Genomic DNA, 55,840 nt, shown 5'->3' on the forward strand with positions numbered 1-55,840 from the left:
CCGTGAGCAGGACGGCTGTGATCTTCGGCGGTTGCGGATTCTTCGGCACGCATATGGCGCGGGCGCTGTCGGCTGATCCTGAAGTTGGAAGGATCGTCTTGGCGGATATTCAGCCGCCGCGCGAGCTGGCGGCGAAGGCTGATTATGTGATCTGCGATGTGCGCCAGCCGATTACCTTCCCCACGCAAGGGCCGGTGGAGATTTACAATTTTGCGGCGGTGCATACGTCGCCGGGGCCTGCGGATTGGGAGTATTTTTGGACCAATGTGGCCGGGGCGACAAATGTGTGCCGGTTCGCGGAAGCGATTGGGGCGCGGCGGATCGTCTTCACCAGTTCGGTTGGCGTTTATGGGCCGCAGGAGTGTCTGGTCGACGAGCGGACCACGCCGCGGCCGGTTACGGCCTATGGCAAGTCCAAGCTGCTGGCCGAACAGATCCATGAGGATTGGCAGGCGCGATCAGGTGATCGGCGGCTGCTGATCGTGCGGCCAGCGGTGACATTTGGCGAGGGTGAGCGGGGCAATTTTGAACGGCTGGCGAGCGTGCTGCGCGAGCGGCGGTTCGTTTATCCAGCACGCAAGGACACTGTGAAGGCCTGTGCGCCGGTGGAGGAACTGGCGCGGAGCATTGCCTTCATGGCGCAGTTCGACGAGCCAGTATTGCGCTATATTTTTGCCTATCCGGACCGCACGACCACCGAGGCGATCAATCGAGGGTTCGGCGAGGCTGCGGGCTATGCCATGCCGAGGCTGGTGCTGCCTGAAAAGCTGATCATGGTCGCGGCGTTTGGCTTTGAAGTGCTGGGCAAGGTGGGAGTGCGGACAGCGATCAACCGGGAGCGTGTACGCAAGCTGATACGATCCACCAATGCCTATCCGCATGAGTTGATCTCGCGGGGTTTTGCCTTTGAAATCGGGCTGGCCGAGGCCTTGCGGCGCTGGCAGCAGAGCAGCGATTTCCGATGAGCAAGATGATCCTGCACGACTATGGCGGGCATCCGTTTACCGGCCAGTTGGCGCGCGCCCTGGCGGCGCGGGGCAATGCAATGGTCTATGCGTGGTTCGCTGGCTTTTCCGGGCCGAAGGGGCGGATGGGCGGTGTCGAGCACGCTGGATTTCGGGCGGTGCCACTGGATATTGGTGGGCCGTTCGACAAGGACAATCTTGTCAGGCGCGGGCTGCAGCAGCGGGAATATGCCCGCGTTGTCGCCGCTTTGGTGCTGCAGGAGCGGCCCGACGAGGTGCTGTCAGCCAATGCGCCGATCGAGGTTCAGGAGGCGTTGCAGCGGGCCTGCGCACGCGTCGGCGCGCGGTTCGTTTTTTGGCTGCAGGATATTCATAGCGAGGCGATTGGCCGGATTATCGGCAAGAAAAACGATGGCCTAGGGAAGCTGGCGGGCACCTATTTTCGCGCGCGTGAGCGTCGGGTTTTGCAGGCGAGCGACGCAGTTATCGCAATAGCGGATGCGTTCCTCGATGTGCTGGGTGGCGAGCCCTGGCGGATGGATACGGCAGGAATGGAGGTCATCGAAAACTGGGCGCCGCTTGAGGATATTCCGCTGTTACCGCGAGACAATGACTGGGCGCAGGCAAACCTGCGGCCAGCGCAAAAGCGGATCGTTTACACGGGGACATTGGCGCGAAAGCACAATCCGGATTTGTTGCTGTATCTGGCGCGCAATCTGGAGGCAGATGTGTACCTGTTCTCGGAAGGCAGCAGCGCGGATCATGTGAGTGCGGTGGCAGCGAGCGAAGGGCTCGACAATATGATTGTGCGGCCTTGGGTCGACGTGGACGATCTGCCGAGCGTTCTGGCTTCCGCCGATATTTTGTACGCGGTTATTGAGGAGGACGCCGGCGTATTCTCGGTACCGTCCAAGGTGCTGTCCTATCTGGCGGCGGGGCGGGCGATATTGGGATCCATTCCTACAAACAATCTCGCCGCCCAAACCATCTGCCGCGCCGAGGCGGGCAGGGTAGTGGCACCGGATGACGTCGACGGCCTGTTGCGTGACGCGCGGGCGTTGCTCGGCGATGACGCCGCGCGCGCCGAGATGGCCAGCAACGCGCGCGCCTATGCCGAGCGGACATTCCACATTGCCAACATCGCGGGGCGCTTTGAAGACGTTCTCAACGAGCGGGTGGGGCAAACAAAACTGGCCGCCGAATGAAGCGGATTTTGTGGGTCGGCAAAGCTGCGGAAAGCGGCGAAGCGGGCGACGAAATCTATGATCGAAAGATGATCGCCGCGCTGCGCGCACTGGGCCATTCGGTGAGCCACGTGGCGCCCCGACGGGTCAGCGCAGTGCGTGAGTTGGCCAATCTTGTCCGAGGCGTGCCGCATTATCGCAGTCGCTATCAGACCCGCCACAATGTTGATCTGGTTCGGCAGGCGAGCCGGGAGTGCGAGGTCGCCATTTGCTCGTGGGAGCCGTTTGACATGTTGGCCTGTCAGCTGGACTGTCCGACAATCCCGATCCTGCACAATGTTTCCAGCAGCGCCTTGCCGGCTGCGTTCCCGAATAGTCTGATCGCGAAGGCGCTGGCCGGTCGCGCCGAAAGCTGGGAGCGATTGGCGTATTCCTCCGGGCGGTTCCACGCGATCGGTGTGCTGTCGCTGGCAGATCGGGACCGCCTCCAGCAGCTCGCGCCACACGCTAATGTTGTGCACCTACCGCCGGGGTTGCCGCCGGTGGTGCCGCTCGCGGCTGATGCCGTTTTCCGGTCCGATATCATTGTATCTGGCACCTATGACTGGCGACCAAAACGCCGCGATATCATCGCGTTTGCCAGAGAATACGCGGCCAGCGGGGCACGGTGGCCAGTCTACGCCGACAAGCTCCCGAATGAGGCGGCTGTTCTGCTATCGCCGCGACTTCTAGGAGCACTGACCGCTGACGCTGCGATCAGGATCGGCATGGTTCCAGACCGTTTTGTGGCTGGTCACAAGCTCAAGGTGGGCAGCTACATCGCCGCCAACGCCATTCCGCTGTCGATGGTGGATATCTGGAGCGAGTTGGGAGAGGGACCAGATGACCCCTTAGTGCGCCGACTGAGCAGTATTTCCGAAATCGGGAATCATGTCAGGGCGTTGGAGGCAATTCCTGCCGATACGCTTCGAGGCCGATGGCTGGAGTTCCAGGCGAAAACTGCCGAGAAATTCTCCTGGGAGCGCTCTGCCGCGAGCCTTTCACAGCTCGTTGCGTCCGCTTGAGCGGGGCGGTTTTCCGCTTGGACACAAGCAAACCCTGTGGAAGCTTTACAACGACCATGGTTTTCGTTGCCTGCCCCGTCGACTAATGCTATGCGCGTCCCGTTGCCGGTATAGCTCAGTTGGTAGAGCACCTGATTTGTAATCAGGGGGTCACGGGTTCGAACCCTGTTGCCGGCACCACCTTCCACACATCAGTTCTCGATCACGACTGGTCTCGTCGTCGCTAGATGGATTTGAGGCCGACTCTCTCCTCCAGTTTGGCGGCGGCTTCTTTGCGTTCGCTGTAGCGGGAGGTGAGGTAGTTGGCGGCGGGGCGGTTTAGGAGGGTGAATTTGACGAGTTCTTCCATCACGTCGACGACGCGGTCGTAGTAGGACGACGGCTTCATGCGGCCGGCTTCGTCGAATTCCTGCCAGGCTTTGGCAACGGAGGATTGGTTGGGGATGGTGACCATGCGCATCCAACGACCGAGGACGCGCATATGGTTGAGGGCGTTAAAGCTCTGCGAGCCACCGGAGACCTGCATCAGGGCAAGCGTACGCCCCTGGGTGGGACGGACGGCGCCGCCGGGCAGGGGTATCCAGTCGATCTGGGCTTTGAGGACGGCGCTCATGGCGCCGTGGCGTTCGGGGCTGGTCCAAACCTGACCTTCTGACCAGACCATTGCTTCGCGCAGTTCCTGTACCTTGGGATGATCGTCGGGGGCGTCGTTGGGCAAAGGCAGGCCATTGGCATGGAATATGCGTACCTCGGCCCCGAATGCTTCGAGCAGGCGTTGGGCTTCGAGCGTCAGGAAACGGCTATAGCTGCGCTCGCGCAGCGAGCCGTAGAGCATCAGGATGCGTGGTTTGTGGGTGTAGCCGGACTGCGATAGGGCGGCGGCGTCGGGGATGCGCACGGCGCTGGCGACGAGATTGGGTAGTTCAGACAATACGCTTCCCTTCAGGAGAAATGATCACGTCGCCGTCTTCCTTGGTGAAGGGGCCGATGTTTGGGTTTTCGAGAAGATCGAGCACCGCTTCGGAAGGTCGGGAGAGGCGGACGCCTTTGGCGGTGACGACGAAGGGGCGGTTGATGAGGATGGGGTGGGCCAGCATCGCGTCGAGCAATTGGCTGTCGCTCAAATCCGGGTTGCATAGCGAGAGTTCGTCATAGGGCGTGCCTTTTTGGCGGATTGCGGCGCGAACCGACAGACCGGCCTCGGCGATCAGCCAGACAAGCTTTTCGCGGGTTGGTGGATTGGTCAGGTAGTCGATGATTTCAGGCTCGACGCCGCTTTGGCGGATCATGGCGAGCGTGTTGCGAGACGTGCCGCATTCGGGATTGTGGTAGATTGTGACGGACATGGATCAGGCCAACTGTTTTGCGTCAGGTGCGCATTTTGGATCGCAGGGCGAGGCGGCGGACAGGATGTCGGCGACGGTGGCGCTGACGCCCGGATTGCCCTGGCAGCAGTCCTGCACGAGAAACAGCACGAGATTTTGCATGGCGCTGAGGTCGGCGGTGTAGATGATCGAGCGTCCGTCACGGCGTGAAGTGATCAGGCCGGACCGCTCCAGGATCGCCAGATGGGTGGACATGGTGTTGGACGGCGTGCCGATGATGCGGGAGATTTCGCCGGCAGGGAGGCCTTCTGGTCCCTCGGTGACGAGGGCGCGGAAGGTGGCCAGGCGGGTTTCCTGCGCCAAAGCCGACAGCATGGCGAGATGGGGCAGTGAAACGAGATTGGCCATTGTCGTCTCCATCGGCTGATATTCGTTGTTTCCGGAATAATCGAAATGAAAGGATTCGACAATAGTTATTTCGATAGTTCTCGAAATGAGGTGTGGTTAGCCGCGCGATGTTGTCAGGGCCTTGGTTAAGCCCTGACCTTGTGGCTATCGTCCGGTTAGACCTACGCCTAGCGGATCTGGAACCGTACTGGGACCGTCAGGGTAAGCTGGCCGTTGACGAGGCCAGCGGGAGGGACTGGGACGGGTGAGGCGCGGTTGATCATCTCGAGCGTCGCCTGATCGAGGGCGGGGTGGCCGGACGTGCCCGAGACGCGGGCGTTGAGGACGCGGCCGTTGGCGTCGATGGTGAAGGTGAGCTGTGCCGTGCCCTGTTCGCGCCGTTGTACCGAGGTGTTTGGATAGCGACGGTTGCGGTCGAGATGGGCCATCAGCGTCGCCTGCCACTTGGCCGGCGAGACCGATGGCGCAGGCGATGGCTGGGCGGCAGGCGGCGGCGCTGCTGGCTTTTCTGCGGGAGCTGCAGCGCGGGGGGCGCTGGCGGTTGATTGCTGCTGGGTGGGCGTTGGCGGCGTCTGTTTGCGACGGTCGGCCAGACGCGGCGACATGGCTACCGGCAATGGGACGGCGGGATCAATTGCCTCGACCAGGTCGGGCACGACTTCTTCTTCGGGCTCTGGCTCGGGAACAGGTTCTGGCTCAGCCTCGGGTTCGGGCAGGGGCTCTACCTCTGGCTCGATCTCTGGTTCAGGTTCGATTTCCGGCTCGGGTTCGGGCTCAGGTTCGACCTGAGGTTCAGGTTCCGGTTCGGGCGTGATTTCTTCCGGTTCCGGGGGCGCTTCCTGCTCCATTGAGGCGGGCGTGAGGTCAGGGCCCAGGTCAAGTTCTTCGGGCGACATGAACTCTTCCGCCAGATCGATCATGATCGCGGGCTCTCCGCCACCGGCCATTTCCATGGCTTCGACAGGACGCGTGCTGAACCAATAGAGCGCGCCGCCCTGCAGGGCGACGACCACGAACAGTGCCCCGGCCCAAAGAGCCGCATCGCGGCCGGAAAGACCTTCAAGCGAGCTGGTGCCGACGCGTTCCCCAGCCCTGGTCACTGGGCCACTCCCACGACAGGTGCTGCTGCAGGGGCGATGGTTTCCAATCCGACCAGGGCAATCTTGAGGTAACCGGCCTGCCGCAACTGGTTCATCAGCGCCATGAGATCGCCATAGGCGACGACTTCATCGGCGCGGAGGAAAATGCGGGCTTCCTTGTCGCCGCTGGTGACCACGTCGAGCGCTGGACCGATGCCGTCGCGTGTCACAACGTTATCGCCTACGGCGACGCTAAGGTCGGGCTTGAGGGTGACGTAGAGCGGTTTGTCGGGGCGTGGCTGTGGCGTTGCCGTCGAGGCCGGGAGGTCGACATTGATATCCACGGTGGCCAAAGGGGCGGCCACCATGAAGATGATCAGCAGGACCAGCATGACGTCGATGAACGGCGTGACGTTGATCTCGTGGCTTTCCGTCAGGTCATCACCATCGGATGACTCTCTTACGCTCCCGGCCATCAGTTGCCCCCAGCCGTGCGGGTGGCATCTAGATCGCGGGAGACCAGGCGTTCAACGCCGCTCGCTGCATCGCCGAGCAGTTGGCGATAGCCTGCAATGGCGCGCGAGAAGGCGTTGTAGATGACCACTGCGGGGATGGCGGCGACCAGTCCGATGGCGGTTGCCAAGAGGGCCTCGGCGATGCCGGGGGCCACGATGGCCAGATTGGTGGTCTGGGATTCAGAGATGCTGATAAAGGAATTCATGATGCCCCACACCGTGCCGAACAGGCCAACGAAGGGGGATACGGAACCGACCGTCGCGAGGATGCCGGTGCCGCGCGAAATGCGGCGGCCTGCTGCCAGCTCGATGCGGCGCAGCCGCGAGGAGACGCGTTCCTTAAGACCATCGCCGGCATCCGGCGTTGCGGCGCTGCCGGTCATCTCCAACTCTTCCTTGGCGGCGCTGAGCAGCAGGGCACCAATGCCCCGGCGTTTGCCCAAAGTGGCGACAGCGTCGTCCAGTGTGCGCGATCCGGTGATGACGCTGCGGGCCTTGCGCACGCGGCGCTTTGCGCCAGCGAGTTCAAGTATTTTGGCAACGAGAATGGTCCAGGTGACGAGCGAGGCCACCGCCAGACCGATCATGACGCCTTTGACGACCCAGTCGGCCTGCATGTACATGCCGTATGGGGAAAGATCATGCGGCAGTGCTGCGGATGGTACGGCGTAGACGGTTGGTTCTGGTGCTGTAGCTGGTGCGTCGGGTGTGACGACCTCAACGGGCGCGGGCGTTTCGGCCGGTGCTGGCGTTGGCGGCTCCACGGCTTCCGGCTGTTGTTCGACGACGGGCGCCGGCGTCGTTGGCACTTCCTGCGCTGAGGGGGCCGCGACCAGCCCAAGCCAGGCCGCCGTCAACAATGGGTAGAAAAAGCGTGCCGTCGGGCGACGTACTGGGCGATGCAACATGTAATCGACCTTCCGGGAAATAACGAAAATGGCGTCTCTCCGGTGGGAGAGACGCTGGACTTTTTTGGCGTGGTCTTAGAACTTGGCGGTGGCCGAGACGAACACGCTGCGGCCTGCCTCGCGGAAGAAGGAGTCAGTGCTTGGCTGGGTGTCGAAGATGTTGTTGACGCCACCGCGCAGTGTGAGGTTGTCGTTCACATCATAGGCCAGCGAGGCATTGACCAGCGCATAGGGCTCGACAACGGAAGCCACAAAACCCGTTGGGCCAGAGGCCTTGCTGACCTGCTCGCTGAAGTAATCGAGCGAGGCCGACAGCGACAGCTGCTCGGTTGCCTGCCAGTCGATCGAAGTGTGGAACGACATGGCTGGTTCAGCGGCGAGCGGCAGGCCGGTCGAGACGTTGACGGCTTCGAACAGGTAGGTGAACGAGCTGGTCCACGACAGGTCTTCCATCAGCGGCACGGTGAGGCCGCCTTCGATGCCCGAGGTGCGGGCCTGCTGCACGTTCATGCGGCCAACGATCGGACGCCCGCTTGGCTCATAGCCAAGCAGCTCACCGATGATGATCTTGTTGTCGATCTCATTGTAGAAATAGGTGAGGTTGGCTGCCCAGCCATCGCGCTCAAAATTGGCGCCGATTTCCCAACTGTCGCTGGTTTCTGGCTGCAGGTCTGGATTGCCAGCCATCAGGCAGCCGCCCGGGCCGGTGATGCCACCGCAACCGCGGCCGCCGGACGGAGCGAGGAAGCCGACATCAAGCTCGCGCAGGCCGGGAGCCTTGAAGCCCTGCGACCAGCCGCCCTTGATCGTCAGATCGTCGGTCAGCGAGTAAACCAGATAAGCGCGCGGCGAGAGATGCGAGCCGAACTTTTCGTGCTGGTCCAGGCGCAGGCCGGTGGTCAGGGCCAAAGAGTCGGTGAGGCTTATATTGCTTTCGGCGAACACGGCGCCGCTCAGCAGTTCTGCCACCGGCGAGGCGTTCGGATTGAGCGGGCTTGGCTTGCCCAGATTGACAGGATCTTCGAGACGTTCGTGGCGAAGGCTGCCGCCGACGGTCAGATGCTGTGGCCAGATCAGGTCGAAGGGAATGACCAGCTTGCCGTCCAGTTCGCTGCCCTGGAACGTGATCGACTGGGCGCCCTTGTTCTCGGTGTATTCGGTCATGCCGGTGATGGTCGAAGTGCCAAAGCCCCAGTCGCCGACATGGCGGAGCGAACCGGCAATGCGCTGCACTTCGGTTGGGTTGGTGGTGGGCACGCCGCCGACATCGACGAACTCGACATAGTCCTGCTTGCCGAGCGAAAGCTCGGCATCGATGACGTGGTTGGCGTCTGGCGTAAAGGTCAGGCGGCCCGTCAGATCGTAGCTATCAACGCCGCGCTTGCCGTCAACGCCGGCGAGGGTGTCGTTGTCCGGGGAAGTGCTGCTGATGCTGCCGAAGCCGGTGAAGGCGAGGGTGTTGTCGATCAGCGGAGCGCTGACATAGCCGCTGAGCTTACGCGCGCCACCCGTGATGCCATCGGTGGGCATCACGACTTCAGCGGTGACCGAACCCGAGACCGCCTGGCGATCTTTCTTGGTGATGATGTTGACGACGCCGCCCATGGCGTCCGAGCCATAAAGGGTCGACATCGGGCCGCGCACCACCTCAATGCGCTCGATGGCTTCCACTGGCAGCCAGTCGAGATCGCCATTGTAGTGGCGAAGGAACGAGTTGGCGCCGGCGACGCGCTTGCCGTCGATCAGGATGAGCGTGTAGCTTGACCCCAGGCCGCGCAGGGAAATGCCCTTGGTGCCATTGCTGCCGTAACCGACATTGACGCCGGGTGAAGTGCGAAGCGCCTGCGTGATATCGGTGGAGCCATGCTTGGCGAGATCCTGATTGCTCACCACCGAAATGCTGGCGGGCGCATCACGCGTGCTGGTGGACACCGAAGAGGCCGAAACCACCAATTCCTGCAGCACCAGCGTATCGCCGACGACAACATAGACCTCGGTATCTTCAGGCGTCGCAACTTGTGCCAGTGCCGTGCCGGCCAGCAAAGCCAGCGTTAAGGTCGTTGCACCCAGGATTTTGAAGGGGCGGAAAACGGTCTTCGGATCGAGGGGCATTGTGGCGGCTCCGTGGCAAAAATAGGACTAACGTCCGGAGCGCCTAGATAAGATGACGGAACGAGTCAACTTAACGATTTGAGAGATCGGTCTGCAAAAAGCCTGATACCCGCAGATATTATGACAAAACCAGTCGTCTTGGTGCGTTGCAATGTCGCACCGTGGTTTTGAACGAGGGGGCGCTGGGGCGTTGGAATGCGATTCTGATGGTTCGTTAACAGAGTTTTAAGCCAATCCGATTCGGCGGCCCCTGGTGACTGCGGAGAGGGCGAAGCTTGGAAGGTCGTTGCGCGCCTCTTTGGGCATAGAAAAAGGCCCGCATTTGGCGGGCCTTTTGGAGCTTGGAAAACTACTGCGCGAGAGCGCCTATGACGAGGTAACGCGATTGCGGATTTCGTCGTCGGTGGACGGGAAGTTGCCCTCCGGAGTGGCGCGGTCGACGGCATCAGGAATGGCCTTGGACAGGCGGGCCAACAGGTCGTCGTAGGAAAGGCCTGTCTGCTGGGCGATTGCTCAGCGTGTCCTTGCCAATCGCGTTCTCGACCTGATTGGAGGTCAGGCCCTGCGTGGGTACGCCGGGGGTGATCCAGGAGTCCGCCTGCGCCTGGTGGCCGGAGTTGCGGAAGGTGTCCAGCAGGTCATTGAGCCCACCCATCAGGGAGCCGCCGACATTGTTGGCTGTCTGGCCGACGACCTGACCAGCCTGGTTGACGGTGGAGCCGAGATTGCCGGTGCTGCCCGGCAATTGGCCCGCACCGGCGTTGCCGAGCATCTGGCCAAGTTTGTCGCGGTTTTGGTACCCAGCCACGGCGACCAGTCCCAGAAGCGCAAGTAGAGAAGGCATCCCATTGTTTGCCATATCAATTCTCCTCTTGAAAGAGACTTAGACCCGGCGACGGCCAGCGATCAGGCCCCAGACGAACAGGACAATGATTGCGCCGACGATGGCGCCGATCAGGCCTGCGCCTTCACCGGGGGCGTACCAGCCGAGTGCCTGGCCGAGATAAGAGGCCACGAACGCGCCGACGATGCCCAGGATGGTGGTCAGGATGAACCCAGACGGCTCGTTGCTGCCGGGCATAATAAACTTGGCAACAACGCCAGCGATGAAACCGATAATAATAGTCCAGAGAATGCCCATGCTAACCTCCGAGATGAAGACAGCTATTCAAACGGCGGGCGCGGGATTTAGTTGCTCGCCGCTACGCGATTTACGGAACGAGGGACGCAACGGGCAAATGTTGGCCGGGGCGCTGACTTGGGGTAGCAAATAGTTGCCGGGTAGCGGGGTGGCCTTTCCGGTCGTCCGTCGGCTGCGCTTTTTGATTCACCGCAAGCAAAGCCACTGTTGTGGACGTAGCGATACGGTTTTGGGTCTAGCCCTCAAGCTCGGCTATCAATTCGGTGCCGACCGCCGGATTTCCGCGGTTGACCCCGACTACAATAAAGGTCTGCCCAAGAAACGTAAGCTTCGTGCCATTGGCTATCTCGGAAATGTATTGGATACGGAATATGTACCTATCAATGCCGCTGTCGAGGGTTGTAGTCTTGGACTGGCCAAGAAGCTTGTATTTCCCTTTTCCGTCGACGGAAATAATTCTCGGCACGAGTTGAATTTTGTCCGTATATTGAATATTACTGAGTAATAGTATTTGTTGTTTGATTAATTATTTCTTTCTTTCTTTCTTTCTTTCTTTCTTTCTTTCTTTCTGTTCTGCGGCTGCAATGAGTGACTGTTGATCCAGCCGATGCCGAGATTGCTAGGCCGCAGTCCTTACGGATACGTGAAACTGTATGTATAGGTGGCGGTAACGGTGCTGTTGTACTGCACCGTCCAGTGCTCGATTTTTCACAGCACTGAAATCATCGCTTGTTCGCGTCGTCTAAGGAGGGGCCGCTCGACGCCGCCGTGAGGATGCGGGGGCATATCAATCGCGGCCCAGATAAGTGGAGTCTTGCTCGGCGGTTTAAACGGCGCGCGAAGTGAAGACGAGGCTGGCGACCTGGGATACGGCACTGGTGGTGACGTTGAACGCGCCGACCCAGAACCAAACAAGAAACAGCGCGGTCACGGCGGACGACAGGCCAAAAGCGAATGGTCGGAAGAGTGTGCGCATCGTGACGCTCCAGTACTTCTGAATAGTCTAGTCTGTCCTGGTTAACGCACCGTCTCAGGATTTGTTCGGTTGTAGTGCTAGTATCACCAATTTGTGGTTGAAACGCCTGGGCTCACTGTGGTGAGCCAGCCGTAGGCGAGCGTCGAGAACAAGATTGGCACTGTCCCGCCGGCAGACCGCCGAGAGACGGGTCAACCTGGCTTCTGGCTGCGACAAAGTTCAAGAATGTCCACGACCTCGGGAGTTTTTGAAGGCCACCAGGAACCCGGTTTATTGCGCCTAGTCGTAGACGAAGGCGGCGTTTACGGCGCGGAGGAGCGGCTCTGTCAAGTATTGCAGCATGGTGCGGGCGCCGGTGACGACGGTGATTTCGGCGGGCATGCCGGGGCTCATGTAAAGACCGTTATGGGAGGCGATCTGGCTGGCGGGGACGCGGATGCGCAGCTCGTAGTAGTATTGGCGGGTCAGTTCATCGAGCTTGCTGTCGGCGGCTATCTGTACGACTTCGCCATGCAGTGGCAGGATGTTGCGCGATGAGAACGGTAGCAGATTGACCTTGGCGTCCATGCCCAATGTAACAAGATCGATGTCGCGGGGAGAAAGCTTGGCGAGGACGATCATGTCGTCGGCGAGGGGCACCACATCCATGATCGGATCGCCGGGGCGGACGATGCCTCCGACGGTCTGATTGCGCAGATTGAGCACCACGCCATCGACCGGGCTGGTGATCTCGGTGCGACGCAGCACGTCGCTAGTGGATTCGATGTCGGCGGCCAGCACGGCGATCTGGTTGTTGGCCTGGGTGCTTTCTTCGGCAATCTTGATGCGGAAGTTTTCCTGGCTCTGCAGCAGATTGAGGCGGCTTTCCTCGATCTTCTGATTGGCCTGCGCGGTGCGACCGGCATTGGAGGCGATCATGCTTTCGAGTTGCGCCTGCAGGCGCTGCAGTTCGTTGACGCGAGCGCGGGAGATCAACTGCTGAGCCAGCAGTTTGACGCCATCATCATATTGTTGGTCGACCAGCGCTTTCTGGCGCTCAAGGCCCGCGGTTTCGGCGGCGATCGAGACGATTTCGCTATCAAGCTGGGCGACCTGACGCGAGGAAATGTCGGCCAACTGCAGCTGGGCACGCTGTTCGGTCGCGAACTGGCTGCGCTGGTTGGCGATAAACGCGACCAGTTCGGGCTGCTCGGCGTCGAGAACGGCGCGGGGCAGGGTCATTTCGGGCGCGTTGGCGGCGTGGGCTTCGAGGCGCGCACGGATGACCAGAAGGCGCAGCCACTGCTCGCGACCGGACGAGAAATTGGCCTCCTGCCGGGTGGATTCGAGCGTGATGAGCTTGTCGCCGGCTTTGACCTGTTGGCCTTCGTGGACGTGGATGGTGCGGATGATGCCGCCTTCAAGGTGCTGAATGACCTTGCGAGCAGAGTCCGGGCTGACGACGCCGCTGGCCATGGCGCCGCTGGAGAGTGGCGCCATAGCGGCCCAGGTGCCAAAGAGGCCAAAAAAGATCGCAACGATCAAGCCGCCGACCAGCAGGGTGCCGCGCATGAGCGGCATGATGCGCGGAATGGATTTGGGGGCGGGCGCGTTGGGCAGGCTGGAGAGGGCAAGCTGTTGGCTCATGTCGGTTTGCCTCCCGAGGATTGTGCCTCATTGGGCTGAACGAGCGCAGGCTTGGCCGCCTGAGGCTGCATTTCGCGCAGGATGTCGTCGCGGTTGCCGAAGCGCTCAAGCATGCCATCGCGCAGGACCGCGAGCTTGTCGATGGGCTGGAGCAGGGTGGTGCGGTGGCTGACGACGATCACCGAGGCGCCGTTTTCCTTGGTGGTGCGAATGGCGTCGACCAGCGCCTTTTCGCCTTCCTGATCAAGGTTGGCGTTGGGCTCGTCCAGCACCAGGAGGCATGGGGAGCCGTAGAGGGCGCGTGCAAGGCCGATGCGTTGGCGCTGGCCGCCGCTGAGGAACATGCCGCGGGCGCCGAGCTCGGTTTCGTAGCCCTTGGGGAGGCGCAGGATCATGTCGTGGCAACCGGCGATCTTGGCGGCTTTGACGACGGCCGCATCATCGACAGCGCCAAGGCGAGCGATATTGTCGCTGACCGTGCCGGCAAAGAGCTCAACGTTTTGCGGCATGTACCCGATGAACTGGCGGGCGTCGGTTGGGTTGAGCGATGTGATGTCAGCGCCGTCGAGGCGGACATTGCCCATATTGGGGTGGATGGCGCCAACCGCGAGGCGGCACAATGTGCTTTTGCCCGATGCCGATGGGCCGACAAGCGCCAGCGCGGTGCCGGGCTCAATGGCGAAGTTGATATTGCGGAGGACAGGCCGGTCGGCGCCCTGGATCTGGTAGAAAACGCCTTCAAGGCTGAGGCGCCCTTTGAGATCGGGCAGCGCAATGCGGTCGATACTGGCGGGGGTGTTCTTGAGGAAGCGGCTGACGCGGCCGTAGGATTCTCGGGCCGAGATGAACTGCCGCCACGAGCCGATGGTCTGTTCGATGGGGGCCAGGGCGCGGCCGAGCAGGATCGAACCGCCGATCATGCCACCGGCCGACATTTCGGCGCGCAGCACCAGAAAGGCGCCGACGCCGAGCGCGGCGCTTTGCACGATCATGCGAATGGCCTTGGAGGCGGATGACAGGATGGCGCTGATATCCCCGGCGCGCTTGTTGGCGCTGCTCATGTCATCGACATAGCTGCGGTAGCGGCGCGAGATATCGTCCTGCATGCCCATGGACTGCACGACCTCGGCATTCTGGATGGCGGCGGTGGCGAAGTCTCCGGCAACGGACTGTTGTTGTCCGGCGGCGATGACGTATTTGCGGGTCAGCACATCGTTGGCGACGGCCAGTGCGAACAGCAATACGGCGGAGACGATGCCCAGAATGCCCAGCCACGGATGCAGCATGGCCATGACCGCAATAAAGAACGGCACCCATGGCGCATCGACGAAAGGCAGTACGCCTGGGCTGCCGAGATAGTTGCGCATGGTATTGAGGTCATCGACCAAGCGGCGGGCGCCGACGCTGTCTTGCGAAACTTGCGCGAGAGCCTGCGTGAGGACCGGATCGCGCAGGCTCAGATCCAGATAGGAGCCGAGGCGGGTCAGCACGTAGCTGCGCACGGCGTCGAGCGCGCCAAACACGGTGTAGGCCATCAGTGCGATCAGGCTGAGGAAGAGCAGCGTTTCGACCTGGCTGCTGCCGAGGACGCGATCGTAGACCTGCATCATATAGATGGGCGAGGTCAGCACGAGGATGTTGACGAAACAGCTGAACACCAGCACGGCGATCAAGGCGCTGAGAATGTTGGACGAAACGCTTAGTTCCGCCCAAATGGACCGCGCTTTGTTCCGCATATGAAAGACCGCCGAAGGTTGGACAGAGCTATGCGGCACAGGTATTTGGCCGATTCAGTTTGCCCGAAATCGCCCCTGCTGCGCGCACAAGCATTAGTCATTGTATTTCAGTTGAGCAAGTGCATCCGAAAGGCCCGCAAACAAAGGGACTTCTGAGAACTTCGCTGTGGGTTCCGTAGCCTTGAAAGATAGCTTCAGGCGCAAATGTGAGGGCAGTGGGCGGCCGCTCTTTTTTGCTGAGACGGGGGGCGATGCAATTTCGGTGAGGAAATTTTTTCTCCGAGCGGTGGCGCTGACGCATTTTCAGAACGTTGCGCGGGCCGGTTTTGAAGCGTCTTGGCGGGGTTCGGGGGTGATCGCAGATTAATATCCCAAACGGCCCCAAAGGCCCGGATTTCCAGGCTTTTTTAACTTGCTGCGACCACGATGTCGGCCTAACCAAACAGTCATGCAACGCTAGTTCTGGCGTGTGTTTGAAAGTGCCCGACAGTGACCAATAGTCGACTGACGCATCTGCAGGCCCTTGAAGCCGAGAGCATCGAAATCTTGCGCGAAGTCGCCGCAAGTTTTGAGCGGCCGGTGATGATGTATTCCATCGGCAAGGATTCAAGCGTGTTGCTGCATCTGGCGCGCAAGGCATTCTTCCCGTCCAAGATTCCGTTTCCGCTGCTGCATGTGAACACGACATGGAAGTTTCGCGAGATGATCGCATTTCGCGACCGGATGGCGGCGGAATATGGTTTCGATCTGATCTCGCATACCAATCCGGATGGGCTGCGGGACAATATCAATCCGTTCGATCATGGCTCGTCGCGTTACACCGACATCATGAAAACCGCCGCGCTGCGGCAGGCGCTCAATGCCGGGCGCTATGATGCGGCGATTGGTGGGGCGCGGCGCGACGAGGAAAAGTCGCGCGCCAAGGAGCGAATTTTCTCCCATCGTAGTGCGAGCCACGCGTGGGAGCCCAAGAACCAGAGGCCAGAGCTATGGCGCGTGTTCAATACGCGGCTCAACCCCGGCGAGAGCATGCGGGTGTTTCCGCTGAGCAATTGGACCGAGCTCGATATCTGGACGTACATTTACTCGGAGAACATTCCGATTGTGCCTCTGTATTTTGCCAAAAAGCGCCCCGTGGTGGAGCGGTTTGGCACACTGATCATGGTGGATGACGACCGGATGCCGTTGCTGGACGGTGAAGTGCCGCACGAGGAAGTGGTGCGGTTCCGCACGCTGGGTTGCTATCCGCTGACCGGGGCAATGCGCTCGACCGCGACAACGCTGCCCGAGATTATCATGGAAATGCAGGCCAGCCGGACATCGGAGCGGGAAGGCCGGCTGATCGACAGCGACAGCGTCGGGTCGATGGAAAAAAAGAAGCAGGAAGGGTATTTCTGATGAGCCTTTCCCAGCCTAGCGCCGACCTTGATCTTTGGCTCGGCGAACAGACCGACAAATCCCTGCTGCGGTTTTTGACCTGCGGCAGCGTGGACGATGGCAAATCGACGCTGATTGGCCGCCTGCTTTATGACAGCCAGCTGATCCTCGACGATCAGCTCGCCAGCCTGCGCAAGGAAAGCCACAATCGCACGACGGGCGATGAGGGCATCGACTTTTCGCTGCTGGTGGACGGGCTGGTGGCCGAGCGCGAACAGGGCATCACCATCGACGTGGCCTATCGGTTCTTTTCGACCGACAAACGCAAGTTCATCGTGGCCGATACGCCGGGCCATGAACAGTATACCCGCAACATGGCGACGGGCGCGTCGAACGCCGATCTGGCGCTGGTGCTGATCGATGCGCGCAAGGGCGTGCTGACGCAGACGCGGCGGCATAGCTTCATTCTGTCGTTGATCGGCGTGCAGCATGTGGTGCTGGTGGTCAACAAGATCGATCTGGTCGATTACGACGAGGCGGTGTTTGACCGGATCGTCGCGGAGTATCGGGCTTTTGCTGAGCCGCTGGGGTTCAAGACGTTGGCAGCGGTGCCGGTATCGGCTTTGCGTGGCGACAATATTTTGGGCCCGAGCAAGAACACGCCCTGGTATGATGGGGTGGCGCTGGTGCCCTATCTCGAGACTATCGACCTGACGCGCGATCGGAGCGGCGAGCAGTTTCGTTTTCCGGTGCAGTGGGTTAATCGGCCGAACCTGGATTTCCGAGGGTTTTCAGGGACCGTTGCGGCGGGCGAGATTGCGGTGGGCGATGAGGTGCTGATTGCATCGTCGCGCAAGCCGGCTGTGATCAAGCAGATCGTGGCCATGGATGGCGACCTGCCAGTCGCCGTAGCCGGGCAGGCGGTGACGCTGGTGCTCGACCGTGAGGTCGATCTGTCGCGCGGCGATGTGCTGTCGCGACCGGGGGAGACGCCGGAGTTCTCCAACCAGTTTCAAGCGCGCATTGTCTGGATGAATGAGGAGCCGGCGTTTCCGGGGCGGTCCTATCTGCTCAAGATCGGCTCGCAGATGGTACCGGCGACGATCACCGATCTCAAATTCCGCACCAACGTCAACACCTTGGAGCAGACGGCAGCGACCAAGGTTGATCTCAACGAAGTCGCGACGGTGACGATTGCGACGGACAAGCCGATTGCGTTTGACGCCTATGCGACCAATGCGCTGACAGGCGGTTTCATCCTGATCGACCGGCTGAGCAATGCGACGCTGGGCGCGGGCACGATCGATTTCGGGCTCCGCCGGGCGCAGAACCTGACCTATCAAAGCTTTGACGTGAACCGCGACGTGCGCGCCTCTATGAAGGGGCAGAAGCCGCAGATCGTCTGGTTCACCGGGCTATCGGGTTCGGGCAAGTCGTCGATTGCCAATCTGCTGGAGAAGCGGCTGACGGCCGAGGGCAAGCACGCCTACATCCTCGATGGCGACAATGTTCGTCACGGGCTGAACAAGGACCTTGGCTTTACCGAAGCTGCTCGTGTCGAAAACATTCGTCGGGTGGCTGAGGTGGCTCGGCTGATGGCTGATGCAGGGCTGATTGTGCTCGTGTCGTTCATTTCGCCGTTCGAGAATGAGCGGCGGCTGGCGCGCGAGATTGCTGGGGATCGGGACTTCGTCGAGGTCTATGTCGATACCCCGATTGAAGTGTGTGAGGCGCGCGATCCCAAGGGCCTCTACAAGCGGGCGCGGGCCGGGGAGATCAAGAATTTCACCGGCATCGACTCGCCGTTCGAGGCGCCGACCAATCCGGAATATGTGCTGCACGGTGGCGAAGAAGAGCCGGTGGCGCTGGCCGACAAGCTGCATGGGTGGCTGAAATATTAGAAGTTCAGAGGGCGCCGGTGGTGCCCTTTTTCTTTGGCCGTCAGACGCGACCGAACTCGTCTTCGAAGCGGATGATGTCGTCTTCGCCGAGATAGGAGCCGGTTTGGACCTCGATCAACTCCAGCACGATCTTGCCAGGGTTGGAGAGGCGGTGGGTGCAGCCAAGCGGCAGGTAGATTGACTGGTTTTCGGTGAGGACAGTCACGACCCCGTCGACTGTCACCTCGGCGGTGCCGCGCACGATGATCCAGTGTTCGGCGCGGTGGTGATGCTTTTGCAGGCTGAGCTTCTTGCCGGGTTTGACCGACAGGCGCTTGACCTGAAAGCGCTCGCCGCTGACCACCGAGGTATAGCCGCCCCATGGTCGATAGGCGGTCTTGTGGATCTGGGTGAGGTGGGCGGTGTCTGTGGTGCCGCGCAGCGACATCACCATTGCACCAACCTGCTGGGCATCTGACAGGCGACCGACATAGACTGCGTCATTTGTGGCGATGACGACGATGTCGTCGAGGCCATCGACGGCGACATGGGCATGGTCGGTGACGACCAGCGATTTGCTGACATTGTTCAGCCGCGTGGCGCCGCGTGTGACATTGCCGCCATCATCCTTGGGGGCAGTTTTCCAGAGGGCGTCCCAACTGCCGAGGTCGGACCAGCCGAAGGCGGCGACGATGACGGCCGCGCGGGTGGTTTTCTCGAAGATGGCGTAGTCGACCGAGATATTGGGCGCTTTGCTCATGGCTTCAGCGCCGAGGCGGACGAAATCGAAGTCGGTGGTGGATTGCAGAATGCTCTGGCGGGCGGCGACGGCTGTGTCTGGCGCGAGCGCCTCGCATTCGTCGAGGAAAGTGGCCGCGGCCAGCATGAACATGCCGGAGTTCCAGAAATAGCCGCCGTCGTCGATCATGCGCTGGGCATTGGCCCGGTCAGGCTTTTCGACGAAGTGTTCCACGGGCTGTACGCTGCCATCGATTGTCGAAGCAGCCTTGATGTAGCCAAAACCGGTGTCGGGATTGCGCGGCGCAATGCCGAAAGTGACCAATTGGCCGGTCTCCGCTGCGATCGCGGCGCGCTGCACCGCGAATTGGTATTCGGCATTGAACTCAACGTCGTGGTCGGATGGCAGGACGTGGAGGATCGCCGCAGCGCCGAATTTTTCCATCGCGTAGGCCGCGGCTATAGCAATGGCGACGGCTGTGTTGCGGGCGACTGGCTCGAGCAAAACGCCGGCAATGGCAGCGCCGACTTCGGTGGCCTGCTCGGCGACGATGAAGCGGTATTCGGAATTGGTGACGATGATCGCCGGTGCGTAAACTGCGTGATCTGCGACGCGCTGAAGCGCCAGTTGGAACAGGCTTTGCGAACCTGTAAGAGCCAGAAATTGCTTGGGTCTGGCAGCCCGCGACATGGGCCAGAGGCGGGTCCCCTGGCCACCGGCAAGGATGACTGGAACGATCCTGTCAGTTTTGACTAGAGTGCCCCCGCCCACGATCTTCGCCCCCAAAGATGCATATATTCCTAGCACTGGCCTAAAATTTTACAAGGATTGTATTTAGGGTGGCGTTGCGTGTCGCTCGCTAGGCCATGGCGGCGAAATCGGTCTGGTCGAGATCGCTGAGCGTCTTCATCACCAGGCCTTTGAAAATGGGCTCTTTTTCATCGCGGTGGGCGACGACATTGGGCAGGCCGTTGATGCGGCAAACCAGAGCGCCGCGCAGGGCAGCGGTGATTTCGGCGCTCATCAGGCCGAAGGCGCGGGCGCCAGGGCCGACGATGAGAATGTCGGAGGGGTCAAACATGGCCAGCATGCGGCTGAGGCCAAAGCCGATGGCGCGGCCGGCGAGATTGAAGGCGTGGACGGCGGCACGGTCGCCGGCTTCGGCGCGGGTGATCAGGCCGTCATATTGCTGCGCGGGAACGGCGGCGGCGGGCTGGGCGGTTTCGGGCACTGAATAGGCGTTGCGCAGCACCGCATAGTCGGAGGCATAGGCTTCGATGCAGCCGCGCATGCCGCAACGGCAGAGCGCACCGTTTGGCATGTGGTTCATGTGGCCGAATTCCGTCGAGCCTTCGTCGCCACGGCCCATCAACTGGCCCCGGAAGGTCATGCCCATGGCGACGGTTGAGCCGACGAAGACGGTGGCCACGCTGGCATCACGCAGAGCCGGATCGAGCCAGCGGGCGCCCTCGGCCAGCAAACGGCCGCGCTTGTGCAGCGACACGGTGATGCCGAAGGTGGTGGAGAGCTCATGGGCGAAGGGTTTGTCGGCCAGATTGGCGATGGGTGACCATTTAAGCCCATGGCCTTCGCGGTCGAGAATGCCCTGCACCGAAATGGCGACCCGGCGCAGCGGGCTATTGGCTGAGGCATTGCGCGCCTGCAACTGGTGCAACCGCTCGGTCAGGTATTGGGCGGGATCGGTCTCGGCAAAGGTTGTGGGCGTTATCGGGCTATCGATGCGGTCGATCAGCACGCCGCCGTAATCGACGAGTGACAGGCGCGTGCGGTTGACGTCGATTTCGAACAGGGCGACGAAGCCTGAGGCACGGTTGAAGCCGATGAGGGTCGCGGGGCGTCCACGCGTGCGCACCGGGGTGGCGTCGGCAGGGGCGGCCAGCTCGGCAATGATTCCCTGTTCGATCAGATTGTGGGTGATGGCGGTGATGCTGGCATGGCTGAGGCCCGTCTCTGAAGCGAGCGCAGTACGTGACAAATCCCCCTGCATACGCAGGGCGCCCAGCACCAGTCCGCGGTTCTGCCGGCGGACGCTGTCGCTATCGCTGACGTTCTGCGCCAACCAGTTCACTCCTCACCCGGCCGCAACACACCATTCCTTGGCGTGGACCGCAATCGCATTTATTTCAACGTCCGAAATTGAACGTTGACTTGCCCAAGAGGGGCATGTCAGGTCATTTTTTGAGCAGCAAAAGTGCTCAAGGGTCCTATTGAAGAGGGCCTGCCGGACGGCAGCACCGGCAAGGATGTGGGCATGGGGGAATGGCCCACAGGGAGGACGTGCATGAACAAGGTTGTAACGATCTTGCTTTGGTCGACCGCCGCCAGCGCTCTGTCAGGCGCGGCCATAGCACAGGACCGGATTATCGTCGGCATCTCGTGGAACAATTTCCAGGAAGAACGTTGGAAAACCGATGAGCTGGCCATCAAGTCGGTGCTGAACGCTGCTGGTGCGTCCTATATTTCAGCCGATGCTCAATCGTCGGCGACCAAGCAGTTGACCGATATTGAAAGCCTGATAGCACAGGGCGCTGACGCCATCATTGTGCTGGCGCAGGATGGCGACGCGATAGGCCCTGCCGTTGCCGCCGCCGTGGCGGAGGGCATTCCGGTGGTTGGTTATGATCGGCTGATCGAGAACCCGGACGCGTTCTACCTGACCTTTGATAACAAGGAAGTCGGCCGACTGCAGGCGCAGGGCGTGTTTGCCGTGCAGCCGACGGGCAATTACGTTTTCATCAAGGGCAACTCGTCGGACGCCAATGCGGACTTTTTGTTCGAGGGGCAGATGGAGGTGCTGGAAGCCGCCATCGAGTCTGGTGACATCATCAATGTGGGCGAGGCCTATACCGACAACTGGAACCCCGAAGTCGCGCAGGCGAATATGGAGCAGTTCCTGACCGCCAATAATAACGAGATCGACGCGGTGGTGGCCTCCAATGATGGCACGGCTGGCGGGGCGATCTCGGCACTGGCGGCGCAGGGGTTGGCGGGGTCTGTGCCCGTGTCGGGGCAGGACGGCGATCATGCGGCTCTGAACCGGATTGCGCTGGGGACACAGACCATTTCGGTGTGGAAAGATGCGCGCGAGCTTGGCCGGAAGGCGGCTGAGGTGGCGCTTGAGCTGGCCAATGGTACGCCGCTCAATGCTGTGACGGGCGTGGTGCCGTTTTCGGGCGGGCCCAAGGGCATCGAGATGAACGCGTTTTTCATCGCCCCGATTCCGATCACCCGCGATAACCTCAATATCGTCATCGACGGGGGCTGGGTGTCCAAGGAAGTGGTGTGCCAAGGGGTTCGGATCGGCTCGGTTGCCGCGTGCAACTAGCGGTCAGACCGAATTGTCTGGCGGAGAAGTGGTGCCGCGGCGTATGCGCTGCGGCACTGTCGTGACAGGACTGCGCGAAAACAGATAGTTGGCGTGGTCCAGCGAGGAGAGACATATTGGCAGACGAGCAAGCCATTCCGCCGAGCATTCATCCCAGTAGCTACGTCAAGAACCCGTTCCAGCGATTTTTGCTGGCGACGGAAATCGACACGCGTCTGCTGGGCATGATCGGTGCGCTCATTCTGGTGTGGGTGGGCTTCCACGTGTTCTCCGGTGGGCTGTTCATTACGCCGCGCAATCTGTGGAATCTGTCGGTTCAAACCGCGTCGGTGGCCGTCATCGTGACGGGCATGGTGCTGGTGATCGTTACGCGCAACATTGATCTGTCGGTGGGTTCCATTTTGGGGCTCGTCAGCATGGTGATGGGCGTGATGCAGACCGACATCCTGCCGGTGCAGTTGGGCCTTGGGCTCGGGCATCCGCTGATCTGGGTGCTGTCGCTGCTGACCGGGCTGTTTGTTGGGCTGGGGATCGGTGCCTTGCAGGGCACGATCATTGCCTATCTGCGGGTGCCTTCATTCATCGTGACGCTGGGCGGCTATCTGGTGTGGCGCGGCGCGGCCTGGTGGGTGACGATGGGGCGCACGGTTGCGCCGATGGACCCGACGTTCCAGCTGATGGGCGGTGGTCCTGCTGGCTCGATCGGTGCGTTCTGGAGCTGGGTCGTGGCGGCGGTGGCCTGCGTGGCGATTGTTGTCGGGCTCTATTGGGGACGCCGGCAGCGCACGCGGTTCAGCTTTCCGGTGCGGCCTGTTTGGGCCGAAGTCACGCTGGGCGTGTTGGGCTGCGGGCTGACTATCGCCGCCGTGTCGGTGGCCAATGCCTATCCGTGGCCGCGCCGTATTGCTGAGAACTTTGCTGCTGCCAATGATCTGCCGGTGCCGGAAGCCGGGCTGTTCATCTCGCACGGTATCGCCATTCCCGTATTGATGGCGATTGGCGTTGGCGTGGTGATGACCTTCGTCGCGACGCGGACGCGGTTTGGTCGATACGTGTTTGCCATGGGCGGCAACCCTGAGGCGGCGGAACTGGCCGGCATCAATACGCGCTGGGTGACTGTCAAGATTTTCATGATCATGGGCGTGCTGTGCGCCATCGCTGCGGCCATTTCGTCGGCGCGGCTCAATGCCTCAACAAATGCGCTGGGCACGCTGGACGAGCTCTATGTCATCGCGGCAGCGGTGATCGGTGGCGCGTCGCTGGCGGGCGGCGTCGGCACCATCGCCGGGGCCATGCTGGGCGCGCTTGTCATGCAATCCATTCAGTCGGGCATGGTGCTGATGGGGCTCGATAGCCCGTTGCAATCCATCGTCGTCGGCTCCGTTCTCGTCTTTGCGGTGTGGCTAGATACGCTTTACCGCCGCAACAAAAACTAGGGAGTCCTTGCTATGCTGGACACCAGAACGCCTCTCGTCGAGATGGAAGACATCTCGATCTCTTTTGGCGGCATTCGTGCCGTCGACCATGTGTCGATCGATCTCTTCCCGGGCGAGGTGGTGGGGCTGCTCGGGCATAACGGGGCGGGTAAATCGACGCTGATCAAGATCCTCTCTGGCGCCTACAAGCGCGATACCGGCGCGATCCGGATCAATGGGCAGGATGCGAGCATCAATAGCCCGCGCGATGCCAAGCGCTATGGGATCGAGACGATCTATCAGCAGCTTGCCGTCGCCGATAATGTGGATGCGGCGGCGAACCTGTTCCTGGGCCGCGAAATCACCACGTCCATCGGCACGCTCGATGATGCCGCCATGGAGTCCAAGGCGCGCGAAGTGATGAGGCGGCTCAATCCGAGTTTCCGTCGCTTCAAGGAGCCGGTGAAGGCGCTATCGGGCGGGCAACGCCAGTCGGTTGCCATTGCCCGGGCGATCCTGTTTGACGCGCGCATCCTAATCATGGACGAGCCGACGGCTTCGCTTGGTCCGCAGGAGACAGCGCAGGTGGGCGATCTGATCCGGCAGCTCAAATCGGACGGGATCGGGATTTTCCTCATCAGCCACGATATTCATGACGTGTTCGACCTCGCCGACCGGGTGGTGGTGATGAAAAACGGTCAGGTGGTCGGTAGCGCGCGCACCGGTGACGTGACCAAGGACGAAGTGCTGGGCATGATCATCCTCGGCAAAGTGCCCGGTGGTGCTGTGGCAGGGCCGGGCGCGGTGCTGGAGCAGCGCTAAGCGCCAGGGCTTGCTGTTGCGCGGTTTGGCGCTATCGTTTCCGCAAGTGTCAAGGAGAGCCGAGCGTGGTCGCCAAGTCATTGCGTCATCGATCATTTTATATCGCCGTCATCGCTGGGCTGGCGGTGACGCTGGTGAGCCTCCTGATCACGCCGGCGCAGGCGGTGCTGTGGGGATCGATCGTGTTTTTCGCGATCTATCTGATGTTCAGTCTGGTGTTTTTTCCGCGCGCCAGCGCCGCGTTTCTCGACAAGCATGCCGATCAGGAAGACGCGCCGGCCTGGATCATTTTTCTCGCGACCATCGCCGTCATCGTCTCGGCGGTCGTGTCGCTGTTTCAGCTAGTGGCGACCAAAGACGCGGACAGCTTGCAACTGGTGGCCGCGGCCGCTGCGGTGCCGCTGGGCTGGCTGACGGTGCACGCGCTGGCCGCTCACCACTATGCGTTCGTCTATTATTCGGCTCCAGGAGAAACGGCTCGCGGCAAGGCGGCCAAGGGCGACCGGGGCGGGCTACAGTTTCCCATGGAAGACAAGCCGGATGGGATGAGCTTTTTGTATTTCTCCTATGTGATCGGCATGACGGCGCAGGTGGCCGACGTGAATGTGACCTCGCGCGAAATGCAGCGACTGGTGCTGATGCACGGCATTTTTTCGTTCTTTTTCAACACGGTGATCGTTGCGGCAACGGTCAACGTCGTGGTCTCGCTTTAGCTCGGTTCAGATTGCCCGCCGTCACGTCCTATGCGAGGGTCCGGCAAATTCGTGAATCGGAGACGTGCAGATGAAGACCCGTGCCGCCGTTGCCTTCCAGGCAGGAAAACCCCTCGAAATCGTCGAGGTTGATCTTGAGGGCCCCAAGGCTGGCGAGGTGCTGATCGAAATCAAGGCGACGGGTCTGTGCCACACCGACGACTTCACGCTGTCTGGTGCCGATCCCGAGGGGCTGTTTCCGGCCATTCTCGGGCACGAAGGCGCGGGCGTTGTGGTCGATGTCGGACCGGGCGTGACCTCGGTCAAAAAGGGCGATCACGTGATCCCGCTCTACACGCCAGAATGCCGCGAGTGTTATTCCTGCCGCTCCGGCAAGACCAATCTGTGCACCTCGATCCGCGCCACGCAGGGACAGGGCCTGATGCCCGATGGCACGTCGCGCTTCTCGTTCGAAGGCAAGCCGATCCATCACTACATGGGCTGCTCGACCTTCTCGAACTTCACCGTGCTGCCCGAAATCGCGGTGGCCAAGATCGATGCTGCTGCGGCTTTCGACAAGGTTTGCTATGTCGGCTGCGGCGTGACGACCGGCATCGGCGCGGTGATCAATACGGCCAAGGTCGAGATCGGCGCGACGGCCGTGGTCTTCGGTCTGGGCGGTATCGGCCTCAACGTCGTGCAGGGCCTGCGGCTGGCTGGCGCGGACATGATCATCGGCGTTGACCTCAACAACGACAAGAAAGCCTGGGGCGAGCGCTTTGGCATGACGCATTTCGTCAATCCAAAGGAGATCGACGGCGATGTGGTGCCGTATCTGGTGAACCTCACAAAGCGTAGGGGCGACCTGATCGGTGGAGCCGACTACACCTTCGATTGCACCGGCAATACGACCGTGATGCGGCAGGCGCTTGAATCCAGCCATCGCGGCTGGGGCAAGTCGGTGGTGATCGGCGTTGCCGGGGCAGGGCAGGAGATTTCCACTCGGCCATTCCAGCTGGTCACCGGCCGCACCTGGATGGGTACTGCCTTTGGTGGCGCGAAGGGCCGCACCGACGTGCCAAAGATCGTCGACTGGTATCTCGACGGCAAGATCGAGATCGATCCGATGATCACCCACACGCTGCGGCTCGAAGACATCAACAAGGGTTTTGACATGATGCATTCTGGCGAGAGCATCCGGAGCGTCGTCGTTTATTAGGAAGGCGCTTGAAGGGTGGGGTGTCATGTGTCATATATTGAACGACACGTGACGGAGTGATGCCATGCACGGGCTTGCTGAAGCTGCCCAAATGCCATTTGCGAGTGAGATGAATAGGGCGGCCGCGCTTTTGGGCGGGCCGCGCATTCTCAAGCATATGCCGGGCAATGGTCTCGATATCCACGAACTGCTGCTGCTTGGCCTGCCGGGGGAGGCGCTCAACCAGCTTGAGCGTCGCCTGCAGGTGCTGGACGCGGCGGCACTCGAAAAGGCGATCGGCATGAGCCTGCGCACCTTGCAGCGCAGGCGGGCTGATCCCAGCCAGCCGCTCAGCGTCGAGCAGAGCGGCCGGGTTTGGAAGTTCGCCGAAATTCTGGCCAAGGCCACCGAGGTAATGGGCGGACAGCGCCATGCCGAGGAATGGCTGGGTGAACCAGCCATCGGGCTCAATGGGCGCAAGCCTATTGATCTGCTGACCACCGCTGCGGGCGCTGAACTGGTAGAGCGGTTTCTCGGCCAGATCGAATACGGGGTCTACGTGTGAGGGCTCCGCTTCCCGGGGCGTTGGGTGGAACCGAACTCGTTGCCTGGCGTCTCGATGCCCGGCAATTTGCGCCGACCTGGGACAGTGGCGAGGGCGCCTATCGCTTTGGCGGGCGTTGGAGCAGCGCTGGGGTTCGGGCTGTCTATTGCGCGTTTGATGCGTCTACCACCATTCTTGAAGTTGCCGTACACCGTGGCTTTCAGCGCATGGACACGGTGGCGCATAGTCTGACGTCGCTTAGGGTTATCGATCCTTCGGATGTTCACGTCGTGGACATTGAGGCGCTGCCCAATCCGAACTGGATCCGCACCGGCTTGCCCAGTGCCGGGCAGCAGGCATTTGGCGATGCGCTGCTGCGCACACACAAGTTTATTGCGGTGCCCAGCGTTGTGTCGCCCAATAGCTGGAACCTGGTGTTTGTGGCGGAGCAGGCGAAGGAGCGTTACGTGGTGCGCTCGCAAGAGGACTTCGCGCTGGACACACGGCTGCACCAGCCCAAAACATGATCGAGACTGCTTTGCCTGGCCCCACTATTTTCGTTGATGCAGATGCCTGTCCGGTCAAGGACGAGGCCATCAAGGTGGCCGAGCGGCTTGGTCTAGTGGTGACCTTCGTCAGCAATGGCGGCGTGCGGCCGTCACGCGATCCGATGATCAAGGTGGTGGTGGTACCGTCAGGCGCGGATGCTGCCGATGACTGGATCGTCGACAATGCCGCCAGCAATGACATCGTTTTGACGGCGGATATTCCGCTGGCGAGCAGGGCGATCGACAAGGGGTGTCATGTGCTCGGTTTTGCCGGCAAGCCGTTCACACCGGCGTCGATCGGCATGGCGCTGGCGATGCGCGATCTCAAACAGCACCTGCGCGAGACAGGCGAGATCAAGGGCTACAATCCGGGCTTTCGTCCGGCTGATCGATCTGCATTTCTGGCAGCGCTGGATACACTGGGCCGCAAGGCTAAATCACTGGCAGGTAAGTAGTTCTTAATCTCTCGCGAGCGGATTATTAACCATAATCGATAAAACTGAGCGCAGTTGTGGTTGTGCTGAGTTTGCGCTGTGTCGATTTCGCGTTTTGTTATGTCGTCTGTGATTATCGGCCTCGCTCTTGGTGGTTGTGCAAAGCCGCCCACCCAGCATGTGCTGGCCTATCAGCCTGTCGTTACCACAACCAACAGCATCCTGACCGGCTCGCAGCCGATCACCAAGCAGCCGCTGCCAGAACGCATTTTTAGTGCCAGCCACCTGGGCGGGCGCACGATGGCGGTCAGCTCTACCAATGAAATCGCGCTACGCCCCGGTGAAGTCATCCTGACCTTTGACGACGGTCCACGCCCCGGCAAGACCAACGAGATTTTGGCGACCCTGGACGACTATGGCGTCAAGGCGACCTTCCTGATGCTGGGCTCGGCGGCGCAGGCGCATCCCAACCTGGCACAGCAGGTCGCGACGCGCGGCCATAGCGTGGGCAGCCACACATTTGACCATGTCGATCTGACCAAGCTCAGCCGGCAGGAGGCGCTGGACGAAATCGCGCGCGGCGAACGCGCTGTGTCGCTGGCACTGGCTGGTAGCGGCCACGCCGTGGCGCCCTTCTTCCGGTTTCCGTATCTGTCCCAGACCAGTTTCCTGCGCACCAGCGTGATGCAGGGCAATATGGTTGTGCTGGACGTCGATATCGACAGCAAGGACTACTACAAGGACACCGCCGACGTCGTCGCCAAGCGCACAATGGACCGGCTCGATACACGCGGCAGCGGCATTATCCTGTTCCACGATATCCACCAGCGCACCGTGGACATGCTTCCGGCGTTCCTGGCTGAGCTCAAGGCGCGCGGCTATTCTGTGGTTCGCCTTGTTCCTAAGGACAACAGCGTGTTCGGTCGTGATGTAATCACGGCCGAAGCACCAGAGCGTAGCGAAACGCTGTAAGGGTGAAAAAGAGGACGTCAGTCCTCTTCGTCTTCTTCCACATCCGTCAGGTAGACCGACACTTCGATGTCGATGCCGTGGCCGGCAATTGCGGCGACGACGTGGGCGGGGAGGCGGGCTGACATGGCTTCGCCGTGTTCGGGGTAATCGAAGGCGAGGTCGAGGACGGCCTTGCCGATGCGGCGGTCGTCCAGCATGGCCGCAATGGCCGGGCCGGAACGTTCTGCGAGTTCGAGCAGGGTGCGCACGGGGTTGTTCGCCTCGATGTCGACCTGCGCGTAGAAACTGGCTTCAGAATCTTCCGCCTCATAGCGGCTCGACAGCTGCTTGAGGGCGCTGTCTAGATCCTGCTGTCCGATGGTGACACCGGACAGACGTAGGGCAATGCCGAAAGGCGAAAACTGGCTCATCAGGACCGTCCGGCAGTGGCCGCAAAGAGCGCGATGGCGGCGGCGTTGGAAACGTTGAGCGACTTGATCGGGCCCGGCATATCGAGCTTGACCATTTCGTCGCAGAGCTCGCGGGTGCGCAGACGCAGGCCCTTGCCCTCGGCACCCATAACGATGGCCAGAGGTTGATCGCTGGAGCGGGGCTTGAGCTGATGTTCTGATTCAGAGTCAAAGCCGAGCACTAACATGCCGCGTGCCTTGAGCTTTTCGAGCGCGTCGCCGAGGTTGCGGACCTCGATCATGGGCACGAGATCGAGTGCGCCGGAGGCCGATTTGGCCATGACGCCGGTTTCGCGCGGAGAGTGGCGGGCGGTCGTGATGACGGCATCGGCGCCGAAGGCACAGGCGGTGCGCAGGATGGCGCCGACATTGTGCGGGTCAGTGATCTGATCGAGCACAACCACCAGCTTGAGTGGCTTGATGTCGTCGAGACCGAAGCGGCTGACCGGATCGACCTCAAGGGCTGCGCCCTGGTGCACGGCCTCATCGCCCAGCAGGCGATCGAGTTCCTTGGGCGTGGTTTCCTTGACGGGAACCTTGCCGATTTCGCCGGTCTCCTTGAGGCGCATCAAGGCGTTTGGCGTGACCCGCAGAACCTTCTTGGTGCGGTTCTTGTTGTCCAGCGCAGCGCGCACAGTATGCAGGCCATAAAGATAGACCGGACCGGTATCGGGATCGTATTTGGGTTTGGGCGGAAATTTGTTGAAGCTCATGGGCCAGCCGTAGCGCCTTTGGGCAAAGCCAGCAAGCGGGGCCGCGTGGCAAATGTGTCTAGCGCGACGGTTGCGTGAGACCGGCCAGTTTGGCCATTACCCAGCCAAGGCACAGGCCGGCACCCGCGCCGATCAGCTTGAAGATGGCGTCGGCATCGCGGGCATGGCGGTCGGGCCGCAGGTTTTGCAGCCATTCCAACCCGAAAATGGTGATGGCGAGGGCTATGGCTGTCCACCAGATGTGGCGAGGATAAGCGGCGGCAAACAGGGCGCCGACGAGCAGAAACGCCATCGCCCGCTCCAGATCGACCGGCATCAGGCTGCGCGGACGCAGGCCGATGGGCGACAGGGTGGCGAAAGCGATGAACAGCAGAGCCAGCCAGGCGGCCATACGGATGGTGGTTTTTGTCATCCGACCTTCATAGAGGACAGGTAGGGGAAGAATCCAGTCACTGGCATGCGAGCGATGGTGGCGGTCAAGCGCAGGCACGAATCTGTGATTAAACGCACTTTTTGCCTGAGATCGGCAAAATGTGCCTTAAACCGACCATAAAGCATGCCGTTTCGGCTATGCTGTGAGCGCATGTGTCTTATGCGACAACTTTTACGGCTAACCGGCGTTCTGTTTTTTTGCCTATCGATGTGGCAATCAGAACAAGCGGGTAGCGAGCTTGCGCAATTCCACTCCAGCCGTCCATAATCGTCGTACGATACTAAAGGGCGCAGGTGCCCTTGTCGCGCTGCTCACCACAACTTCATTGACCAAGGTCGTGTTTGCTCAGGCAACAGCCGAGGCGAGCTTCGCGTTTGATTTCGACGCCTTCAGCGCCCGTATGCAGGCGATGGCGGCGGCCGAGTTTACGCCGCTGGTCGATGTGATGCCCGACAGCCTCAAGGGGCTGGACTATGACGCGTACCGGCTGGTGCAGTTCAGGCCAGAGCGCGGCAAGTGGGTTGACCGCAATGTCGGCTATCAGGTGCAGGCGTTCCATCTCGGGTGGCTTTATGCCGAGCCGATCAAGCTGTTTGAAATCGATGGCGGCATGGCTTTGCCGCTGGAGTTTTCGGCGCAGGATTTTGAGTATCACGACGCCGATGTCGAGGCGGCTGTGGAGGCTCAGCCGTTCCCGGGCATTGCCGGGTTCCGCATCAACCATCCGCTCAACAAGGAAGCATCGTTTGATGAGCTGGTATCATTTCTGGGCGCCAGCTATTTCCGGGCGCTTGGGCGCGACAACATCTATGGGCTGAGTGCGCGTGGCGCGGTGGTGAACTCTTGGGTCGATGTGCCCGAGGAATTCCCGCGCTTTTCCGAGTTTTATCTCGAGACGCCGGTCGAAGGACAGCCACTGACGGTTTATGCGGCGCTTGAGAGCGCCAGCCTGACTGGCGCGTATCGTTTTGTCATTACGCCGGCGAGCGATACGACGCAGGAAACAGTGTTCGACGTGACGGCGCGGCTCTATTTCCGCACCGACATCCAGGAACTGGGTGTTGCGCCGCTGACATCGATGTTCCTGTTTGCCGATGCCAATCGCGCCGAGTTCGACGACTATCGTCCGCAGGTTCATGACAGCAATGGCCTGCTGGTCGAGCGCGAGAGCGGCGAGATCATGTGGCGGGCGCTCAATAATACGCCGACGCTGGGCAACTCCTATTTCTGGGAGAACAATCCGAAAGCGTTCGGGTTGTACCAGCGCGGCCGGGCGTTTGAGACCTATCAGGATGCCGAAGCGCATTACGAGCGTCGTCCTTCGGCGCGCGTCGAGCCCGTCGGTGAATGGGGCCAGGGCACGGTTCGGCTGATCGAAATTCCGGCAAAGCTGGAAGCGGACGACAATATCGTGGCGTTCTGGGTGCCGTCCGAGCCAGTTCTGGCGGGTCAGTCGCGCGAGTTCAGCTATCGGCTGATATGGGGCAACCTCAATCCGCAAGACAATACGGACCTAGCCTATGTGCAGGAAACGCGCGCCGGGCAGGGCGGTGTTTCGGGCGTCGCTAACGCGGCCGATCTGCGCAAGTTCGTTGTCGATTTCACTGGTGGTGAACTGGACAAGTGGCCATCGAGCACACCGCTCGACGTTCTGAGCAACGTCTCTGGCGGCATCATTCGTACATCGACCCTGTCGCGCGTTGAGGCCAATGGCGCCTGGCGTCTGGTGCTTGATGTGGAAACCGACGGCAAATCGCCGCTCGAACTGAAGGCCTACCTGATCGGGGTTGGCCGCAAACTTACAGAGACCTGGCTATACCAGTGGAGGCCCACGCCATGAAGCACGACAACAGTTTGCCGTACGCATTGGCGCTGCCAGATGCGCCCCTTGCCATGCCAAAGCAGAAACTTGAACGCTCAAACGGCGTTTTTTCGGTATTGCGCCGTAAATTGATCGCCTTGTCTTGGTTCTAGGCAGATACGCCCCCAAAACGCTAAGCGCGAAGTAGAAGCCTGTATGCATCCTTTTATCGTCCGAAGTGCGCTTTTGTTCTGCACTCTCGCGCTTAGCCTGCTGGGCGGTTACCTGTTTCTTCGCTTTACCGGCGAAGGCGGGCTGACCGCGCTGGATCTGGTGCGGACGGCTCTGGTGGTGTTCAGCGGCTTCTGGCTGGTGTGGGGCGCGGCGGCTGCCATGATTGGTGTACTGGTGCCAGCGCGCCGTATTCTGGCGCATGGGACGAGCAAGCCAGTCGGCATGACCGCCATTCTGGTGCCGATCTACAACGAGGATCCGGTACAGACCTTTTCGCGCATCGCGGCGATGAACCGGGGCCTTGTGGCGCTGGGTGTCGAGGACCGGTTTCACATTGCGGTGCTGTCGGACAGCAATAGCTCCGAGGCTGCGGCACTGGAAGAATTGTGGTTTCAGCGGCTGGCCAGTGAGCCTGAAATCCACAACCGGATATTTTATCGCCGCCGCGAAAAGAACGTCGGCAAGAAGGCCGGTAATGTCGAGGATTTCATCTCCCGTTCGGGCGGTGCCTATGACTATGCGCTGATCCTTGATGCGGACAGCCTGATGGAAGGCAATACCATTGCCGAGCTGGCGCGGCGGATGGATGCCGACCAGACGCTCGGCCTGTTGCAGACGGTGCCCAAGATCATCCATGCGCGGACCTTGTTCGGGCGCTGCATGCAGTTTTCGTCCAACTACCTGTCGCCGAGTTTTGCGCGCGGCGCTGCACTGATGCAGGGTTACGAGGGGCCCTATTGGGGGCACAATGCCATCATTCGCATGAACGCATTTGCGGCCAGCTGCGGTCTGCCGGTTCTAACGGGGAAACCGCCTTATGGCGGGCATATCCTTAGCCACGATTATGTCGAGGCGGCTTTGCTGGCTCGGGCGGGCTGGAAGGTGCAAGTCGATCCGGCGCTGGAGGGCTCCTATGAAGAAGGGCCCGAGAACCTGCTCGAATATGCCAAGCGCGACCGGCGCTGGTGTCAGGGCAATATGCAGCACCGTCGATTGGTGATGGCTCCCGGACTTAAGTTCTGGAGCCGATTCACGTTCGTACAGGGCATTATGGCCTATATGGCCGCGCCGCTTTGGCTGGCGTTGCTGTTTGCCAGTATCAGCGCTGCGGTGTTCCCCGATCAACCGCCCGTTCTGGCGGGTTTCACCATGTCTGACATCAGCATCTGGACGCTGGGCTTTGCGGTGATTGCCGTGCTGATCCTGCCCAAGCTGATGATTTTCCTGCGTGGCATTGTCGATGGGCAGAACAAGGCAGCGGGCGGCAATTGCGTCGCGTTGGCCTCGATGATTGGCGAGATCGTGTTTTCGACAGTGCTGGCTCCAGCAATGTTGCTGCTGCAAAGCCGTGCGGTTGGCCAGGTGTTGCTGGGGCTCGACGGCGGTTGGCCGGCGACTAGCCGGGCGCAGGGCTATGTGCCGTTGCGCGATGCGTTTCGCGCGACGTGGTGGATTGTCGCGCTGGGTCTGTTTTCGCTTGGCCTGACGGCCGTGATGGCGCCGTCGATCGTGGTCTGGGTTGCGCCAACAATGTTGCCGGCGGTACTGGCGCCGCTGCTGATTGTCGGTAGTTCGCGGATTTATCCTTGGCTCAAGGCATGGCTTTTCGTCACCCAGCCGGAGCGCGCCCCGTCGAGTGTAATTTCTGAATATCAGGCTGTGATGGCAAGCTGGATCGCCCAAGGCGCTCCCGAGCAGATCGATGCCTCCAGCGTGATCAACGAGCATGTTACAGCGTAGTCCAGAGCTCGATCAGGCCGTCAAAGCTGTGCCCGGTGTTCGCGATGCGCGGCTCGATATGTTTCGCGGCATTGCGCTGGTGATGATCTTCATCAACCACGTGCCGGGGACGCTCTACGAGAATTACACCAGCCGCAATTTTGGCTTTTCCGACGCGGCCGAGGCCTTTGTCTTCATGTCGGGCATGGCGGCGGGACTGGCTTATTCCGGGCGGTTCCGCAGCGGGCCGATCTGGCTGGCCATCACCAAGGTTTGGGCGCGGGCGCGGCAACTGTATTTCGTGCACCTGACCATCACGCTGTTGTCGCTGGCAATATTTGCGGCGGCGGCCTTGTGGTTCGATCAGGCGCTCGTGCTGACGAGCAACAATGTGAATGTGCTGTTCGAGCAGCCGCTGGCCACCATCATCGGCATTCCGTTGCTGAGCCACCAGCTGGGTTATCTCAACATATTGCCGCTCTACGTCACTCTATTGCTGGCAACACCGCTGTTTCTGGTGGTGGGATTGCGTTGGCCCTGGCTGGTGCTGGGTGGCTCGATCCTGCTGTGGGTGATTGCCGGGCAGTTCCGGTTCAACCTGCCCAATTTCCCGATGCGGGGCGGATGGTTCTTCAATCCGTTCTCGTGGCAGGTGCTGTTCGTTGTCGGGCTGCTGTCTGGCGTGGCGATGAAGCAGGGTAAGCGGTTTATTCCGTACATTGCGCCGCTGTTCTGGCTGGCCGTCGCGTTTCTGCTTTATGTACTGGTGTGGATGAAAGTCCCAGCGGTGGGTGAGGCGAGCCGGGGTGTTCTCAGCATGATCAGCGCTGCCGGCGCACCGTTTTATGTCACCTGGTTCGACAAGACTTTCTTGAGCCTGCCGCGACTGCTGCATGCCTTTGCGCTGTTTTATGTGCTCGGGTCGGTCGGGGCGATGACATGGGTGGCGCAGTGCCGGATTGCCGCGCCGTTCCGGCTGTTGGGAAGACAGGGACTGGCTGTGTTTGCCACCGGCACGGTGATCAGCATGGGGCTGCAGGCGATCAAGCTTGGGCGCGAACCTGACCCGGTTTTTGACGGCTTGATCCTGGCGGGTGGTTTGGCGGCGCTGCTGGCACTGGCCTGGATATTGAGCCGCACAGCGGAAATTGCCCGCTCGCCTCGATCATCTGTTTAGGGTGCGACTGCCCATGAAGGACAGTCGCGAGGTTTGATCAGCGCGTTGCGGCCTGCAGTTCTGGGAGTAGCACTTCGAGCGCCCATGCCGTGCTGAGTGGTGATGGATAGCCAACGGCAGAAGCGACGGTTGGCGGCACCACGGCATAGTGGCCGTTCTGGACAGACTGCAGGCGCTTGAAAAGCGGATCGGCTTCGAGGTCGGCCTGGCTGATCTGGGAGACGCCCTCAAAGGGGAAGCCGAACAGCAGCACGTCGGCATCGAACAGATCTAGGCGTTCGCGGCTGACGGCAGAGATATCGGCTGAGAACTGTGCTGCCGTGTCGGGCAAAGTGAAGCCGAGCAGTTTGAAGAAGGTGGTCGAGGTATCGCCTTCGACGGACATGTACGTCAGCTGGTCGGGATGGACGACGCCATAGGTGATGGTCTTGCCGGCAAAGCTGGGGTTTTCAGCGGCGGCAGTGGCGAATTTCGCCTCAATGTCGGCAATGACCTGTTCGCCCTTAGTTTCGAGGGCGAGGGCCTTGGCGGCGGTGCGGGTTTTGTCCTGCCATGTCGGGTTTTCATCGCTGGCGGGCAGAGCGACAACCGGTGCGATGGTGGAGAGGCGCTCATAGTCGGTGTCGAGCGACCACGCGCCCGTGGCGAGGATCAGATCTGGGTCAAGGCCCAGAATTGTCTCGAACGGCACGCCTGACATCAGCGAGAAGAACGCGACAGGTTCGCCATGCCAGTTGGCCATGTAGCTCTGGTGGTAGGTGGAGGTCGTTTCACCATCAAAGCCGGCATTGGCGGATGCGACCGGTTCGAGACCGAGGGCCAGAGCGATGTCGAAGTCGATATCGCTCAGCGCGACGATGCGCTTGGGCATCGCGGCGATTTCGGTGGTGCCATAGGCATTGTCGAGCGTGCGCGGAAAGTCTTGTGCAAAGGCCGCGGCGGGAATGGCGCAAGAGAGCAGGAGGGCGGCCAGCACGGCACGGAGGTTTGGTGCGATAGTCATGTTTGATCCTTCACAAGCTAGGCGACGGCAAATTCGAAGAGGACGTGGCCGTCCGGCAGGCTGAGGCGGCGCACCTGCGCCAGCCCGGCGCGGCTGGCCAGCGGCGCGATGGCATCGTGGTCGCGGAGCTCTCCGAACGAGAGCTGTAGAAACAGCAGCCACTGGGCGCTTTCGGGGATGCCGTATTCCAGCACGAAGAGGCGGCTATCGGCCGTCATGGCGGCGGCGACGTTAGCCAACTGGGTGACAACTGCTTCGTCATCGAGCCGATAGAGCAGGCCGCCGATCAGGTAGATATCGGCGCCCTTTGGCAGCGCCGCGTCGTGCGGTTGGCCGAGGACGGTGATGCGGTCGGACTTGCCAGATGCTGTGGCGAATTCGATTGCGCTGTCGCTGATACTGGGAGGTCGACCAGCGTACCGGTCGCCTGAGTATGGCGCTCGAGGATTTCGTTGAGGAACACGCCCTCGCCACCGCGCACGTCGACGATGTGCGCATTGGGCGGTAAGGCGACCTGCTTGGCGGCGTCCTCGGCGGCGTCTTCGAGGTTGTGGCCGTGTTCATCGGCATAGTTGGAGGCGAAGCGGTCTGACGCAGCGTCCTTGGCATAGCTTTGGCCGTGTGTGGCGGCATAAGCGTTCGTGCCCTTTAGGGTAGCAACGAGGCCAAACCACGCCAGGTCCATGCGACCGGGCGCGGAATTGTAGTCAAGATGCGCTCGGGCGTGGTCGTCTTCGAGGAGGATCAGGCCGAGTGGTGCTAGGGACAGCGCCTCAGGCGTACCCGCCAGCACGGCCTTCTCTATCAGGATCGGGATGAGCGGCCGCAGATAGGTCAGCTCGACGTCGGCGGCCGCTGCGAGGGCTTCGATAGTAGTCGCGCCGTTGGCGATGTGCTTGGCAAGATCATAGGTCGCGGCGGCCCGCAGGGCGAAGGGGCCTGCGAGATCGGCCAGCGCGTCGAAGGCGTCATAGGTTTTGGCCACAACGGTGTCATCGACGCCGTGGTGCCAATAGGCGGACACGGCGACTTGTGACTTGGTGAGGCTGCGTTCGTCGATCAGGTGGGCGCGGAGACGGCGGATGGCTTCGCGTTCGCCGGCACCCCAGACATAGCCGTGGCCATCCGGCAGGGTGAGGTTGGCGACGGTGTCGCGCAGGGTCTGCGGCTGAGCTGGATGGTGCAGGAGCCAATGGATCGCGGCATTAGCCGGCGCCTGCAGCGGGATCTGCGCCGAGGTGTCTTCGTGCAAAATAACGGTGATGACCTTGGCGTCACTTGGCAGCATTTCGAGCCAGTTGCCGATGGCGGGCAGGGCGGTTTCATCGCCGACGATCAGATACCAGTCGGCACTCGGGATGATGAAGGAGGATTTGGGTCCGGCGAAGTGGAGGGTGTCGCCGATTTTGGCGGAGGCGGCCCAGTTGCCGGCAATGCCGTGGCCATGCAGCACAAACTCAAAATCGCAGGTGCCGGAGGACGGATCAAAGCTTCGCGGGGTGTATTCGCGCGACGTCGGGCGCGGATCGTTGGGCCAGTTGAGGTGGCCGTCTGCCTGCGTTGGCAATGTGAGAACGCCGGTGTCGGGTGCGGGGAAGAACATTTTGACGTGGTCGTCTGGGCCCTCGCTAGCGAAGGGCGGGATGGCATAGCCGCTGGATTTGAAGCTCCCCATCTGGGCACCACCGAAGGTGATGCGGCGCAGACGCGGCGAGACATCATGGATGGCGACGACCTCGAGTTCGCGCAGGGAAATCGGGAAACGCTTATTGGCCATGCGGAGTCTCGGTTCTGGTTTTAGGCAAGGTGCTATGGCCGCGTACGCTTGGGGCCAACGGCGATTGCCCGAAATTTGCTCGGGTCAGGCGGGTGGGCCGATGGCCGTTTGCATTCAGATATTGGCAGGGCGCGGAGGGATCCGCTGGTGCGGTCCCTCCGGTGGTGTCGGCAAGATTATTCGTAGGACTTGGTGGCGGTGAAGCTGAGCTTGTAGGCGCCGATGGTGTTGGCTGCGATCGCGGTGGTGGCTTCGAAATTGCCGCCTGGAGCCCAAGTGAGTTCGAGCAGGCCGTCGGTGATCGACTGGGTGCCGCTTGGGGCATTGGCGCCGGTCCAGAGATGGCCGGCTTCAGCCGCAAGAGTCAGCGCTTCGGTGGCCTTGTATTCTACGCGAGCGCGGATTTCTGCGCCTTCGTCGTCATTGACGGTGGTGTCTGCATCAAGATAGCGGGCCGCCAGCTTGACGGTGAAGCTGTCATTGAGCTTGGCTGAGGCGGAGGCCACGAGACCGAGTTCGCGCTCGGAGGTGCCGTCAATTGTTGCGGCAAGCGTGAACATGTCGATGGTGGTTTCGGCGCTGGCGAGAGCATTCCACCAGCCGTCATTGGTCGCGGCAAAGGCGCCGCGCAGCTTAAAGGCGTCGAAGATGGCGGTAACGCCGGTGTGGATAGCCAGATCGTCCAGCGAGCCATCGAGCACGCCGCCAGCCAGCACGGAAATGTGGGCGGTGAGCGTGTCGCTGCCGTAGTTCAGAACGCCGATCAGCGATCCGTCTTCGTCGAGATTTTCCAGCGCGATGCCGGTGGTGAAGCCGCCGCCGAGGTTGTGGGTCAGCTGAATGACGTGACCTTCGGTGCCGTACTTGCCCTTGCCACCATCGAAAGCGACACCGCCGGTTTCGTAGGAGATGAAGCTGTCGAGCCAGCCGAAGGCGTCATCATCGTCCGAGTTGAACACGGACGTGCCACGAATACCAGCGGTCAGAACGGTCTGGTCGCCGACCGAGAAATAGGCCTCGTCGACGGAGAACTCGCCGCTTGGGTCTGGGACAAGGTTTTGGACTTCGTTGTACTCGTAACCATAGAGCACGATGGTGGCCTTGGCGGGACCGAAATCGGTGGACGAGGTGCCAACGGCAGTCAGGTAGACATCGAGCCAGCTGTCCCAATCGTTGGCGTTGCCGTCAGGTGCGTTCCAATCGATGGATGTGCTGTAGCTGGATCCCAGTACTGGACGGTCGCCCTTGTAGTCGCCCCAACGGAATTCATAAGTAAGCTCTGCAGAAACCTGCAAGCAGTTGGATGACGAGGACAGAGTGAGGCCGGAAACGCCAAGCGTGTCACACAGATCGAGCGATTTCAGCACGCCGAGGTCGGCCGCGAATGTCGGTGATACGAGGGTTGCCGAAGCCAGCAGGAAAGTCGCAAGTCTCATTTTTTTGTAGCCCCAAACGTCTGTTATTCAACGCGGTGGGAGCAATGGACCATTGTGGCTAAAAAGTGGAGTCAATTTGTCAGCTTTGTAGGAAAAGATGACCAACCGTTGCATGGCGGCAACATATATGACATTGACGGTCATATTAAAAGGGGCGGAGACGAGAAAAGTGCGGTCGGGTACCGCTCAGGGCGTGGCTTGGGCGATGATGCCGTCGCGCATGTCGATGACGCGATGGGCGAATCCGTTGAGCAACGGGCGATCATGACTGACCATGACGATGATCGTTCCCGTAGCGGCGACCGAGTCGAGCAGGTCGAGGATTTGCGCCGTGGCCAATGTGTCGAGCGCGCTGGTGGGTTCGTCGGCGACGATCATGACGGGTTTGCCGATGCTGGCGCGGGCAATCGAGACGCGCTGGCACTGGCCGGTGGAGAGTTCGCTGGGCAGGCAATCGATATCGGTGTGACCAAGACCGACGCGGGCAAAAATCTCGCGAGCGCGGTCGCGCAGAGTGGCGCGGGACAGGCCGGGCAGGTGCCGCGCGGTCAGGGGCTCGGTGACCGACCGCCATACCGGCCAGCGCGCGTTGAGGCTGGCCACCGGGTCCTGGAAGATCGGCATGATCGAGCCTGGGAAGGTGAGGCTATCGTGCCGGACGATAGTGCCGGCGGTTGGCCGCTCTATGCCGCCGAGCAGGCGCAGTAGGGTCGATTTTCCGCAGCCGGAGGGACCGCTGATGCCGACGATTTCGCCGGGGTGCAGTTCGAGATTGGCATTGCGGACGGCGTGGGTGTCAGCGGTCTTGCGGCTATAGCTGCGGCCGACCTGATGCAGACGCATCAACGGTGCGGCGTCGATGGTCGCGCGCTGGCGCTTGTGGCTCAGGGTGTCGGCGGCGGCGACGAAGTCGCGGGTGTAGCCGTGCTTGGGCGACGTGGCGATTTCATCGGCCGTGCCGATCTCGATGATCTCGCCATTGCGGCAGACGGCGATTCGGTCGGCATGGCGCAGGACGAGCGGCAGATCGTGGCTGATCAGAAGGACGGCGGAACCGCTGGTCTTGAGGGCGGCGATGGTGGCGTCGGCGCGCTCGGCATCGAGGGCGCTGGTTGGTTCGTCGGCGACGACAAGCGGTGGGTTGTGGGCGCGCGCCGCAACGATAGAGGCGCGCTGCAACATGCCGCCGCTCCAGCTGTGTGGATAGTCCCAGACGGCAGTACTAGCATTGGCGATGCCGACGGCGTCGAGGCGTTCAAGCGCGACATCCTCTGGGCTGGTGAGGCCGTGGACCTGCCAGGCATCGACGACGTGATCGTGCACCGGGCGGAGTGGATCGCAGGCCTGATAGGGGTCTTGGGCGACATAGCCGATCTCGCGGCCACGAAGGGCGCGGAAGCCGGATTCGTCCAATGCGGTCAGATCTGCGCCTGAGATCTGTAACTTGCCGGTTACCGTTGCGCCGGGTGGCAGTATGCCAAGGATGGCGCGGGCAATGGTGGTTTTGCCGGAGCCAGATTGGCCGACAAGGGCAACACATTCGCCGGGGGCGATGGAGAAACTGGCATTGGTTACGGCGAGGTGGCCGTCGGGGTAGCGGATGGTCAGATCCTGGCAGTGGAGCAGAGGGGCGGTCATGTGCGGCCTCGCGGTTCGAGGACGTCGCGCAGGCCATTGCCGGCGAGATTGGCAGCGAGCACGGAGACAAAGATCAGCCCGGCAGGCACCAGCAGGAGCCAGGGCGCAATGGGGAAATAGAAGCGGGATTCGGCCAGCATGGCGCCCCACTCGGCATAGGGTTGTTGCACGCCAAGGCCCAGGAATGAGAAGCCGGAAATGGCTGAGATCATGCCGCCAAGGCCGAGCGTGGCGACGACGGCGAGTTGCAGCGCGACGCCCGGAAGCACGTGGCGGAACAGAATGCGGGCTTCGCCAATGCCGGCCATGCGAGCAGCGATCACATCGGGGCGCTGGCGGGCGGAGAGGGTGTAGGAGCGGGCGAGGCGGGCATAATAGGCCCAATCGGCGACGATCAGCGCAATCAGCAGGTTTATGAAGCCCGGACCCAGAATGCCGATGATGGCAAAGGCCAGCACGAGGCCGGGCAGGGTCATCATGACGTCGACGAGGCGCATCAGGACGGTATCGACCCAGCCGCCAGCCATTCCGGCTATGGTCCCGATTATGATCCCGATGGTGAAAATGGTGCCGAGCACCATGACCGCCGCGCCGATGGAGCGATGGGCGCCGTCGAGCAGGCGGGATAGCACATCGCGGCCGGTCGGGTCGGTGCCCAGCCAATGGGTTGCGCTCGGCGCCTGCAGGGCGACCGCATAGTCGGGCCAGTTAGGTTCATAGGGCGAAATGAACGGGCCAAGGGCGGCGAGCACCAGCAGGATCACCCCGAGCAGCATTCCGATGGCGAAGCCGCGATGGGCCAGCAGGCGCGGCCAGAGTTGGCGCTGGGTGGATGGCGTGAATCTGGGCGATGTGGGCCGGGCGACGCTGGCGAAGCGGGTGAGGGCGTTCATCGTGCGCTCCGCAGACGGGGATCGAGCAGCATGGCCACCACATCGACGAGGAAGCTGGCGGCCACATAGGCAAGACCGCTGAGCAGGACAAAGCCCTGAATGACGGGGAAGTCGCGGGCAGAGAGCGCCTGCAACAAGTAACGGCCAAGGCCGGGCCAGGTGAAGATTTCTTCGATGATCGGCGCGCCGCCGATCAGCGCGCCGATGCTGACGCCGACGGCGGTGAGGAACGGCAAGAGGCCATTGGGCAGCCCATGGCGCGACAGGACAAACCAACGGCTCGCGCCACGGGCGCGGGCAACCTGCGCGAAGTTTGAGTTCATGGCCTGAAGCAGGCTGGCGCGCAGAAGCTGGGTCCAGCCAGCGGCCCGGTCGACCCCAATGGTCAGGGCCGGCAGGAGGACCAGGGCAAAAGTGCCGCTGGACAGCACGCGGCCAACGCCGGCGCCGACCACGACATATTGCAACACCAGTAGGGCGAAGACGAAGGTGGGCAGGGCGGAGCCAATCTGCGTGTAGAGCAATATGACGCGGTCAGGCCATCGTCCCCGCCAGGCCACAGAAATCAACGCCAGGATCAGCGCGAGAATGACGGAAGTGGCGAGGGCGGTGCCTAACAGCATCAGCGTGGCGGGCAAGCGTTGGCCGATCTCTTCGAGCACGGGTTTGCCGGTGCGATAGGACACCGACAGATCGCCCTGCACGACGCGCCCGAGCCACTGCACGTATTGCAGCGGCAGCGGCTCATCGAGCGCCAGTTCGGCCCGCAGATTGGCAATCTGCAGGTCATTGGGCTCGTGAATGAAGCGCGCCTCAAGTATCCGCATCACCGGGTCGCCCGGCGATAGCGGCAGGAGCGCCCAGACGATAACCGTGGCAGCCAGCGCCGTCAGGACGGCCTGTGCAAGTCGTTTGAGGATCAGGACTGCCACGGAGTTTTTCATTACTGCGCCGGCGACGGGGCTGTGGTCGGCGAGACGTGGTAGAGCGCGAAGCCGGGTTCGTAGCCGGCATAGGTCTCGTTCACGACGACGCGGCCCTTGTGGATGTTGAAGGCAAACACATAGGGGTCTTCGCTCACCAGAATGTCCTGGATGCGGCCAAGGATTTCGTCGCGACGAGTGGTGTCGACTGTGACCTTGAGTTCAGCGATCAGGGCGTGGACTTCCGGGTTGGCGTAGCTGGCAAAGTTGCGGTTGCCGGCGGGGCCAAGATAGCGCGTCAGGAATGGCGAGGTGACGCCCCAGCTGACGGTGCCTTCGCTGGAAATGCCAAGATCCCAATCGACGCCGCCTTTGCCCAGTGCTGCATAAACGTCATCGACCGACTGGATTTTGACCCCAATACCGAGCTTGCGAACCTGGGCCTGCAACGCGCCGCTAAGCGGCACGAGGTCTGGTTGCTGCGGATATATGACGACCTTGAGCTCAAGCGCTTCGCCGTCCTTGCGGCGCATGTCGCCATCGAGGAGCCAACCGGCTTCGTCGAGCAGGGCGGCCGCAGCCGTCGGATCGGTGACATAGGTCTGGCGAGCCCAGGGGAAGCTTTCATTGTAGAGGCCCTTGGCCTCAGCCAGGGCGCCGCCGAACACGACATTGGCGATCTCGTCATAGTCGATGGTCTGCATCAGTGCCTGACGCACGCGAACGTCGTCGAATGGTGGCTGGTTGACGTTCATGAAGCCTAGGAAGCCGCCGGTTCCGGTGGTGCCGGTATTGAAATGAATGCCGGGGGTGGCATCAACCACGGGGCGCGCCGCGATAGGGGGATAGAGCGCGATATCGGCTTCATCGTTCTGGACGGCCAGAATGCGGGCGTTCGGATCGGTGACGAAGCTGACGGAGAGGCCGGGCAGGGCTGGTTCGCCGTTCCAGTAGCTATCGTTGCGCTCCGCATCGAGGCGGGCGGAGGTCAGACTGGTGACGGTGTAGGGGCCGGTATAAATGCCGGCATTGGTCAGCTTGGTCCAGTCGTCGCCAACGGCGTCGGCGGCCTCGGCGTCATAGATCAGGAAGATAGCTTCGTTGGACAGAATGCCGGGCAGTTCCGGCCATGGCGCGACCGTCGAAATGGTAATTTCCATGTTACCGGTTTTGACGAAGGTTGTGCCTTCGGGAACGGCACCTGTGGCGGAGTCCGATACGGCCATCTGGCGCTTGATGACGGCGAGAACGGCGTCGGCATCGAGCACCTTGCCATTCTGGAAAGTGATCCCATCGCGCACGGTAGCGACCCAGGTCAGCGCGTCCTTGTTTTCCAGGCTTTCCAGCAGCCAAGGCTGGTTGGTGCCGTCGGGATAAAACTTCATCAGCAGTTCGGCAACGCCAAATTCCTGCATCCAGAAGCCATCGACGGCCGGGTTCATCGTGCCGATGTCAAACGAGGTGACGATGCGTAACGGCGCTGGATCAGACTGCGCGGTGGCAGCCGAGACCGCTAAGGCGCTGGCCAGCAGGGCGAGTGTGAGACGCTTGAAAATCATGAATTGTCCTTGGTGGAAAGGGCAGGTTGGCGTGCGGCCTTGGCCGTATGAATGAGGAGGTCGTGGGCGGTCTGGCCCTGGACCAGAACTTCCGAAACGAAGCGGGCGAGGGCTGTTTTGTCGGCCAGGCGATACCATTCGCCCTTGGGATAAAGGGCGACCATCGGGCCTTGATTGCAGGGGAACAGGCAGCCGGTGCGGGCGGTGAGGCATTGAGAGGCAATGCCCTGTCTGTTGGTCTCGTCCTTGAGGGCATGCAGGAGCGAGGCAGCGTCGCGGTAGTGGCAGCGCGGGCCGGTGCAGACCAGCAGGTGGTGTCGAAAATCGGGTGGGTTCTGCCAGCCAGGTTTGCCCAGCGATGGTTTTGCCTTGGCGACGGGCGTGGCGTTGTCGGCGTTTTCAAGCGCCGTCGTCACGAAATGACTGAGCAGTGCCGGGTCATCGCTGGCTTCGCTGCCAACGGACAAGGTGACATCGTCGTTGCCGGGCAGAAGGCTCCAAGTGGCGAGCGCGCCAGGGAGCCAGGCGATCAGGCTTTCGGGGAAAGGCAGGCCAATCGGCTGGACGAGAATGGACGTATGCCCCTCATCGCGCAGGGCGTCGAGGGCCTGCGGCAGGTTCTGGTCGGTGCCTTCGAGGCGAACGAGACGGCTGGGCAGGGCGGTGGCTGCGGCAAGTCCGTTCGCCACCGTCGCAAAACGGCGAGCACTCAGATTGGCCAGCGAGATGACAAAGAGAATGGCGTCAGGCTGCATGACACGCCCCAATGCAGGACGCATGATCATGTGGATACGCCATTGGGTGGTGCCCAATGTTCATAATCAAAACTCCGCTCAAGCCGGTTAGGATCGGCTTTGGCGGGCGGGGTGTGCGCGCGCCGATAACCCCGTTGTCGGAACGGACAGGTTAGGCGCAAATGGCAGATAGGATGCTGGCGTGGCCGCAGTCATGACGTGTCCCCTGCCAGAACACCTCGTCTGGCTGCTTGGTATTGTGCTTGGGCAGGTCTCCTGGCTCACGGCTCTGATGCGGTTGCAGCCTTCCCAATCCTAAAAGGACCAGTGGCGATAGCAATCGCTTGCCGCTTACAGTTGCGAGGGCAGCCTCGGTTTTGGCCCCTGATGGGTAATCCGCACCGTGTTCCCTTTTAATCCGCGCGTCATGGCGGAACCGAAAGCTCGCGCAAGTTGGGGTGATTCTGGATGGGGATCAAGGCGCAGGTGTCGGCGTTGTGTCGCGGGGGCGCGTTGCGCCAACACTCTTGCTGCGTTTGCTGGTAAGACAGTGGCTAAGCTGGAGTTGGTGGCAGAAAACCTAGTCGTCATGCAGCCGCTTTTCGATTGGCTCGCCGATCCGGAAATTGTTGAACTGCACGTCTAGGCCAGCGCGGGTTGGGGAGCAGCACATCATGCCGGCTTGGACGACTTGGGGCATCGCCAGGTATGCGAGGCGGGCCATGCGCCATTGGCCGGTTTCGGCCTGTAATTGGACGCGCAGGGCTGTGCCGTGCCGCGTGACGCGGATGTTCAGGCCGTCGCGGAATGCGTTGGGCAGGGAGAGCATCGACCAATCGGATTGGTCATCGCGCGTTACCACGGTGCTGAAATGGAGCTCACCATCGGTATATTCGATGCCGGCCTTGATCCAGTTCTTGCCGTCGACGCGGACCATCAGGCCGGCCTGATCATAGAGTGCCGTGTAGTCGGCCTTGAATGTGACTGACATGGTGAAATCGCCGGACACTTCATCGTGGTAGAAGTGACCGTTGTCGTGCAGGAAATCGTAGAACGTGTTGTTCCAGAAATCCGTCTCCAGCGCGGTCCGAACAGCTAGCCCCTCACCATTTTCGGTCCAGTGAAGCGGCTCGTTGATCCAGCGCATAGTGGTTCTCCGTCAGTGCTGGAGACTACCCTATGGTCACGTTGGCAGTTTGGCTAGATTGCGCTAGGCCCTGCGTCGTCGATCGGACCATAGAAACGGACGTAGCGGAAGCGCCCACGAATGAGCCTGTCTAACTATGTCTTTGGGGGAGGCCCGGATGCTTTGGCCGCTGGGCCTGTCCGGAAAGGGCGATGGTGGAGGGGACTGGATTCGAACCAGTGTACGCTAAGCGGTCAGATTTACAGTCTGATGGATTTAACCACTCTCCCACCCCTCCACAACAACGTCGCTTGGGTAGGAAAACGAAGCGCTAGGCGTTTCGTTCGGGCGGTTTATGGTGGTCTGATGACAGAGTGTCAACACCCCTTTGGCAATGCTCCCAAAAAAACTGCTGGCCAATGACGTTAAGGCCAATTGCCGCCGTCGCGCCGCAGGGGCTTTTGGCTGCGTCATGCGCGCTAAAGTCTCGTTGATGACGGCGGGAAGGGGTTGCCAGTGTTGGTTGTGCCGCGCTATTGGCTAACACGTCGGTCATCGACCGGGCGGGTATAGCTCAGTGGTAGAGCAGCAGCCTTCCAAGCTGAATATGCGGGTTCGATTCCCGCTACCCGCTCCAAAAAACCACCAATTTCATCGAAGACGGTATCGGCGGAGATTGCTCTCCACCGAGGTTTTGCGTTGTCGGCTACAGCCAGCCGGCCAGCACACCGATGCCGCCAATGGCAAATACACCGCCGGCGAACTGGGCAGCGTATTTACCGTACTTGCCGATAAGGCGCGCGATTGCCGCTGTGCTGGCAATGCCTGAGAGATGGAGCAGGGCGGTTGCAACCGCGAAGCCGGCCGCGTAGGTCAGCCCGCTTGCGTCTGTCGGCATTTCAGCGCCATGGGCGTGTCCGTGGAACACTGCAAACAGGCCAACAAGCGTCATCGCGGCGGCAACAGGCATCGCCCGTCCAAGGGCGGCGGCGGCGCCGATCACTACGCTTGAGAGGGCAATGCCAAGTTCGACATAGGGGAGGTCGACCTGGGTCACGCCCAGCGCGAAGCCGGCGACCATCATGGTCACAAAGCTCAGCGGCACCAGCCACAGGGCGCGGCCACCCAGCACGAAGGCGAAAACGCCGCCAGCGACCATTGCCAGGACGTGATCGATTCCGCCGATGGGGTGTTCAAAGCCGTGAAAAAAACCGGCTGTGTCGCCGACGCCAGTGTGGGCGAAGCTGATTGTGGGGAAGAGGACCAGAATGGCCAAGGCCAGAAAAAGACGCATCATTATCCTTCCGGGGTCTTGTGCCCCTGAGTGATCGCAATCGGCGCCCGCCGGAACTTCCATATACTCGCATGCCATTTAATGGCTGCGCGCGGCGTGGTTGTAAATGGTGATCCATATGGCGCCGGTTATGCGTTATAGCTTTGCCACCGCAGCGTTGCGGGTTTGGGGTAAGGCGATCGTGCTGCTTGTTATTTTTCTCGTGCTTTTGCTGCTGCTGGTTCAGGTCTTTTTGCCCGGCCGCTATCTGACGGAACAGGTTGGCAATGCCGCCCAGATGGGACCGCGCGACGACCTGCCGGAACCGAGTCGCAATCTGGCGCGCGCCCGCCGCGCCCTTGGCAATCTGCAGGAAACGCTGCCGATTTTTCTGACGCTGGCCGTGCTGTCGATCGTGTTGGGCGAGCAGAGTTGGCTGGCGCTGATCGGCGCCTGGCTTTATCTGGTCGCCCGCGTCTCGCATGTAATTTGCTACATGAAGGGGCTTTCGCCATGGCGTTCGGTGTCTTTTATGGCCGGATTGCTGGGGAATTTGCTGATGGTGATCGCGCTTGTGCCCCATATTTGGGGCTAAGCTGCAAAGGGGTCTTGCGAAGCGCGCCCTTTGCCATTAGACACACCCTCGCCTGAAGGGGTTTAGCTCAGTTGGTAGAGCATCGGTCTCCAAAACCGAGGGTCGTGGGTTCGAGTCCCCCAGCCCCTGCCAGGCATCTATCTGACATCATTGCATTTTCTACCTCTGGCGCAATTGTGGCGTTGGAGGTTTGGCAGTTTTAGACCGAGGGTCTAACAGATTTGTTTGCCTTCTGATCGATTCTAGCATGGCCTCTTATCTATTTTCCAGCTTTGCGCCACGAGATCGAAGCTGCGGCATCGCGATAAAATCTTGCGCGAGCTGAAGGCTAGTATCGTTATCGTCTCATCCATCCTCTCTAAGTGTGGTTTTGCGACGGTGTGCCGCGTTCCGTAAGAAGTCCTGCCGGAACCAATGTGACCATAGTCCTACACATTGGTTCCAAACGCTTGATGTCCCGGCCCGGTAGTCGAGAGGTAGGGTGGCTGCGGGCGCAGAAAGTATACGCTCCCGTGCTGGCAGTGACGTTTGGAATGCCGCCGCATACGCGTCGACCGCAATACTTGAAGATCACATCGCCACTGGTTGACTGACGTCGTGAGATGGGGCGTGACAACTAGAATATTAGTGTTAAGATTTGACGTTAGGACTTGAGCGCGAGATAAGCCATTGGCCTCCGTCGAAGAGAGCCCTGTGAAGAGTGAGCTGGAACAACCTGTGGGTCTTCCTTATGCGCCACTCGCTGTCGGTGGTGCCGTATTTATAGCTTGCTTACTAGGCATCTCGACGAGGCCGCCGGGTTTTATCGCCATGGTGTGGCCCGCGAATGCCATTATGCTGGGATTACTAGTCAGGATACCTTGTGCACGTCGCGCAACCACTTGGTTGGTGGCGGCTTTTGCATACATGGCGGCCGATCTGGTCGCGGGTACTGATTTCGCTAAAGCCATTTTGCTCAACACCGCAAATCTGTGTGGTATTGGCGCAGGGTATGTTGCCTATCGGTATCTTCCCAGAGACGCATTGCGGATGCGCGAGCCGGCATCTGCGCTCTACGTCATTCTGCTTTCGGCAGCGGCGAGTGTAGGCGCAGGCGTTGTGGGCGCTGTTGGGGATCCATTCTTACTCCAGATAGGAATGAATAATGCAGCAATTCTGTGGGCTGTCACTGAATTGGTCAACTACATCGCCTTGCTACCTGTAATCCTTTCTGCACAAAAATTTGGCGCGCGGCTGTTATTTGTTAATAGAGTATCGATCTCGACATACTTGAGGGCAGCATTGCCGACCTTGGCGTTGGCTGCTTCATGCTGCTTTGCGGCGGCGCTGGGAGGGCCAGGAGCGATCGCCCTTGCCGTCCCGGCGCTACTTTGGTGCGGGCTAAGCTATTCCGTCTTTGTCGTATCGGTCCTGTCCTTTGCATTTAGTTGCTGGTCTCTCACCATTTTATGCGCTGCTTACGTGCAGGGTAGTGGTGCTGTTGTTGATGAGCATGCGCTGGTCTCCATGAGGTTGGCCGCGTTCGTGATAGCTTTGGCGCCCACTACGTTGGCCATTGTGATGCGAAGGATGGTTGAGCTTAACGAGAAGCTTTCATTCACTCGACAAAGTGCCGATATGGCAATGAACGCTGGCGGAATAGTCGCGACCTGGGACCTGAATCTGGGGCTACGGACACTCTCGGTGGAGGGCAGTTTCCTGAGGATGTTTAATCTGGAAAGCCAACCCAAGGCTATTCCGCTTGAGGTGTTATCCCGATTGATGCATCCGGATGACCGTGATCGGGTATGGGACGCCCTTGGCAATTCCATCGCTACCGATACGGACTATCACTGTCGTTACAGGCTGGTTACCCCCCAGGGCGAAATTAGATGGTTCGCAGCTTTCGGAAAACCGTCACGGGATAACCAGCACGCAGTCTCGAATTTGACAGGGATACTGGTTGATGTCACCGAACATGCACATGCAGTAGAAGCGCTAGAGCAAAGCAATACGCGCTTCAATATAGTTAGTGAATCCATCCCTCAAATCGTGTGGAGTACGGATAGCAAAGGCCGACATGACTATTTCAATAGTCGATGGGCGGAATTCACCGGCGTCTCGCCGGAGGAAACCTCATTCGACACTTGGGAGAGGTTGGTTCATCCGGATGACAAACCTCGGGTCGATGAATCCTGGAGGGCCTGCCTCGCTAGCGGAGAGACGTATTCGATCGACTATAGATTCCGATACCGAGACGGCAGCTATCGCTGGCTAAAAGTTCTAGCTAAGCCTTTCTGGAACGATGAGGGGGAGATAGTTAGGTGGTATGGGACGTCCACAGATATTAATGACGCCAAAGAACTTGAGGCCGAGCGCGAACTTGTCTCGCGCGAACTAGATCACCGGATTGGCAATCTATTCGCGTTGGTAAACGGCCTAGTCGCACTTTCAGCACGTCACGGAACCGACTTGAAATCCGCCACTGACGACCTGCGCGGACGACTAAGTGCGCTGCACGGAGCTCATGTGCTCATCAGAGGGAACGGGCAGGGGCAATCTGCCACCTTAGCAGAGCTTCTGTGGCAATTACTCGCGCCCTACCACAACGGTGGCGACCATATCACCATTGCAGGTGACGAAGTCGCCGTTGATGCGTCGGCGATGACCTCAGTAGCGTTAATATTTCATGAGTTAGCGACTAACGCTGTCAAATATGGCGCGCTAGGGGATAGTACCGGGCATCTGAGTATCATGCTTACCCACAATGGCGAGCGAGTAAGGATTGTTTGGGAGGAGGTATCAGGCGCGCAAGCGGCTACTGCCCAAGGATCAGGCTTCGGGTCAAAACTGTTCACATCCATCGTTGAGGCACAGCTCCGCGGTACGGCGACGCGGTCATGGTCTCCCGAAGGCTTGACGGTGGATATTGATGTGCCCGCCTCGTCGCTGGAGCGCAATGCAAGGGGCTAGGCTTGTTGGTATCCTCCGCTCGAATAGTGTCTAGAACAGATATGTTGATCCAGTGATGACCGAATGAGTTCCTCCGACCCCCGCCTCGGAATGCTCTTCGGTTGTTGCGGCGCTTGGGTCAGACCCTGATTGATCACGATCTCCAGCAAGCGTTGCAATGGTGCGCCTCATTCAGCGTCCCGAAATAGCGGTACAACTGTCTTCGTCGGTCGAGGGCACGAAGTAGAAGAGTTCGTTGGTGTGGTTCGCCGCGTGCGTGCGCTGCCAGTGTTTAAGCACTAAGGCACGCGGCCAACGCCGGACCTCATAACTCGTACTAAGATCACCCAGGCATACCCTCTTGACAGTGCTGGTTACTGGACTTTCACCAAGCGTCATCGCGAAGATCGTGTTCGGGGCGCTTCAAAAAGCCAAAAGCTTGCGTGCCGGAGGTTCATTGTAAGCTGAAGACATTTTCACTCAAGCTGTTGTGCCGGATGTTTGGGCTGCAGTTCCTACTTTTTGCGGAAAGCATTAAGTGCGGTGCCTAACAGGAACAGCTTGTTCAGCGTTGGTGATTGACGCTTGTGGTTGTTGCTATTGTGATGGCTGCTGGTTGTTCTGGCTCCCACCAGCAGATTCGCCGCTCGGATACAAATTGACAGCCTTCCCGAACGGTGAGTTACGGCCCAAGATTTTGTTCCTAGTATCGATGAGGTTTTGGCCGTTAGTTTGGATGTGATTGACCCGTGGCTGGTTGGTTTTTTGTTGCTTGAAAAACAAACCGGCTCGGCTGTTGATGTTATTTCAACTGCTATTTTTTCTCGTTGCCCGAATTCCCCGATAGTTCAAAGACCCACTGTGGCGCATCGTTATCTCATTGAAGAGATGACATTAGCCTATGCCTGATCGTGATTCAGAAGTCTCATCCAGTGAGGAGTTCACGCCAACACTGACCTTTAACCGCGAAACCGAGGTCGAGTTTCGAGCGGCCGTGTTGCGGGATCAACGCCAAGCGACTCTCGTCTGTGCAGTTGGTGCTTTCATCATTTGGGTAGGCTTTGCCACGCTGGACATGTTTCGGATTTGGTACCTGCCACCAGGGGATTGGGCCTGGCAGGTGGCCCTCCTGCTAATCGGCCGTGCTGTTGTCATGGCTGCGCTGATCGGAACGATCTTCGAGGTCTGGCTTGGCCGTCAACGCTATGACCGCCTTGTTGTGGTGGTCTTCGTCCTGGTCGGGCTTGTCGCGAGCCTCACTGCAAATTTGGCCAGATCTATGGGCGCCTTTGCCGTGGACAGCGCCCAGGTGGCGGTGGTGATGGCTGCGTTCTTGCCTATCGGGCTGCGCTTTAAGCAGTCGCTAACAGTCGGCCTGATTGTGACCTGCGCCTGCGTTTGGATTACCTTACAAGTGCTGCCGCACAGCATGATCCAAGATAGTGCTCAGCTGATCCTGACAATCATCGTGGCGTTCTTGCTCGCTGCGACCGGCGGCTATCTACGGGAAGCGGCGGATCGCAAACAGTTCCTGTTGCGGCGCGAGCTGGCGGAGCAGGCGTCTATCGACATTCTGACGGGTCTTCCCAACCGACGCGTGTTTCAATGGCATGTCGAAAGTGCGTTGCGTCAGTGTGTTAGAGAGAAGAAGTCGGCGGTTCTGGCGATCATCGATGTCGATAATTTCAAGCAGTACAATGATCACTATGGCCATGTTGAGGGCGATGCGGCGCTGCGCAAAGTAGCGCAATCGCTACGGGCGACGGCAAGGCGGCCGCTCGATATTACGGCGCGCGTTGGGGGGGAAGAGTTTTGCGTGTTCCTGTTCGACACTGATCTGGCGCGGTGTCAGGCGGCGCTGGAACAGCTTTTGGTCCGGGTGCGGCAGCTGTCCATTCAACATCGAGATTCGGCGACCGGCGTGGTGACAATCAGCGCGGGCGCCACAAATTTCGATGGGGCGGAAGATCTGGCGGGGCTCTATCGGCGCGCTGATGCGGCTCTGTACCAAAGCAAAACGGCAGGACGGAACCAGTTGAGCTTTTCTTGAGAGCTGGGTCAGTTATTCCAGGTGCGGCCAGAGGCGCTGCGCATTCTGAAATGCTCTGTCAAAGCCAAGAGCACCACCAAATGCGTCCGCTCCGGGGTGCCGGGCGGCTTGAGGCATTTGACCTGAGACGAAACAGTGAAGCGGCCGCCACAGCTCGTGCCGGATGCCGTGTAGATCAACTGTTTCAGGTCAACATCATATCGCGCCGATGTAACCTTGAATTCCATCACTTTGTCTTGCCGCGTATTTGGATACGAGTAGGCACATTTCTTCAATGCAAACTATGCCAGCATCTGCCGCAGAAGTCTCAATGTTTACGATGGATGACGGAGATGTTCCTTCTGCTGGTTGGCCCTCTGCACCTGGCGGAATCGGCGCTGTGGCAGCGGAACCATGAGAAAAACTGCCTACACTCAACAAGGCTGTGGACAGACATTGTTGATTCTAGGGTTTTATACCTACAATTGTCTGGCGTTTTCTGTTTCCTGCCAGCATTATGGTTGGACAGCGTAGGACGGGGGGCTTTCCTGCGCTGAGGTATCGGGTGCTTAGGCACCCTATGCCGACGGGGTTTGAGCGCGGCTCCTGCTAGCGCTCGCCCCACTTTTTTCATTTTCGCTGGAACTAGTTGGCGGTCAATTGCGTATATGGATTGGGGCACCGGCATTGCGTTGGGGCTCAAGGGGTTTGAGCGCAATCGCCCCCAATTGCGCTCACCCCGTCCCACTTTTCTCGTAGCGGCGTTTCAGAGCGCTGTTTTTGCCGATTGGTTATCCGATGCCGACAGGCTTCGCTATTAGCCAGATCTGCATATCTATGAGGGTCCGTCTCAGAAGTCTGGCGGGCGCAGCGAGCATGTCCCGTTTCTGCGCAAGGCGCGGTTTTACGGTTTAGTTGCCAGGATTGTAGGTTGGCACAACTGGCGTGAAGACCGGCCGTTTGGGCAGGGAATCAAGGCGGCGCTGAAGTTGCAAATCCTGGATGGCCGTCTGGTTGTTTTGCAGTTGCATCTCGAACTGCTTCTGGCGCGCGCTGGTGCTGATTTCCTGATTGAGGCAGATCAGCCGCTGCTGGTTGGCCGCGATGGTTTCGGCGGTATCGCCGCGGGCTTCGGGAGGGCATGCGGCCATGGCCGGCGCAATAGTCGCCAAGGTGAGGATCCCGATCGCAATAAGCGTCTTCATGGCAGACCTCCGTTTGACTTGAACATGGTGACTGTCGCGGCCTGTCACAAATCACGAATCCGCGTTGCAACTACACGGCTTGGGTAGAACGGCTGGAGGGCATCACTGTTCCATCACGGACAATTGCAGTTGCGCTCAGTTCGCGAGGCGGCGGTAGAGGCGGACCATGGTGACCGGCTGGTCTGCAGCCTGCCAGTAGACGCGGGCGACCAGATCATTGCGATTCCCGCTGCGTACGACGTCTAGTCCCAGCGCCTTACGGACGGCCTCTTCGGGAGATCGGACATTTTCAATGGTTATTTCAACGGGTTGGCCTTCGCCAGCTCGCATATCAATCACGCGGTATACGACAAACATAGCGCCTCGCTTTGTGGAGGAGGCGTCTAGCATGTCGTTTTCGGTTTGGACTTTAACTAAGACATGTGCAGGCAAATCCGCAGAACGCCAGCAATGGCGGCGTTTTTGCTGGCCATACGTACTATGGAGAAGCTTGGCAGCACATTCCGTGAGGCGCGTAATTGGACGGACTGAAAAGGCTACTCGGCGGCGACCGGCAGCTTGTCGGTGTGGCGCGCCTTGAGGCGATTCAGTTGGTGGGCGGCGTGGGAGAGCAGGGCGGTTCTGACTTCAGGAGTGGAGACTGAACCCACATCCGCTTTTACTTTTAGATCAAGGTAATAGCGGGAGACGTTGCCCATGAAGCCCTCTTCAATGGTAACGCGAACCATACCTGTTATTCTGCCTGGAATCGTCTGGTGCGGGCCGTAGTAGCGGACCTCACAACCTTTGACATCGAAACTCGCCCCTTGGAAAGACATCGTCACAGCCCTCCAGCTGCCACTTTTTCGTCTTAATCGGATTAAATGCCTTCCCAAACGGGTATGCAAGCGGGATTCAACGCAGTCTTCACTAATCGTTAATATTTGTGATTGGACGAAGCCGGCGGCTCCGGCGGCTCCGGCGGGCAATCGTCGGCGGCCCTGTTGCATTTAGCGCGGAGTTTCTCTAGATACCCAGCTTCAAGCCGTGCGGGACTCCTGCGCGGCCTTTGGTTTTGCACCAAAACACCAAAGAGTAGATTCGCATATGGCACGTCCAAACCCGATCCAGTTCCTGCAGCAAGTCCGGCAGGAGACATCCAAGGTCACCTGGCCTGGTCGGAACGAAATCCTGATCTCCACGATCA

56 protein-coding genes, 4 tRNA genes, 1 pseudogene and 1 riboswitch (2 of these 62 cut by a window edge) are annotated in these 55,840 nt (G+C 60.5%); of the genes and pseudogenes, 28 read left to right on the plus strand and 33 right to left on the minus strand.

The window, feature by feature from the left end; genetic code table 11:
- The 5 genes from ABIE28_RS05610 to ABIE28_RS05630 form a co-directional block, all read left to right on the plus strand.
- Positions 1 to 6: the 3' end of an NAD-dependent epimerase/dehydratase family protein gene (locus tag ABIE28_RS05610; protein ID WP_354060915.1), read on the plus strand. Its footprint begins 978 nt before the window's first position; only the last 6 of its 984 coding nucleotides appear in the window; its start codon lies off the left edge, out of view; it ends in the stop codon at positions 4 to 6.
- The gene (locus tag ABIE28_RS05615) at positions 3 to 965 is read left to right on the plus strand and encodes an NAD-dependent epimerase/dehydratase family protein (RefSeq protein WP_354060917.1); all 963 of its coding nucleotides are present in this window, start codon (positions 3 to 5) and stop codon (positions 963 to 965) included. The genes ABIE28_RS05610 and ABIE28_RS05615 overlap by 4 nt, the downstream gene beginning before the upstream one ends.
- Positions 962 to 2,170, plus strand: a complete 1,209-nt coding sequence (locus ABIE28_RS05620) for a glycosyltransferase family 4 protein (RefSeq protein ID WP_354060919.1) — start codon at positions 962 to 964, stop codon at positions 2,168 to 2,170. Before ABIE28_RS05615 ends, ABIE28_RS05620 begins: the two co-directional genes overlap by 4 nt.
- Entirely contained in the window at positions 2,167 to 3,213 is a 1,047-nt protein-coding gene (locus tag ABIE28_RS05625) for a glycosyltransferase family protein (protein WP_354060921.1), read from the plus strand. The genes ABIE28_RS05620 and ABIE28_RS05625 overlap by 4 nt, the downstream gene beginning before the upstream one ends.
- A gap of 104 nt (positions 3,214 to 3,317) precedes the next feature.
- Positions 3,318 to 3,393: transfer RNA gene (locus tag ABIE28_RS05630), tRNA-Thr, on the plus strand.
- Between the two features lie 43 nt (positions 3,394 to 3,436).
- On the opposite strand, the gene arsH is transcribed toward ABIE28_RS05630, so the two are convergent.
- The 9 genes and pseudogenes from arsH to ABIE28_RS05675 all read right to left on the minus strand — a co-directional run bounded on the left by arsH (position 3,437) and on the right by ABIE28_RS05675 (position 10,701).
- A complete protein-coding gene (gene arsH / locus ABIE28_RS05635) occupies positions 3,437 to 4,144 on the minus strand; it encodes an arsenical resistance protein ArsH (protein WP_354060923.1) in 708 nt (235 codons plus the stop codon).
- Positions 4,137 to 4,559: an arsenate reductase (glutaredoxin) gene (gene arsC / locus ABIE28_RS05640; protein ID WP_354060925.1), complete on the minus strand. Its 423-nt coding sequence runs from the start codon at positions 4,557 to 4,559 to the stop codon at positions 4,137 to 4,139. Before arsC ends, arsH begins: the two co-directional genes overlap by 8 nt.
- A 3-nt stretch (positions 4,560 to 4,562) precedes the next feature.
- Positions 4,563 to 4,946, minus strand: coding sequence for an ArsR/SmtB family transcription factor (locus ABIE28_RS05645; protein ID WP_354060927.1), 384 nt, complete (start codon positions 4,944 to 4,946; stop codon positions 4,563 to 4,565).
- Positions 4,947 to 5,113: 167 nt separating this feature from the next.
- A complete protein-coding gene (locus ABIE28_RS05650) occupies positions 5,114 to 6,046 on the minus strand; it encodes an energy transducer TonB family protein (RefSeq protein ID WP_354060929.1) in 933 nt (310 codons plus the stop codon).
- Positions 6,043 to 6,501 (minus strand): TonB system transport protein ExbD, encoded by a 459-nt coding sequence (gene exbD / locus ABIE28_RS05655; protein WP_354060931.1) that lies wholly within the window; start codon positions 6,499 to 6,501, stop codon positions 6,043 to 6,045. The genes ABIE28_RS05650 and exbD overlap by 4 nt, the downstream gene beginning before the upstream one ends.
- Positions 6,501 to 7,448, minus strand: coding sequence for a tonB-system energizer ExbB (exbB, locus tag ABIE28_RS05660; protein WP_354060933.1), 948 nt, complete (start codon positions 7,446 to 7,448; stop codon positions 6,501 to 6,503). Before exbB ends, exbD begins: the two co-directional genes overlap by 1 nt.
- A 75-nt stretch (positions 7,449 to 7,523) precedes the next feature.
- Positions 7,524 to 9,560, minus strand: a complete 2,037-nt coding sequence (locus ABIE28_RS05665; RefSeq protein ID WP_354060935.1) for a TonB-dependent receptor domain-containing protein — start codon at positions 9,558 to 9,560, stop codon at positions 7,524 to 7,526.
- A gap of 366 nt (positions 9,561 to 9,926) precedes the next feature.
- Positions 9,927 to 10,419 (minus strand): annotated as a pseudogene (locus ABIE28_RS05670) (YidB family protein).
- Between the two features lie 24 nt (positions 10,420 to 10,443).
- On the minus strand, positions 10,444 to 10,701 hold the full coding sequence (locus tag ABIE28_RS05675) for a GlsB/YeaQ/YmgE family stress response membrane protein (RefSeq protein ID WP_354060937.1): 258 nt from the start codon (positions 10,699 to 10,701) through the stop codon (positions 10,444 to 10,446).
- A 148-nt stretch (positions 10,702 to 10,849) separates the two neighbouring features.
- On the opposite strand from ABIE28_RS05675, the gene ABIE28_RS05680 reads away from it, so the two are divergent.
- A complete protein-coding gene (locus ABIE28_RS05680) occupies positions 10,850 to 11,206 on the plus strand; it encodes a hypothetical protein (RefSeq protein ID WP_354060939.1) in 357 nt (118 codons plus the stop codon).
- A 321-nt stretch (positions 11,207 to 11,527) separates the two neighbouring features.
- Here ABIE28_RS05680 and ABIE28_RS05685 read toward each other — a convergent pair whose 3' ends face one another.
- From ABIE28_RS05685 to ABIE28_RS05695, 3 genes are all read right to left on the minus strand, one after another.
- A complete protein-coding gene (locus ABIE28_RS05685) occupies positions 11,528 to 11,677 on the minus strand; it encodes a hypothetical protein (RefSeq protein WP_354060941.1) in 150 nt (49 codons plus the stop codon).
- Between the two features lie 279 nt (positions 11,678 to 11,956).
- Positions 11,957 to 13,303, minus strand: coding sequence for an HlyD family type I secretion periplasmic adaptor subunit (locus ABIE28_RS05690; protein WP_354060943.1), 1,347 nt, complete (start codon positions 13,301 to 13,303; stop codon positions 11,957 to 11,959).
- Positions 13,300 to 15,039 (minus strand): type I secretion system permease/ATPase, encoded by a 1,740-nt coding sequence (locus tag ABIE28_RS05695; RefSeq protein ID WP_354060945.1) that lies wholly within the window; start codon positions 15,037 to 15,039, stop codon positions 13,300 to 13,302. The genes ABIE28_RS05690 and ABIE28_RS05695 overlap by 4 nt, the downstream gene beginning before the upstream one ends.
- Positions 15,040 to 15,528: 489 nt before the next feature.
- Here ABIE28_RS05695 and cysD point away from each other — a divergent pair, with 489 nt between their 5' ends.
- Entirely contained in the window at positions 15,529 to 16,437 is a 909-nt protein-coding gene (cysD, locus tag ABIE28_RS05700) for a sulfate adenylyltransferase subunit CysD (protein WP_354060947.1), read from the plus strand.
- Positions 16,437 to 18,317, plus strand: a complete 1,881-nt coding sequence (gene cysN, locus ABIE28_RS05705; RefSeq protein ID WP_354060949.1) for a sulfate adenylyltransferase subunit CysN — start codon at positions 16,437 to 16,439, stop codon at positions 18,315 to 18,317. The genes cysD and cysN overlap by 1 nt, the downstream gene beginning before the upstream one ends.
- Before the next feature lie 40 nt (positions 18,318 to 18,357).
- Here the strand turns inward: cysN and ABIE28_RS05710 are convergent, their stop codons facing one another.
- Both ABIE28_RS05710 and ABIE28_RS05715 read right to left on the minus strand, forming a co-directional pair.
- Positions 18,358 to 19,806, minus strand: coding sequence for a mannose-1-phosphate guanylyltransferase/mannose-6-phosphate isomerase (locus ABIE28_RS05710; protein WP_354060951.1), 1,449 nt, complete (start codon positions 19,804 to 19,806; stop codon positions 18,358 to 18,360).
- A gap of 88 nt (positions 19,807 to 19,894) precedes the next feature.
- Positions 19,895 to 21,115 carry an ROK family transcriptional regulator gene (locus ABIE28_RS05715; protein WP_354060953.1) on the minus strand — a complete coding sequence of 407 codons (1,221 nt, stop codon included), beginning with the start codon at positions 21,113 to 21,115 and terminating at the stop codon, positions 19,895 to 19,897.
- 222 nt (positions 21,116 to 21,337) lie between these two features.
- Here ABIE28_RS05715 and xylF point away from each other — a divergent pair, with 222 nt between their 5' ends.
- The 9 genes from xylF to ABIE28_RS05760 all read left to right on the plus strand — a co-directional run bounded on the left by xylF (position 21,338) and on the right by ABIE28_RS05760 (position 29,006).
- Positions 21,338 to 22,381 (plus strand): D-xylose ABC transporter substrate-binding protein, encoded by a 1,044-nt coding sequence (gene xylF, locus ABIE28_RS05720; RefSeq protein WP_354060955.1) that lies wholly within the window; start codon positions 21,338 to 21,340, stop codon positions 22,379 to 22,381.
- 134 nt (positions 22,382 to 22,515) lie between these two features.
- Positions 22,516 to 23,817 (plus strand): sugar ABC transporter permease, encoded by a 1,302-nt coding sequence (locus tag ABIE28_RS05725; RefSeq protein ID WP_354066409.1) that lies wholly within the window; start codon positions 22,516 to 22,518, stop codon positions 23,815 to 23,817.
- Positions 23,818 to 23,829: 12 nt separating this feature from the next.
- The gene (locus tag ABIE28_RS05730) at positions 23,830 to 24,618 is read left to right on the plus strand and encodes an ATP-binding cassette domain-containing protein (RefSeq protein WP_354060957.1); all 789 of its coding nucleotides are present in this window, start codon (positions 23,830 to 23,832) and stop codon (positions 24,616 to 24,618) included.
- Positions 24,619 to 24,683: 65 nt separating this feature from the next.
- Positions 24,684 to 25,331, plus strand: coding sequence for a DUF1345 domain-containing protein (locus ABIE28_RS05735; RefSeq protein WP_354060959.1), 648 nt, complete (start codon positions 24,684 to 24,686; stop codon positions 25,329 to 25,331).
- A gap of 70 nt (positions 25,332 to 25,401) precedes the next feature.
- A complete protein-coding gene (locus ABIE28_RS05740) occupies positions 25,402 to 26,529 on the plus strand; it encodes an S-(hydroxymethyl)glutathione dehydrogenase/class III alcohol dehydrogenase (protein ID WP_354060961.1) in 1,128 nt (375 codons plus the stop codon).
- Positions 26,530 to 26,593: 64 nt separating this feature from the next.
- Complete coding sequence (locus ABIE28_RS05745) at positions 26,594 to 27,073, plus strand: Xre family toxin-antitoxin system antitoxin (protein ID WP_354060963.1); 480 nt, start codon at positions 26,594 to 26,596, stop codon at positions 27,071 to 27,073.
- Positions 27,070 to 27,579, plus strand: coding sequence for an RES family NAD+ phosphorylase (locus ABIE28_RS05750; protein WP_354060965.1), 510 nt, complete (start codon positions 27,070 to 27,072; stop codon positions 27,577 to 27,579). Before ABIE28_RS05745 ends, ABIE28_RS05750 begins: the two co-directional genes overlap by 4 nt.
- A gap of 11 nt (positions 27,580 to 27,590) precedes the next feature.
- Positions 27,591 to 28,055, plus strand: a complete 465-nt coding sequence (locus ABIE28_RS05755; RefSeq protein WP_354066410.1) for a YaiI/YqxD family protein — start codon at positions 27,591 to 27,593, stop codon at positions 28,053 to 28,055.
- 99 nt (positions 28,056 to 28,154) lie between these two features.
- Positions 28,155 to 29,006: a polysaccharide deacetylase family protein gene (locus ABIE28_RS05760; protein WP_354060967.1), complete on the plus strand. Its 852-nt coding sequence runs from the start codon at positions 28,155 to 28,157 to the stop codon at positions 29,004 to 29,006.
- A 17-nt stretch (positions 29,007 to 29,023) separates the two neighbouring features.
- Here the strand turns inward: ABIE28_RS05760 and ABIE28_RS05765 are convergent, their stop codons facing one another.
- From ABIE28_RS05765 to ABIE28_RS05775, 3 genes are read right to left on the minus strand one after another with little or no spacing between them, the layout of a single operon-like run.
- Positions 29,024 to 29,416 (minus strand): hypothetical protein, encoded by a 393-nt coding sequence (locus ABIE28_RS05765; RefSeq protein ID WP_354060969.1) that lies wholly within the window; start codon positions 29,414 to 29,416, stop codon positions 29,024 to 29,026.
- Positions 29,416 to 30,168: a 23S rRNA (guanosine(2251)-2'-O)-methyltransferase RlmB gene (gene rlmB, locus ABIE28_RS05770; RefSeq protein ID WP_354060971.1), complete on the minus strand. Its 753-nt coding sequence runs from the start codon at positions 30,166 to 30,168 to the stop codon at positions 29,416 to 29,418. The genes ABIE28_RS05765 and rlmB overlap by 1 nt, the downstream gene beginning before the upstream one ends.
- Before the next feature lie 58 nt (positions 30,169 to 30,226).
- Entirely contained in the window at positions 30,227 to 30,580 is a 354-nt protein-coding gene (locus ABIE28_RS05775; RefSeq protein ID WP_354060973.1) for a VanZ family protein, read from the minus strand.
- Positions 30,581 to 30,839: 259 nt separating this feature from the next.
- Here ABIE28_RS05775 and ABIE28_RS05780 point away from each other — a divergent pair, with 259 nt between their 5' ends.
- Genes ABIE28_RS05780 through ABIE28_RS05795 form a run of 4 tightly spaced genes read left to right on the plus strand, consistent with a single transcriptional unit; the run spans position 30,840 to position 35,532 of the window.
- Complete coding sequence (locus ABIE28_RS05780; RefSeq protein ID WP_354060975.1) at positions 30,840 to 32,441, plus strand: OpgD/OpgG family glucan biosynthesis protein; 1,602 nt, start codon at positions 30,840 to 30,842, stop codon at positions 32,439 to 32,441.
- Positions 32,438 to 32,575 carry a hypothetical protein gene (locus ABIE28_RS05785; RefSeq protein ID WP_354060977.1) on the plus strand — a complete coding sequence of 46 codons (138 nt, stop codon included), beginning with the start codon at positions 32,438 to 32,440 and terminating at the stop codon, positions 32,573 to 32,575. The genes ABIE28_RS05780 and ABIE28_RS05785 overlap by 4 nt, the downstream gene beginning before the upstream one ends.
- 43 nt (positions 32,576 to 32,618) lie before the next feature.
- Positions 32,619 to 34,376: a glucans biosynthesis glucosyltransferase MdoH gene (gene mdoH / locus ABIE28_RS05790; RefSeq protein ID WP_354060979.1), complete on the plus strand. Its 1,758-nt coding sequence runs from the start codon at positions 32,619 to 32,621 to the stop codon at positions 34,374 to 34,376.
- Positions 34,363 to 35,532, plus strand: coding sequence for an OpgC family protein (locus ABIE28_RS05795; protein WP_354060981.1), 1,170 nt, complete (start codon positions 34,363 to 34,365; stop codon positions 35,530 to 35,532). The genes mdoH and ABIE28_RS05795 overlap by 14 nt, the downstream gene beginning before the upstream one ends.
- Before the next feature lie 37 nt (positions 35,533 to 35,569).
- Here the strand turns inward: ABIE28_RS05795 and ABIE28_RS05800 are convergent, their stop codons facing one another.
- The 11 genes from ABIE28_RS05800 to ABIE28_RS05850 form a co-directional block, all read right to left on the minus strand.
- Positions 35,570 to 36,535 (minus strand): iron-siderophore ABC transporter substrate-binding protein, encoded by a 966-nt coding sequence (locus tag ABIE28_RS05800; protein ID WP_354060983.1) that lies wholly within the window; start codon positions 36,533 to 36,535, stop codon positions 35,570 to 35,572.
- Between the two features lie 17 nt (positions 36,536 to 36,552).
- The gene (locus ABIE28_RS05805) at positions 36,553 to 36,774 is read right to left on the minus strand and encodes a hypothetical protein (RefSeq protein ID WP_354060984.1); all 222 of its coding nucleotides are present in this window, start codon (positions 36,772 to 36,774) and stop codon (positions 36,553 to 36,555) included.
- 47 nt (positions 36,775 to 36,821) lie between these two features.
- Positions 36,822 to 38,312 carry a siderophore-interacting protein gene (locus ABIE28_RS05810; protein WP_354060986.1) on the minus strand — a complete coding sequence of 497 codons (1,491 nt, stop codon included), beginning with the start codon at positions 38,310 to 38,312 and terminating at the stop codon, positions 36,822 to 36,824.
- Between the two features lie 176 nt (positions 38,313 to 38,488).
- Complete coding sequence (locus ABIE28_RS05815) at positions 38,489 to 39,748, minus strand: hypothetical protein (RefSeq protein WP_354060988.1); 1,260 nt, start codon at positions 39,746 to 39,748, stop codon at positions 38,489 to 38,491.
- Positions 39,749 to 39,934: 186 nt separating this feature from the next.
- Positions 39,935 to 41,386 carry an ABC transporter ATP-binding protein gene (locus tag ABIE28_RS05820; protein ID WP_354060990.1) on the minus strand — a complete coding sequence of 484 codons (1,452 nt, stop codon included), beginning with the start codon at positions 41,384 to 41,386 and terminating at the stop codon, positions 39,935 to 39,937.
- The gene (locus tag ABIE28_RS05825) at positions 41,383 to 42,279 is read right to left on the minus strand and encodes an ABC transporter permease (RefSeq protein ID WP_354060992.1); all 897 of its coding nucleotides are present in this window, start codon (positions 42,277 to 42,279) and stop codon (positions 41,383 to 41,385) included. The genes ABIE28_RS05820 and ABIE28_RS05825 overlap by 4 nt, the downstream gene beginning before the upstream one ends.
- The gene (locus ABIE28_RS05830; protein WP_354060994.1) at positions 42,276 to 43,211 is read right to left on the minus strand and encodes an ABC transporter permease; all 936 of its coding nucleotides are present in this window, start codon (positions 43,209 to 43,211) and stop codon (positions 42,276 to 42,278) included. The genes ABIE28_RS05825 and ABIE28_RS05830 overlap by 4 nt, the downstream gene beginning before the upstream one ends.
- 11 nt (positions 43,212 to 43,222) lie before the next feature.
- Complete coding sequence (locus ABIE28_RS05835) at positions 43,223 to 44,761, minus strand: ABC transporter substrate-binding protein (RefSeq protein WP_354060996.1); 1,539 nt, start codon at positions 44,759 to 44,761, stop codon at positions 43,223 to 43,225.
- Positions 44,758 to 45,546 carry a (2Fe-2S) ferredoxin domain-containing protein gene (locus ABIE28_RS05840; RefSeq protein WP_354060998.1) on the minus strand — a complete coding sequence of 263 codons (789 nt, stop codon included), beginning with the start codon at positions 45,544 to 45,546 and terminating at the stop codon, positions 44,758 to 44,760. The genes ABIE28_RS05835 and ABIE28_RS05840 overlap by 4 nt, the downstream gene beginning before the upstream one ends.
- Positions 45,547 to 45,744: 198 nt before the next feature.
- Positions 45,745 to 45,952, minus strand: a riboswitch (cobalamin riboswitch).
- A 123-nt stretch (positions 45,953 to 46,075) separates the two neighbouring features.
- Positions 46,076 to 46,642, minus strand: a complete 567-nt coding sequence (locus ABIE28_RS05845; protein WP_354061000.1) for a DUF1349 domain-containing protein — start codon at positions 46,640 to 46,642, stop codon at positions 46,076 to 46,078.
- 192 nt (positions 46,643 to 46,834) lie between these two features.
- A tRNA-Tyr gene (locus tag ABIE28_RS05850) sits at positions 46,835 to 46,919 on the minus strand.
- A gap of 265 nt (positions 46,920 to 47,184) precedes the next feature.
- Here ABIE28_RS05850 and ABIE28_RS05855 point away from each other — a divergent pair.
- A tRNA-Gly gene (locus ABIE28_RS05855) sits at positions 47,185 to 47,258 on the plus strand.
- Between the two features lie 69 nt (positions 47,259 to 47,327).
- Here the strand turns inward: ABIE28_RS05855 and ABIE28_RS05860 are convergent.
- Entirely contained in the window at positions 47,328 to 47,915 is a 588-nt protein-coding gene (locus ABIE28_RS05860) for a HupE/UreJ family protein (RefSeq protein WP_354066411.1), read from the minus strand.
- Between the two features lie 130 nt (positions 47,916 to 48,045).
- Between ABIE28_RS05860 and ABIE28_RS05865 the strand changes: the two genes are divergently transcribed.
- The 5 genes from ABIE28_RS05865 to ABIE28_RS05885 all read left to right on the plus strand — a co-directional run bounded on the left by ABIE28_RS05865 (position 48,046) and on the right by ABIE28_RS05885 (position 53,470).
- Positions 48,046 to 48,489 carry an MAPEG family protein gene (locus tag ABIE28_RS05865; protein WP_354061002.1) on the plus strand — a complete coding sequence of 148 codons (444 nt, stop codon included), beginning with the start codon at positions 48,046 to 48,048 and terminating at the stop codon, positions 48,487 to 48,489.
- A 56-nt stretch (positions 48,490 to 48,545) separates the two neighbouring features.
- A tRNA-Trp gene (locus tag ABIE28_RS05870) sits at positions 48,546 to 48,621 on the plus strand.
- 561 nt (positions 48,622 to 49,182) lie between these two features.
- Complete coding sequence (locus ABIE28_RS05875; protein ID WP_354061004.1) at positions 49,183 to 51,441, plus strand: PAS domain-containing protein; 2,259 nt, start codon at positions 49,183 to 49,185, stop codon at positions 51,439 to 51,441.
- Positions 51,442 to 52,140: 699 nt separating this feature from the next.
- Positions 52,141 to 52,329, plus strand: a complete 189-nt coding sequence (locus ABIE28_RS05880; RefSeq protein ID WP_354061006.1) for a hypothetical protein — start codon at positions 52,141 to 52,143, stop codon at positions 52,327 to 52,329.
- The gene (locus ABIE28_RS05885) at positions 52,322 to 53,470 is read left to right on the plus strand and encodes a GGDEF domain-containing protein (RefSeq protein ID WP_354061008.1); all 1,149 of its coding nucleotides are present in this window, start codon (positions 52,322 to 52,324) and stop codon (positions 53,468 to 53,470) included. The genes ABIE28_RS05880 and ABIE28_RS05885 overlap by 8 nt, the downstream gene beginning before the upstream one ends.
- Positions 53,471 to 53,478: 8 nt before the next feature.
- Here ABIE28_RS05885 and ABIE28_RS05890 read toward each other — a convergent pair whose 3' ends face one another.
- The 4 genes from ABIE28_RS05890 to ABIE28_RS05905 all read right to left on the minus strand — a co-directional run bounded on the left by ABIE28_RS05890 (position 53,479) and on the right by ABIE28_RS05905 (position 55,472).
- A complete protein-coding gene (locus ABIE28_RS05890; RefSeq protein ID WP_354061010.1) occupies positions 53,479 to 53,697 on the minus strand; it encodes a hypothetical protein in 219 nt (72 codons plus the stop codon).
- 663 nt (positions 53,698 to 54,360) lie between these two features.
- Positions 54,361 to 54,654, minus strand: coding sequence for a hypothetical protein (locus ABIE28_RS05895; RefSeq protein ID WP_354061012.1), 294 nt, complete (start codon positions 54,652 to 54,654; stop codon positions 54,361 to 54,363).
- A 135-nt stretch (positions 54,655 to 54,789) separates the two neighbouring features.
- Positions 54,790 to 55,011, minus strand: a complete 222-nt coding sequence (locus ABIE28_RS05900; RefSeq protein WP_354061014.1) for a hypothetical protein — start codon at positions 55,009 to 55,011, stop codon at positions 54,790 to 54,792.
- 179 nt (positions 55,012 to 55,190) lie between these two features.
- The gene (locus ABIE28_RS05905) at positions 55,191 to 55,472 is read right to left on the minus strand and encodes a hypothetical protein (protein ID WP_354061016.1); all 282 of its coding nucleotides are present in this window, start codon (positions 55,470 to 55,472) and stop codon (positions 55,191 to 55,193) included.
- 268 nt (positions 55,473 to 55,740) lie between these two features.
- Here ABIE28_RS05905 and secE point away from each other — a divergent pair, with 268 nt between their 5' ends.
- Positions 55,741 to 55,840 carry the 5' portion of a preprotein translocase subunit SecE gene (gene secE, locus ABIE28_RS05910; protein ID WP_354061017.1) on the plus strand. Its footprint extends 95 nt past the window's final position, so 100 of the gene's 195 nt are visible here — the first part of the coding sequence; the start codon lies at positions 55,741 to 55,743; its stop codon lies off the right edge, out of view.

The sequence above is a fragment of the Devosia sp. 2618 genome (assembly GCF_040546815.1).
In the GTDB taxonomy this organism is placed as follows: Bacteria; Pseudomonadota; Alphaproteobacteria; order Rhizobiales; family Devosiaceae; genus Devosia.

Coding starts and splice junctions, on each gene's coding strand:
- ABIE28_RS05620 (WP_354060919.1), top strand. CDS start 962: ATGAGCAAGATGATCCTGCACGACTATGGCGGGCATCCGTTTACCGGC.
- ABIE28_RS05625 (WP_354060921.1), top strand. CDS start 2,167: ATGAAGCGGATTTTGTGGGTCGGCAAAGCTGCGGAAAGCGGCGAAGCG.
- arsC (WP_354060925.1), bottom strand. CDS start 4,559: ATGTCCGTCACAATCTACCACAATCCCGAATGCGGCACGTCTCGCAAC.
- ABIE28_RS05645 (WP_354060927.1), bottom strand. CDS start 4,946: ATGGCCAATCTCGTTTCACTGCCCCATCTCGCCATGCTGTCGGCTTTG.
- exbD (WP_354060931.1), bottom strand. CDS start 6,501: ATGGCCGGGAGCGTAAGAGAGTCATCCGATGGTGATGACCTGACGGAA.
- exbB (WP_354060933.1), bottom strand. CDS start 7,448: ATGTTGCATCGCCCAGTACGTCGCCCGACGGCACGCTTTTTCTACCCA.
- ABIE28_RS05665 (WP_354060935.1), bottom strand. CDS start 9,560: ATGCCCCTCGATCCGAAGACCGTTTTCCGCCCCTTCAAAATCCTGGGT.
- ABIE28_RS05675 (WP_354060937.1), bottom strand. CDS start 10,701: ATGGGCATTCTCTGGACTATTATTATCGGTTTCATCGCTGGCGTTGTT.
- ABIE28_RS05685 (WP_354060941.1), bottom strand. CDS start 11,677: ATGCGCACACTCTTCCGACCATTCGCTTTTGGCCTGTCGTCCGCCGTG.
- ABIE28_RS05690 (WP_354060943.1), bottom strand. CDS start 13,303: ATGAGCCAACAGCTTGCCCTCTCCAGCCTGCCCAACGCGCCCGCCCCC.
- ABIE28_RS05695 (WP_354060945.1), bottom strand. CDS start 15,039: ATGCGGAACAAAGCGCGGTCCATTTGGGCGGAACTAAGCGTTTCGTCC.
- cysN (WP_354060949.1), top strand. CDS start 16,437: ATGAGCCTTTCCCAGCCTAGCGCCGACCTTGATCTTTGGCTCGGCGAA.
- xylF (WP_354060955.1), top strand. CDS start 21,338: ATGAACAAGGTTGTAACGATCTTGCTTTGGTCGACCGCCGCCAGCGCT.
- ABIE28_RS05730 (WP_354060957.1), top strand. CDS start 23,830: ATGCTGGACACCAGAACGCCTCTCGTCGAGATGGAAGACATCTCGATC.
- ABIE28_RS05740 (WP_354060961.1), top strand. CDS start 25,402: ATGAAGACCCGTGCCGCCGTTGCCTTCCAGGCAGGAAAACCCCTCGAA.
- ABIE28_RS05745 (WP_354060963.1), top strand. CDS start 26,594: ATGCACGGGCTTGCTGAAGCTGCCCAAATGCCATTTGCGAGTGAGATG.
- ABIE28_RS05760 (WP_354060967.1), top strand. CDS start 28,155: ATGTCGTCTGTGATTATCGGCCTCGCTCTTGGTGGTTGTGCAAAGCCG.
- ABIE28_RS05765 (WP_354060969.1), bottom strand. CDS start 29,416: ATGAGCCAGTTTTCGCCTTTCGGCATTGCCCTACGTCTGTCCGGTGTC.
- rlmB (WP_354060971.1), bottom strand. CDS start 30,168: ATGAGCTTCAACAAATTTCCGCCCAAACCCAAATACGATCCCGATACC.
- ABIE28_RS05775 (WP_354060973.1), bottom strand. CDS start 30,580: ATGACAAAAACCACCATCCGTATGGCCGCCTGGCTGGCTCTGCTGTTC.
- ABIE28_RS05785 (WP_354060977.1), top strand. CDS start 32,438: ATGAAGCACGACAACAGTTTGCCGTACGCATTGGCGCTGCCAGATGCG.
- mdoH (WP_354060979.1), top strand. CDS start 32,619: ATGCATCCTTTTATCGTCCGAAGTGCGCTTTTGTTCTGCACTCTCGCG.
- ABIE28_RS05795 (WP_354060981.1), top strand. CDS start 34,363: ATGTTACAGCGTAGTCCAGAGCTCGATCAGGCCGTCAAAGCTGTGCCC.
- ABIE28_RS05800 (WP_354060983.1), bottom strand. CDS start 36,535: ATGACTATCGCACCAAACCTCCGTGCCGTGCTGGCCGCCCTCCTGCTC.
- ABIE28_RS05810 (WP_354060986.1), bottom strand. CDS start 38,312: ATGGCCAATAAGCGTTTCCCGATTTCCCTGCGCGAACTCGAGGTCGTC.
- ABIE28_RS05815 (WP_354060988.1), bottom strand. CDS start 39,748: ATGAGACTTGCGACTTTCCTGCTGGCTTCGGCAACCCTCGTATCACCG.
- ABIE28_RS05820 (WP_354060990.1), bottom strand. CDS start 41,386: ATGACCGCCCCTCTGCTCCACTGCCAGGATCTGACCATCCGCTACCCC.
- ABIE28_RS05825 (WP_354060992.1), bottom strand. CDS start 42,279: ATGAACGCCCTCACCCGCTTCGCCAGCGTCGCCCGGCCCACATCGCCC.
- ABIE28_RS05835 (WP_354060996.1), bottom strand. CDS start 44,761: ATGATTTTCAAGCGTCTCACACTCGCCCTGCTGGCCAGCGCCTTAGCG.
- ABIE28_RS05840 (WP_354060998.1), bottom strand. CDS start 45,546: ATGATCATGCGTCCTGCATTGGGGCGTGTCATGCAGCCTGACGCCATT.
- ABIE28_RS05845 (WP_354061000.1), bottom strand. CDS start 46,642: ATGCGCTGGATCAACGAGCCGCTTCACTGGACCGAAAATGGTGAGGGG.
- ABIE28_RS05860 (WP_354066411.1), bottom strand. CDS start 47,915: ATGCGTCTTTTTCTGGCCTTGGCCATTCTGGTCCTCTTCCCCACAATC.
- ABIE28_RS05865 (WP_354061002.1), top strand. CDS start 48,046: ATGCGTTATAGCTTTGCCACCGCAGCGTTGCGGGTTTGGGGTAAGGCG.
- ABIE28_RS05885 (WP_354061008.1), top strand. CDS start 52,322: ATGCCTGATCGTGATTCAGAAGTCTCATCCAGTGAGGAGTTCACGCCA.
- ABIE28_RS05890 (WP_354061010.1), bottom strand. CDS start 53,697: ATGGAATTCAAGGTTACATCGGCGCGATATGATGTTGACCTGAAACAG.
- ABIE28_RS05895 (WP_354061012.1), bottom strand. CDS start 54,654: ATGAAGACGCTTATTGCGATCGGGATCCTCACCTTGGCGACTATTGCG.
- ABIE28_RS05900 (WP_354061014.1), bottom strand. CDS start 55,011: ATGTTTGTCGTATACCGCGTGATTGATATGCGAGCTGGCGAAGGCCAA.
- ABIE28_RS05905 (WP_354061016.1), bottom strand. CDS start 55,472: ATGTCTTTCCAAGGGGCGAGTTTCGATGTCAAAGGTTGTGAGGTCCGC.